General features: G+C 70.0%; 47 protein-coding genes and 1 pseudogene (1 of these 48 cut by a window edge). 31 read left to right on the forward strand and 17 right to left on the reverse strand.

Annotated elements, in window-relative coordinates; translation table 11 throughout:
• Positions 1–1,736 carry the 5' portion of a hypothetical protein gene (locus ACZ6YG_RS30290; protein ID WP_466019876.1) on the reverse strand. It extends 1,636 nt beyond the left edge of the window, so 1,736 of the gene's 3,372 nt are visible here — the first part of the coding sequence; the start codon lies at positions 1,734–1,736; the stop codon falls past the left edge of the window.
• 5 nt (positions 1,737–1,741) lie between these two features.
• Positions 1,742–2,191: a hypothetical protein gene (locus ACZ6YG_RS30295; protein WP_466019877.1), complete on the reverse strand. Its 450-nt coding sequence runs from the start codon at positions 2,189–2,191 to the stop codon at positions 1,742–1,744.
• A gap of 243 nt (positions 2,192–2,434) precedes the next feature.
• On the opposite strand from ACZ6YG_RS30295, the gene ACZ6YG_RS30300 reads away from it, so the two are divergent.
• Entirely contained in the window at positions 2,435–3,121 is a 687-nt protein-coding gene (locus ACZ6YG_RS30300) for a carbohydrate-binding protein (protein WP_466019878.1), read from the forward strand.
• Positions 3,122–3,241: 120 nt separating this feature from the next.
• On the opposite strand, the gene ACZ6YG_RS30305 is transcribed toward ACZ6YG_RS30300, so the two are convergent.
• Entirely contained in the window at positions 3,242–5,095 is a 1,854-nt protein-coding gene (locus tag ACZ6YG_RS30305) for an extracellular catalytic domain type 1 short-chain-length polyhydroxyalkanoate depolymerase (RefSeq protein ID WP_466019879.1), read from the reverse strand.
• A 247-nt stretch (positions 5,096–5,342) separates the two neighbouring features.
• On the opposite strand from ACZ6YG_RS30305, the gene ACZ6YG_RS30310 reads away from it, so the two are divergent.
• A complete protein-coding gene (locus ACZ6YG_RS30310) occupies positions 5,343–5,801 on the forward strand; it encodes a MarR family winged helix-turn-helix transcriptional regulator (RefSeq protein ID WP_261808707.1) in 459 nt (152 codons plus the stop codon).
• Between the two features lie 285 nt (positions 5,802–6,086).
• Here the strand turns inward: ACZ6YG_RS30310 and ACZ6YG_RS30315 are convergent, their stop codons facing one another.
• The 3 genes from ACZ6YG_RS30315 to ACZ6YG_RS30325 are packed head-to-tail and all read right to left on the reverse strand — an operon-like array spanning position 6,087 to position 9,091.
• A complete protein-coding gene (locus tag ACZ6YG_RS30315; RefSeq protein WP_466019880.1) occupies positions 6,087–6,986 on the reverse strand; it encodes an NAD(P)-dependent oxidoreductase in 900 nt (299 codons plus the stop codon).
• A complete protein-coding gene (locus ACZ6YG_RS30320) occupies positions 6,983–8,461 on the reverse strand; it encodes an MFS transporter (protein WP_466019881.1) in 1,479 nt (492 codons plus the stop codon). The genes ACZ6YG_RS30315 and ACZ6YG_RS30320 overlap by 4 nt, the downstream gene beginning before the upstream one ends.
• Positions 8,462–8,497: 36 nt before the next feature.
• Positions 8,498–9,091: an NADPH-dependent FMN reductase gene (locus tag ACZ6YG_RS30325; protein ID WP_466019882.1), complete on the reverse strand. Its 594-nt coding sequence runs from the start codon at positions 9,089–9,091 to the stop codon at positions 8,498–8,500.
• A 141-nt stretch (positions 9,092–9,232) separates the two neighbouring features.
• Between ACZ6YG_RS30325 and ACZ6YG_RS30330 the strand changes: the two genes are divergently transcribed.
• The 3 genes from ACZ6YG_RS30330 to ACZ6YG_RS30340 all read left to right on the forward strand — a co-directional run bounded on the left by ACZ6YG_RS30330 (position 9,233) and on the right by ACZ6YG_RS30340 (position 14,107).
• Positions 9,233–12,421 carry an AfsR/SARP family transcriptional regulator gene (locus ACZ6YG_RS30330; RefSeq protein WP_466019883.1) on the forward strand — a complete coding sequence of 1,063 codons (3,189 nt, stop codon included), beginning with the start codon at positions 9,233–9,235 and terminating at the stop codon, positions 12,419–12,421.
• 70 nt (positions 12,422–12,491) lie between these two features.
• Entirely contained in the window at positions 12,492–13,190 is a 699-nt protein-coding gene (locus tag ACZ6YG_RS30335) for a TetR/AcrR family transcriptional regulator (protein ID WP_466019884.1), read from the forward strand.
• Complete coding sequence (locus tag ACZ6YG_RS30340) at positions 13,187–14,107, forward strand: alpha/beta hydrolase (protein ID WP_466019885.1); 921 nt, start codon at positions 13,187–13,189, stop codon at positions 14,105–14,107. The genes ACZ6YG_RS30335 and ACZ6YG_RS30340 overlap by 4 nt, the downstream gene beginning before the upstream one ends.
• Positions 14,108–14,293: 186 nt before the next feature.
• Here the strand turns inward: ACZ6YG_RS30340 and ACZ6YG_RS30345 are convergent, their stop codons facing one another.
• Both ACZ6YG_RS30345 and ACZ6YG_RS30350 read right to left on the reverse strand, forming a co-directional pair.
• Positions 14,294–14,803 carry a DUF1062 domain-containing protein gene (locus ACZ6YG_RS30345; protein WP_261808704.1) on the reverse strand — a complete coding sequence of 170 codons (510 nt, stop codon included), beginning with the start codon at positions 14,801–14,803 and terminating at the stop codon, positions 14,294–14,296.
• Between the two features lie 856 nt (positions 14,804–15,659).
• Positions 15,660–16,841, reverse strand: coding sequence for an SGNH/GDSL hydrolase family protein (locus ACZ6YG_RS30350; protein WP_219550459.1), 1,182 nt, complete (start codon positions 16,839–16,841; stop codon positions 15,660–15,662).
• A 308-nt stretch (positions 16,842–17,149) separates the two neighbouring features.
• On the opposite strand from ACZ6YG_RS30350, the gene ACZ6YG_RS30355 reads away from it, so the two are divergent.
• From ACZ6YG_RS30355 to ACZ6YG_RS30380, 6 genes are all read left to right on the forward strand, one after another.
• Positions 17,150–17,935, forward strand: a complete 786-nt coding sequence (locus ACZ6YG_RS30355) for a GntR family transcriptional regulator (RefSeq protein WP_148032979.1) — start codon at positions 17,150–17,152, stop codon at positions 17,933–17,935.
• 117 nt (positions 17,936–18,052) lie between these two features.
• Entirely contained in the window at positions 18,053–19,087 is a 1,035-nt protein-coding gene (locus ACZ6YG_RS30360; RefSeq protein ID WP_466019886.1) for an ABC transporter substrate-binding protein, read from the forward strand.
• Complete coding sequence (locus ACZ6YG_RS30365; protein ID WP_466019887.1) at positions 19,087–20,790, forward strand: ABC transporter permease; 1,704 nt, start codon at positions 19,087–19,089, stop codon at positions 20,788–20,790. Before ACZ6YG_RS30360 ends, ACZ6YG_RS30365 begins: the two co-directional genes overlap by 1 nt.
• A 20-nt stretch (positions 20,791–20,810) precedes the next feature.
• Positions 20,811–21,932, forward strand: a complete 1,122-nt coding sequence (locus ACZ6YG_RS30370; protein ID WP_466019888.1) for an ABC transporter ATP-binding protein — start codon at positions 20,811–20,813, stop codon at positions 21,930–21,932.
• Positions 21,933–21,936: 4 nt separating this feature from the next.
• Positions 21,937–22,743 (forward strand): phosphatase, encoded by an 807-nt coding sequence (locus tag ACZ6YG_RS30375; protein WP_148032975.1) that lies wholly within the window; start codon positions 21,937–21,939, stop codon positions 22,741–22,743.
• 29 nt (positions 22,744–22,772) lie between these two features.
• Positions 22,773–25,037, forward strand: coding sequence for a phosphodiester glycosidase family protein (locus tag ACZ6YG_RS30380; protein ID WP_466019889.1), 2,265 nt, complete (start codon positions 22,773–22,775; stop codon positions 25,035–25,037).
• 69 nt (positions 25,038–25,106) lie between these two features.
• Here ACZ6YG_RS30380 and ACZ6YG_RS30385 read toward each other — a convergent pair whose 3' ends face one another.
• The 3 genes from ACZ6YG_RS30385 to ACZ6YG_RS30395 all read right to left on the reverse strand — a co-directional run bounded on the left by ACZ6YG_RS30385 (position 25,107) and on the right by ACZ6YG_RS30395 (position 27,344).
• On the reverse strand, positions 25,107–25,928 hold the full coding sequence (locus ACZ6YG_RS30385) for an alpha/beta fold hydrolase (RefSeq protein WP_466019890.1): 822 nt from the start codon (positions 25,926–25,928) through the stop codon (positions 25,107–25,109).
• A 19-nt stretch (positions 25,929–25,947) separates the two neighbouring features.
• Positions 25,948–26,517, reverse strand: a complete 570-nt coding sequence (locus ACZ6YG_RS30390) for a DJ-1/PfpI family protein (RefSeq protein ID WP_148032972.1) — start codon at positions 26,515–26,517, stop codon at positions 25,948–25,950.
• An 83-nt stretch (positions 26,518–26,600) separates the two neighbouring features.
• On the reverse strand, positions 26,601–27,344 hold the full coding sequence (locus ACZ6YG_RS30395; protein ID WP_466019891.1) for a GntR family transcriptional regulator: 744 nt from the start codon (positions 27,342–27,344) through the stop codon (positions 26,601–26,603).
• Positions 27,345–27,736: 392 nt separating this feature from the next.
• Here ACZ6YG_RS30395 and ACZ6YG_RS30400 point away from each other — a divergent pair, with 392 nt between their 5' ends.
• The 8 genes from ACZ6YG_RS30400 to ACZ6YG_RS30435 all read left to right on the forward strand — a co-directional run bounded on the left by ACZ6YG_RS30400 (position 27,737) and on the right by ACZ6YG_RS30435 (position 36,050).
• A complete protein-coding gene (locus ACZ6YG_RS30400) occupies positions 27,737–29,155 on the forward strand; it encodes an extracellular solute-binding protein (protein ID WP_397197823.1) in 1,419 nt (472 codons plus the stop codon).
• 101 nt (positions 29,156–29,256) lie between these two features.
• Entirely contained in the window at positions 29,257–30,102 is an 846-nt protein-coding gene (locus ACZ6YG_RS30405) for a carbohydrate ABC transporter permease (RefSeq protein WP_271279975.1), read from the forward strand.
• On the forward strand, positions 30,102–31,013 hold the full coding sequence (locus ACZ6YG_RS30410; protein ID WP_466019892.1) for a carbohydrate ABC transporter permease: 912 nt from the start codon (positions 30,102–30,104) through the stop codon (positions 31,011–31,013). Before ACZ6YG_RS30405 ends, ACZ6YG_RS30410 begins: the two co-directional genes overlap by 1 nt.
• The gene (locus tag ACZ6YG_RS30415; RefSeq protein ID WP_466019893.1) at positions 31,013–32,080 is read left to right on the forward strand and encodes an ABC transporter ATP-binding protein; all 1,068 of its coding nucleotides are present in this window, start codon (positions 31,013–31,015) and stop codon (positions 32,078–32,080) included. Before ACZ6YG_RS30410 ends, ACZ6YG_RS30415 begins: the two co-directional genes overlap by 1 nt.
• Entirely contained in the window at positions 32,080–33,156 is a 1,077-nt protein-coding gene (locus ACZ6YG_RS30420) for an ABC transporter ATP-binding protein (RefSeq protein ID WP_466019894.1), read from the forward strand. The genes ACZ6YG_RS30415 and ACZ6YG_RS30420 overlap by 1 nt, the downstream gene beginning before the upstream one ends.
• A gap of 41 nt (positions 33,157–33,197) precedes the next feature.
• Positions 33,198–34,658 (forward strand): NAD-dependent succinate-semialdehyde dehydrogenase, encoded by a 1,461-nt coding sequence (locus ACZ6YG_RS30425; protein WP_466019895.1) that lies wholly within the window; start codon positions 33,198–33,200, stop codon positions 34,656–34,658.
• Positions 34,655–34,813 (forward strand): hypothetical protein, encoded by a 159-nt coding sequence (locus tag ACZ6YG_RS30430; RefSeq protein ID WP_466019896.1) that lies wholly within the window; start codon positions 34,655–34,657, stop codon positions 34,811–34,813. Before ACZ6YG_RS30425 ends, ACZ6YG_RS30430 begins: the two co-directional genes overlap by 4 nt.
• Position 34,814: 1 nt before the next feature.
• Positions 34,815–36,050, forward strand: coding sequence for an iron-containing alcohol dehydrogenase (locus ACZ6YG_RS30435; protein WP_466019897.1), 1,236 nt, complete (start codon positions 34,815–34,817; stop codon positions 36,048–36,050).
• A 310-nt stretch (positions 36,051–36,360) separates the two neighbouring features.
• On the opposite strand, the gene ACZ6YG_RS30440 is transcribed toward ACZ6YG_RS30435, so the two are convergent.
• Together ACZ6YG_RS30440 and ACZ6YG_RS30445 are read right to left on the reverse strand one after the other, a co-directional pair.
• Complete coding sequence (locus ACZ6YG_RS30440; RefSeq protein ID WP_466019898.1) at positions 36,361–37,368, reverse strand: sugar phosphate isomerase/epimerase family protein; 1,008 nt, start codon at positions 37,366–37,368, stop codon at positions 36,361–36,363.
• Positions 37,369–37,880: 512 nt separating this feature from the next.
• A complete protein-coding gene (locus ACZ6YG_RS30445) occupies positions 37,881–38,273 on the reverse strand; it encodes an ROK family protein (protein WP_466019899.1) in 393 nt (130 codons plus the stop codon).
• A gap of 516 nt (positions 38,274–38,789) precedes the next feature.
• Here ACZ6YG_RS30445 and ACZ6YG_RS30450 point away from each other — a divergent pair.
• The 6 genes from ACZ6YG_RS30450 to ACZ6YG_RS30475 all read left to right on the forward strand — a co-directional run bounded on the left by ACZ6YG_RS30450 (position 38,790) and on the right by ACZ6YG_RS30475 (position 48,680).
• Positions 38,790–40,067: an ROK family transcriptional regulator gene (locus tag ACZ6YG_RS30450; protein ID WP_271280270.1), complete on the forward strand. Its 1,278-nt coding sequence runs from the start codon at positions 38,790–38,792 to the stop codon at positions 40,065–40,067.
• A 212-nt stretch (positions 40,068–40,279) separates the two neighbouring features.
• On the forward strand, positions 40,280–45,478 hold the full coding sequence (locus ACZ6YG_RS30455) for a ThuA domain-containing protein (RefSeq protein ID WP_466019900.1): 5,199 nt from the start codon (positions 40,280–40,282) through the stop codon (positions 45,476–45,478).
• Between the two features lie 112 nt (positions 45,479–45,590).
• The gene (locus ACZ6YG_RS30460; protein ID WP_466019901.1) at positions 45,591–46,226 is read left to right on the forward strand and encodes a hypothetical protein; all 636 of its coding nucleotides are present in this window, start codon (positions 45,591–45,593) and stop codon (positions 46,224–46,226) included.
• A 131-nt stretch (positions 46,227–46,357) separates the two neighbouring features.
• Positions 46,358–47,383 carry a COG1470 family protein gene (locus tag ACZ6YG_RS30465; RefSeq protein ID WP_466019902.1) on the forward strand — a complete coding sequence of 342 codons (1,026 nt, stop codon included), beginning with the start codon at positions 46,358–46,360 and terminating at the stop codon, positions 47,381–47,383.
• On the forward strand, positions 47,380–48,090 hold the full coding sequence (locus ACZ6YG_RS30470; protein ID WP_271277455.1) for a hypothetical protein: 711 nt from the start codon (positions 47,380–47,382) through the stop codon (positions 48,088–48,090). Before ACZ6YG_RS30465 ends, ACZ6YG_RS30470 begins: the two co-directional genes overlap by 4 nt.
• A complete protein-coding gene (locus ACZ6YG_RS30475; protein ID WP_466019903.1) occupies positions 48,087–48,680 on the forward strand; it encodes a hypothetical protein in 594 nt (197 codons plus the stop codon). The genes ACZ6YG_RS30470 and ACZ6YG_RS30475 overlap by 4 nt, the downstream gene beginning before the upstream one ends.
• A gap of 421 nt (positions 48,681–49,101) precedes the next feature.
• Here ACZ6YG_RS30475 and ACZ6YG_RS30480 read toward each other — a convergent pair whose 3' ends face one another.
• A complete protein-coding gene (locus ACZ6YG_RS30480) occupies positions 49,102–49,422 on the reverse strand; it encodes a hypothetical protein (RefSeq protein WP_466019904.1) in 321 nt (106 codons plus the stop codon).
• A 134-nt stretch (positions 49,423–49,556) separates the two neighbouring features.
• On the reverse strand, positions 49,557–49,784 hold the full coding sequence (locus ACZ6YG_RS30485) for an LLM class flavin-dependent oxidoreductase (protein ID WP_466019905.1): 228 nt from the start codon (positions 49,782–49,784) through the stop codon (positions 49,557–49,559).
• A gap of 822 nt (positions 49,785–50,606) precedes the next feature.
• On the opposite strand from ACZ6YG_RS30485, the gene ACZ6YG_RS30490 reads away from it, so the two are divergent.
• Positions 50,607–52,442, forward strand: a complete 1,836-nt coding sequence (locus ACZ6YG_RS30490; protein ID WP_466019906.1) for a CE1 family esterase — start codon at positions 50,607–50,609, stop codon at positions 52,440–52,442.
• Positions 52,443–52,620: 178 nt separating this feature from the next.
• Here the strand turns inward: ACZ6YG_RS30490 and ACZ6YG_RS30495 are convergent, their stop codons facing one another.
• Positions 52,621–53,106, reverse strand: coding sequence for a hypothetical protein (locus ACZ6YG_RS30495; RefSeq protein WP_271277459.1), 486 nt, complete (start codon positions 53,104–53,106; stop codon positions 52,621–52,623).
• A 532-nt stretch (positions 53,107–53,638) separates the two neighbouring features.
• On the opposite strand from ACZ6YG_RS30495, the gene ACZ6YG_RS30500 reads away from it, so the two are divergent.
• The 3 genes and pseudogenes from ACZ6YG_RS30500 to ACZ6YG_RS30510 form a co-directional block, all read left to right on the forward strand.
• Positions 53,639–54,019 (forward strand): exonuclease domain-containing protein, encoded by a 381-nt coding sequence (locus tag ACZ6YG_RS30500; protein WP_466019907.1) that lies wholly within the window; start codon positions 53,639–53,641, stop codon positions 54,017–54,019.
• Positions 53,989–54,435: an IS5 family transposase gene (locus tag ACZ6YG_RS30505; protein ID WP_466019908.1), complete on the forward strand. Its 447-nt coding sequence runs from the start codon at positions 53,989–53,991 to the stop codon at positions 54,433–54,435. The genes ACZ6YG_RS30500 and ACZ6YG_RS30505 overlap by 31 nt, the downstream gene beginning before the upstream one ends.
• Before the next feature lie 136 nt (positions 54,436–54,571).
• Positions 54,572–55,144 (forward strand): annotated as a pseudogene (locus ACZ6YG_RS30510) (DUF4158 domain-containing protein); the annotation flags it as partial.
• A gap of 81 nt (positions 55,145–55,225) precedes the next feature.
• Here the strand turns inward: ACZ6YG_RS30510 and ACZ6YG_RS30515 are convergent.
• Positions 55,226–55,840, reverse strand: coding sequence for a TetR/AcrR family transcriptional regulator (locus ACZ6YG_RS30515; protein WP_466019909.1), 615 nt, complete (start codon positions 55,838–55,840; stop codon positions 55,226–55,228).
• A gap of 115 nt (positions 55,841–55,955) precedes the next feature.
• Between ACZ6YG_RS30515 and ACZ6YG_RS30520 the strand changes: the two genes are divergently transcribed.
• The gene (locus ACZ6YG_RS30520) at positions 55,956–56,771 is read left to right on the forward strand and encodes an SDR family NAD(P)-dependent oxidoreductase (RefSeq protein ID WP_466019910.1); all 816 of its coding nucleotides are present in this window, start codon (positions 55,956–55,958) and stop codon (positions 56,769–56,771) included.
• Positions 56,772–56,952: 181 nt separating this feature from the next.
• A complete protein-coding gene (erm, locus tag ACZ6YG_RS30525) occupies positions 56,953–57,663 on the forward strand; it encodes a 23S ribosomal RNA methyltransferase Erm (RefSeq protein WP_466019917.1) in 711 nt (236 codons plus the stop codon).
• Positions 57,664–57,671 lie beyond the last annotated feature (8 nt).

Below are 57,671 nucleotides of genomic sequence, written 5' to 3' on the forward strand. Positions count from 1 at the left end.
GCGGAGAAGTAGGCCACCGCCGCCAGGTCGTCCGGCTGAGGTATGGCGCCCCCGAGTGCCAGGTCCATGGCGAGGTAGAACGCCGCCGCGGCGAGTTTGGGCTCGAACGTCCGGGGATCGGCGGCGGCCAGCGGCCGGTACAGCCGGGTGGCCTCGGTCAGCGCGTCGGCCGCCTTCTCCTCCTGGTGGGCCTGGTAGAGCCACCGGCCCAGGACGTCGTACAGCTCCGCGCGGGCGGCGGGATCGGTGAGCGTCGGCAGCCGGTGCCCGGCGAGGCGCTCGGTGAGGTCGGCCGCCGCGACGGCGAGGTCACCGGCCGCGTCGTCCGGGTCCTCGGGGAGGAGACGCTCCAGCGTTTCCAGCGTGGGGATCAGATGGGGCCAGCGTTCGCAGGCCGCGGTGAGGAACGTGATCGTCCGCGCGGCGTACGGCGGCAGCGTCCCGTCGCCGGACGGTGAGGCGAGCAGCGTCTCGGGGGCGGTGGCCGCCCACGCCTCCGGCTGGTGCTCGGGCAGGTCGTGGCCGGGCAGGCACAGGGCCAGGAAGTCCTCGGCGAGCCGGTCGGGGTAGAGGGGTTCCAGCACCGTACGGGGATCGGCGGGCGGGTAGCAGAAGGTGTGGTCGGTGAGGACCCGGTCGGTGTCACCGCCGACGCCGACGGCGTCCAGCGCCGCCATGGCGTCCCGGAAGCCCAGGGGACCGGTGAGCACGGCGGTGAACACGGCCCGTCGCATCCGGATCGGGTCGGTGCCGAACGTGGTGCGCGCGCCCGTCAGGGGGTCGGCGGTGCCGTGCAGCGTGTGCCAGTGATGGCTCTCGCGCCCCAGCAGGTAGGCGGTCAGCGCCAGCATGCTCTCACCGGGCGCGGGCCGGGGCGTGTCACGGACATGGCGGTCGACGGCGACCAGCGCGGCCATGTGCACCGCCAGGGTGAGGCCGAACTCCTCACGTTCCAGCCAGTCCGGCACGCCGATCACCGATGCCCGCGTCAGCCCGTAGCAGCGGGCGAAGCAGTCGCGGGCGGCCCTGAACATGTCGCGGCGGGCGTCCCTCGTGCTCGGCAGGGGGCCCAAGGACCGGGCGGCGCAGGCCCCGGGCGGCCAGCCGGCCTGGGTGAGGGCATGGCGCAGGGCGGGCCAGATGTGCTCGTTGCGGGCGAGGAGCAGCACTCGTACCGGTACGTCCTGGTCGAGGATCTTGTTGCTGAACAGCCACGTCAGGTGGGCCAGGGGCCAGCGGTCGGCGTAGTCGACCAGCATGAGGATCTCGCGGGCGGTCCCGAGGCGCAGGTCGTGGCTGGTCTGGTCCTCGGCGTTGACCACCTGGGCCGGCGCGTGCTCGGCGACGATCACCTTCCAGCCGTCGCCGGCCGCCGCCGCGGCGAGGTGGGCGGCGAGGCGGGTCTTGCCCTGGCCGCCGGGGGCGTGCAGCCAGCGGACCGCGTGGCTGTCACCGCTGTCGCGCCACGTGGTCAGCTCCTCGACTTCGCCGTCGCGGCCGGTGAAGTCCACCACGGCGTGGCGGGCGTTGAGGAGCTGGCTCGGCTGGGCCGGGAGCCCGAGAGCGTCCACCGCGACTCTCAGCTGCGCCCGTCCGCTCGTCTCCTTGAGCAGGTACAGAGGTCTGCCGTCGCCGAAGACGTGCAGATCCGCGCCGATCACCCCGTAGGCGAAGCCGCTCTCGACCCGTACCTCCTGGTGAACGGTACGCCCCAGCTGGCCGAACATGCCGTCCATGCCGGTCACATGGGGCTGTCGGCGCCGCGGTCCGGCTTCGCGGGGGAGGCGTAGTAGTTGATGTCGCCGTCCATCACGGAGAACTGCCGGGAGTTGTCGCGGGCGATGTTGTACTGGTGCTGCACCCGCTGCGCGTCGGGCAGAGTCTCACGTACGCGCGCGACGAGCTCTCGCAGCTCGGCCTCGACCTCGGGGTGCTCCTCCAGCAACTGGGCCAGCGCCATCTCCCAGACCGGCACCAGCGTCTGCCGCGCCTGGCCGGGATCACCGGCCCGCTCCACGAGGACGACGTTGCCGTCGAGCTGGGCTTCGACGGCGGCCTGACGCTCGGGCCCCTGGCGGCTGAACAGCCGGGCCACACCGCTGCGGGTCGCCTGCCAGGCATCGGTGGCCATGGCTCCCACCAGAGCCGCCCCACCGCTGGCGGCCAACGCCACCAGGGATTCGGTCAGCATCGGCTCCTCCCTTCCTCGCGCATATCCGTTGCACGCCAATCCACCGAAAGTCAGATCAATACTGACGGCGCACGGCCGGACACGCCTCACGAACGACGAAGATTCCGAGATCGTCATAATTCCCCTACCGGCCTTCGTCTGAGGCGATCAAGGTGCCACCCTGGAGCCATGTCGAATGCGGCGAGAGGGCAGAAGCGAGCGCCGGGTACGTGGGTATGGCGGGCGGTGCGGAACACCGCGATCGTGGTGCTGGTGGTCTCGCTTCTGGTCTGGTTCCTCGTCGACCCGCTCCGTCTGCCAGGGGATGTGCTGGAGGGGCTGAATCGACGGGCCAGCGTGATCGGGATGTTCACGGGCGCGGCCGGGCTGGTCGTCTCGATGCTGGGGTTGCGCGCGCAACTGCGAAGCCGGCCCGCCGACGACGACGCGTCCATCTCGGGGACACCGGAGCCCGCCCACGCCCGTGGCCCGCGACCTCGTACGATCCTGCTGATCGCGGCCGTGCCGGCCGTCGTGGTGACCACCCTGATCGTCCTGGCCGTCGTATCAGAGAGGCCGGTCCGTTACGAGGCCGAGGACGGCACTTACCACAATGCCAGGCGCCTTTACAATATCGACGGCGCGTCGAACAACGCTTCTATGGGCTATTTGAACCACCCGGACAGCTGGGTCGAAATCAAGGTGTACGCGCCCAGGGCCGACACCTATACGGTGAACGTGCGGTACAGCGCCGCCGATGGCAACGCGCGTCAGTATCTGACGGTGAATGGCTCGTACAAGGTCGTCCTGCATTATCCGGGTAGTGACACCTGGACGTCCTGGTCGGACGCGCCGGTCAAGCTGAAGCTGGACCACGAATGGAACACGCTGCGATTCCAGCACGACGACGGACCGTTCGCGGCCGAACTGGACTACGTCGAGATCTCCTGATGTGGCCGGTTCGGCGCGTTCCGAGAGGTCGTGCGGTGCTTCCGCCGCCGCCGGCGCGGATCCCTTGATCACGGCCCGGTCCCACCTGACGGGGCCGTGATCAGGGAAGCGCGCTGACGGTCAGGCGCAGGTGTAACCGGACGGCAGGGCGGTGTCGCCGTTGGGCCTGCTCGCTTGGAAGCCGAAGCTGGTGGTGCCGGCTCCCGGCGCGAGCGTGCCGTTGTGGCTGACACTTCTGACCGTGACGGTCTGGCCGCTGGTGGTGACGGTGCCGTTCCACGAGCCGGTCAGGGTGTGCCCGGCCGGCAGGGTGAAGGTGACCGTCCAGCCGGTGATCGTCGAGGTGCTGGTGTTGGTGATGGTCAGCGGCTGGATCACATACCCGTTCCCCCACTGGGACTGCACGGTCGGGGTGGCCGAACAGGCACCCGTCGTGCCTCCCTGCGTGGTGATCTGGACGGTGTTGGAGACCGGTGAGACGTTGCCGGCGGCATCGCGCGCCCGGACCTGGTAGCGGTAGGTGGTGCCCGCGGTCAGGCCCGTGTCGGTGAACGAGGTCGTGGCCGAGGTGCCGGCCTGGGCGAACGTGCCGCCCGCCGCGCCGGGAGCGCGCAGGATCTCATAGCCGGTCACACCGGTGTCGTCGGTGGAGGCCGTCCAGGTCAGGCTGGTGCCGGTCGTGGTGGTGCCCGAGGCGGTGAGCCCGGCCGGGGCGGTCGGCGGCGTGGTGTCGCCTCCGGTGGCGGCCGTGGTGAAGGTGACCGTCGCGGAGTTGCCCGACAGGTTGCCCGCGCCGTCGCGCGCCCGTACGTACACCTGGTACTGGGTGCTGGCGCTCAGCCCGGTCAGGGTGATCGACGTGGTGGTGGATTGGCCGAGCTGCGGGTCGGTGGCGCCCTGCTCCCGGTAGACGTTGTAGCCGGCCAGGCCGGAGCCGCCCTGGTCGGTGGACGCGGTCCAGGTCAGCGTGGCGCTGGTGGCGGTCACGTTGGACGCGACCGGGGTGCCTGGCGTGGTCGGCGGCGTGGTGTCGGTCTGGCTGGTGGTCAAGCCGAAGAACTCGACGGCGTAGCGGGCCATGCCGCTCTGCGGTAGAGCGTGCCCGGCGCCCTGGATGCTGTACGCCTCCACCTGCACGGTGCCGGACGGATCGGCGTACCGGCTGCGGTTCCAGTTTGCCTGAGGGGTGTCGGTGCTGGTCGGGGTCTGGCTCAGCCCGAACACGTTGGTCCACTGCTCGATCGACTCCCGCAGCAGCGAGTAGGGCACGAGGGTGTCGCTGGTGCCGTGCCACAGCTGCATGCGCGGGCGGGGGCCGGAATATCCCGGGTAGGCCTGGCGGACCGCGTCGCCCCACTGCTGGGGGGTTCGGTCCATGCTCCCGCCGGTGCACCTGCTGCTTCCCGGCGGGTAGTCGGCGGCGCCGGCGAAGCAGTTGAAGGGCACGCCCATGAAGGAGGCCCCTGCCTTGAACACGTCCGGGTAGACGGCGAGCATGTGCTGGGTCATCATGCCGCCGGACGAGCTTCCCGTGGCGTAGACCCGGTTCGGGTCTCCCTGGTGGGTCCGCTCGACATAGTCGATCATCGAGAGGATCGAGACCGGGTCGCTGCCGCCGCCGCGCCGCTTGGCCGCGTCCGACCAGGTGTCGAAGCAGTTGCCGAACCCCGCCGACTGGGTGGCGGTCGGGTAGATGACGACGAAGCCGTATCGATCCGCCAGCGAGGCGAACTCACTGCCCTGATAGAAGCCGGGACCGGACCCGCCGCAGCCGTGCATCGCCACCACGATCGCCGGCGAGGCCGGGCGCGAGTCCGGCACATAGACGTGCATCCGCATGTTGCCCGGGTTGCTGCCGAAACTGGTCACCTCCACCAGGGTGGCGGCGACGGCCGGCGATCCGAGTACCACGGTCATGACGGCAAAGAGCGCCGCGGCGCAGGCACCAGCCAGCACCGTGGTCAAGCGTCTCATTCGCGCTCCTCCTCTCCATGTCCGCGGCGCGCCGCGGATCGGTCCGCCGCGTAATGACGTCGGTTCGCTGGAAAATAGAAGGGCCACGATCCACCGTCAATGCACGCCCGCTGGGCGTCCCCGCCGGTTCACCTGGCGCAGAGCCGTTTCCCATGGTTATCAAGTAACTTGCTATCAAGGACCTTGATAACGGGGTGAGAAACTTACATCGGGGCCCGTACTGACAAGGGCGCGATATCGTCTCCTGGTGACCGATCCGGGTGTCCCCGCGGACGCGCCGCCGCCCCGTGTGAGCTACCTCGTGTTCCGGCTGGAACGCCGCATCCGCGCCTGCCTGGACGATGCGCTCGCCCGGCACGGCATGACGACCACCGGATACATGGCGCTCAGCGAGCTGCGCCTGCGCGACGCCCCGTCCTCGGCCGACCTGGCCCGCATCGCCTTCGTCACCCCGCAGGCGATGAACCTGGTCATCCGCGATCTCGAACAACGCGGCCTGATCCGCCGCGACCCGCATCCCGACGGCGGCCGCGCTCTGCGCACCCGCCTCACCCCGAAGGGCCTGAGCACCCTCCGGCGATGCGACCGCTCCCTCGACAGCATCGAAGCCGTCATGCTCGCCGAGATCGACGACCCGGACCGCACGACACTCGCGGAAACGCTCACCCTGTGCGCCCGAGCCCTCCACTCGGACACGCGGCCGTGACCTCAGTCCTTGGCTCGCAGAAGCCTTCACCTGGGAAGACGGCTCAGAGCTGAAGCCGGATCGGGTCAGTGAGCATTTCACGCTGATCATTGCGGCGGGTGCCCGAGACTGCCGGTTCTCTCCACGGTCCCCCACAAGGGGAGGGATCGGAAACCAGGGATCCCAGAGATCAGGTGTCCACCAAACCGGGTCCAGCATCGGCTTGGGCGTAGCTCTGGCGTGGCGGGTCTGTGGATCGCCACACTTGCCGGGTTCGAGCTACGCCCACGTGTGAGGGTACGCGGTCTAGGCTCGGCTGGGCCGGCCCAGCAGCTCGAACAGGCTGGAGAAGCCTTGGTCGCCGTGGCCGCCGGCGATCCTGCGGTCCATCAGTTCCTTGACCTCCTTCATCCGGACGGCTTCCACGCCGAGGGATTCGCGGTGGTCGATCAGGTCGTCCATCAGCGCCGCCTGGACGTTGAGCGGACCGAGATCCGGTGCGTACTCGCCGCTCTTGACGGCCTTGCCCATCGAGGTCAGCAACGACGGGTACATGGCCACAGAACCGGCGACGCGCTCGGTGAACTCCACCACGTCGACCCCTTCCGCCTGGACCAGGCGGAGCACGTGCAGATAGCCGATGAGCAGTTCGTAGCCCACCGCGACCTGGGCCATGAACTCCACGGCTGCCAGGCCGGCGTCCTCACCGTGGTAGGCGATGCCGCCCAGTTCCCGCAGCGTCGGCTCGTGAGCGTCGAAGGTGGCGTGGGAACCGCTGAAGAGGAACATGACGTCGGGGGTTCCCACGTAGGGCGGATCCCCCATGATCTTGCCGTCGATGTACTCGGCGCCGTGTTCACGCGCCCAGCGCTCGTTCGCCCGGGCCTGGCCTGCGGAGCCACTGGTCACGTTCACCAGCACCTTGCCCGCGACCGCCGGCCCCACGGACGCCAGCACCTCCTCGACCGCCGTGTTGTCGAGCAGGCAGACGATGACGAGCGGGCTCGCAGCCACCGCCTCGGCGGCCGTGGCGGCGGCCGTGGCGCCGCTCTCCACCAACGGGGTGCTCCTGCTCGCGGTCCGGTTCCAGACCGTCGTGCGATGGCTGCGGTCGACGAAGGTCCTGGCGATCGCCGACCCCATCTCACCGAGCCCCAGTACGGTGACCTGGCTGGTCGCGGCGGTCGGGTTCCTGGTCGTCGTCATGATGACGCCTTTCGTGTCGAAGCGTGGGGTGCGTTCGGTGGTTCGGCCAAGGTCGGTGATGGGGCGGCCGGGGTGGTGCGGCGGGTGAGGGTCAGGGCGGCGAGGATGCCTGCGAGGGTGAGCGCGGCCGCGAGGTAGACCGCGTCGCGCAGGCCGGCGGAGGTGGCGGCGCGCAGCGCCTCGCCGGTCAGCCCGGTGAGCCCGGAGGCGGAGACGCTGACCAGGATGGCCAGGCCCACGCCGGTGCCGACCTGGAGGGCGGTGTTGGCCATGCCCCCTGCGGCGCCCTGGTCGTTGTCGGCCACGCCGGTGCCCGAGACGCCGAACATGGTCGGGTAGATCGTTCCCATGCCCATGCCGTACACGATCAGGCCGGCGAGGATCGTCCAGTACGAGCCGTCGGCTCGCATGCCCGCGGCCATCAGCGCGCCGCCGGCGGAGCCGAGCAGCAGGGCGATGATCAAGGTGGCGCGGGCGCCGATGCGGTTGATCAGTCGTTCCGCGACGAAGTTGGCGATGCCGATCACCACGGAGAGGCCCAGGAAGACCAGCCCTGCCTGCAGTGCCGAGTAGCCGAGCACGTCCTGGACGTACAGGGTGAGGAAGTAGACCAGGTTCTGCATGGTGATGCCGAAGGTGAGGATCACCAGCAGGCCGGCGCGGACGTTGGGGTTGGCGAACAGCCGCAGCGGCATCAGCGGGTGCCTGGTGCGGGCCTCGATGACGACGAACGTGGTCAGCAGCGCCACGGCGAGGACGGCGGAGGCGAGGACGGAGGTCGTGTTCCAGCCGATCTCCGGGCCCTGGGCGATGGCGAAGACGAGCAGGGTCAGGCCGGCCGTTCCGGTCAGGGCGCCCGGGATGTCGAAGCCGCGTCCCCGTTGGCGCGGGCCGTCCACGTCGAGCAGGGCGAACGCGCCCACGGTGCCCGCCACGACCAGCGGCACGTTCACCAGGAACACCGCCTCCCAGCCGAACGCGTGGGTCAGCACACCGCCGAGCAGGGCGCCCAGGCTCAGCCCGCCCGCGCCTGCCATGGCCCACACGGCCAGGGCGCGTACGCGCTCGCGGCCTTCGGTGAACCTGGTGGTGACCAGCGAGAGTGTGGCCGGGAACAGGAAGGCGCCGCCGATTCCCTGGAGCGCCCGCGCCGCGATCAGTGTCGCGGGTGAGGTCGCCAGGCCACCCAGGAGCGAGGCACCGCCGAACAGGAGCATGCCCAGGACGAACATGCGGCGGCGGCCGAGCAGGTCGGACGAGCGGCCGCCCAGCAGCAGGAAGCCGCCGAAGAAGATGGCGTAGGCGCTGACCACCCATTGGATGGCATGACCGGACAGCCCGACCTCGCGGGCGATGTCGGGCAGCGCCACGTACACGATGGTGAAGTCGAGCGACGTGATCAGGCTGGAGAAGGCCAGCAGAGCGAGGATCCAGCGCGACCTGGCGCTGGTGGTCATTCCTTGTGGCGATGGCATCGCGATCTCCTCAGAAGGTTCGGGGCAAGGCTTCTGTCACGCCACGTAGGGGCGTTCCGCACGGGCGTCACGAAGGGTGCGGGCCCACCAGGTCAGCTGGTCGATCAGGCTCTCCGCCGCCGCGCGGCAGCCGACCTCGTCGATCGGGCGGCCATGGTCGTCGAACTTGTCCCGGCAGGAGTGGAAGCTCACCGTGTTGCGGACGGTGACGGCGTGGAGCTCGGCGAAGACCTGCCTGAGGTGCTCGACGGCGCGCAGACCTCCGGAGGCTCCGCCGTAGGAGACGAAGCCGACCGGTTTGGCCTGCCATTCGTCGACGTACCAGTCGATGGCCGTCTTGAGCGAGGCGGGGAAGCTGCGGTTGTACTCCGGCGTGACGATCACGAACGCGTCGGCCCGGTCCAGCCGTGCTCCGAGCTTCCGTACCGGTTCTGGCGCCTCGGAAGGCCCCGTGTCGTCAGCGGCGAGTACGGCGGGCAGGGCGACATCGGCGAGGTCGATGATGTCGAGACGGAGGCCGGGGTGCCGGCGGGCCTCCCCGGCGAACCATTCGGCCACCGTGGGACCGAACCGGCGGTCCCGGATGCTGCCGGTGATGATGGCGACGTTCAGCGGTGCGGTCGCGGTCATCGCTCTCTCCCTTCGAAACTTCCTGTGCGGCTGGTGGGACGAGCATGGCGACCGGCGCTTTTCCGGCTCTTACCGCGCGCTTCTCGCCGGTGGCGGGCCGCGGTAAGCGGGGCCGGGGAAAGCGCCAGATAGTGTGACGACATGCGATTCGGGGTGCTCGGGCCGCTGGGGGTATGGACGGCGGACGGCGCCCCGGTGGTGGTGCGCGGGGCGAAGGTCCGCGCGCTGCTGGCCGTGCTCCTCGGGCATGAGGGGCGGCCGGTGCCGGTGGACCGGCTGATCGACGACCTGTGGGGTGACGCGCCGCCGCGCAATCCGTCCGGGGCACTCCAGGTCAAGGTCTCGCAGCTGCGCCGCGCCCTGGACGAGGCCGAGCCGGGCGCCAGGAACCTGGTGTCCTTCGAGGAGACCGTGGGGTACCGGCTTCGGATCGATGCGGAGGCCGTCGACGCGATGCGGTTCACCGGGCTGCTGGCGCGGGCGCGCGAGGCGCCCAGCCCGCGGTCACGGGCGGGCCTGCTGACCGAGGCGCTGGAGCTGTGGCGCGGGCCGGCCTACGCCGACTTCGCCGACGAGGAGTTCGCGCGGCTGCCGATGGCGCTCCTGGAAGAGCAGCGGCTCACCGCCCTGGAGGAACGGGCGGAGGCGCGCCTGGAGATCGGTGAGCTGGGCGCCCTGGCGGGCGAACTGGGCGACCTGGTCGAACGCCATCCGCTGCGCGAACGCCTCCGCGCCGCGTACATGCGCGCCCTGTACGGCACCGGCCGGCAGAGCGACGCCCTCGAGACCTACGCCGACCTGCTGACGCGGCTGCGTGAGGAGCTGGGCCTGGACCCAGGGCCGGAGATCGCCGGACTCCACCGCCGGATCCTCGAGCAGGACCCTGCCCTGGCCACCGCGCCAGAGGCGGCGCCGCGGACGAACCTGCCCGCGCAGATCAGCGAGCTGGTCGGGCGTGAGGAGGCGCTGGCCCAGGTCCAGGCGCTGCTGAAGTCGGCGAGGCTGGTCACGCTCACCGGCCCGGGCGGTGTCGGCAAGACGCGGATGGCTTTGGAGACCGCCGCGGGCGTCGCCGCGGATCACCCTGACGGCGTGTGGCTCGTCGAGCTGGCCGGCCTCGACAGGACGGCCGGGGCGCCCGGGACCGACCGGCTCGTGGAGAAGGTCATCGCCGTGCTCGACATCCGCGACGACACCGCCCCTGGCATGCCGCGTTCCGGCGCTCCCTCGGATCCGGCGGAACGGCTCGCCGACGCGCTGCGTACCCGCCGGACGCTGCTCGTCCTGGACAACTGCGAGCACGTGATCGACGAGGTCGCCGCGTTGAGCGAGCGGCTGCTGCGGGCCGCGCCGGAGGTGCGGATCCTCGCCACCAGTCAGGAGCCCCTGGGGCTCGCCGGGGAGTCTGTCTGGCCGGTCCCGCCGCTGGAGGCGCCCCTCTCCCCGGCCGAGACCGGGGTGGCGACCCTCCGCAGGTTCAGCGCCGTCCGGTTGTTCGAGGCGCGCGCGGCGGCCGCCGTTCCCGGGTTCGTGATCGACCACACCAACGCCCGGGTGGTCGCGGCGATCTGCCGCCGGCTGGACGGCGTCCCGCTGGCCCTGGAGCTGGCGGCCACCCGCCTGCGCGCACTGGACGTCCACGACCTGGCCGAACGGCTCGACGACCGGTTCCGGCTGCTCTCCTCCGGACACCGCGGCGCCCCGGCGCGGCAGCGGACCCTGCGCGCGATGATCGACTGGAGCTGGGAGCTGCTGTCCGAGCCGGAACGCCTTGTCCTGCGGCGCCTCGCCGTACACACGGAGGGCTGCGCGCTGGAGGCGGCCGAGGAGATCTGCGCGGACGGCGGCGACGTGGCGCCGGAGGACGTCCTCGACCTGCTGGCCCGCCTCGTCGACCGTTCGATGGTGGTCAGGGCCGGTGGAGCGGGCAGCAGCCGCTACCGGCTGCTGGAATCGGTCGCGGCCTACGCGCTGGACCGTCTGGAGGAGGCCGGTGAGACCGAACGGATCCGCCTCCGGCACCTGATCTTCCACACCGAGCTGGCCGAGCGCGCGGAGCCGCGGCTGCATGGCCCTGACCAGCGGCGCTGGCTTCGGCGCCTGGACGCGGAACACGGCAACCTGCGCGCGGCGCTGGAGGAGGCCGTCCGGCGGCAGGACGCCGGCCTCGCCCTGCGCCTGGTCAACGCGCTGGCCTGGTACTGGTTCCTGCGCGGGAGGATCGGCGAGGGCCGGCGCGCGTTCACGATGGCGCTGGCCATCCGGGCGGAGGCCCCCGCCGCGACGAGAGCACGGGCCGAGGCCTGGCAGACCGGGCTGGATCTGCTGGGCGAGCGTACGACGGACTTCCGTACGCCCGCGGAGACCATCGCCGACCCCGGCGAACGCGCCAGAGCGGAGTGGTTTCTCAGCGACGTGCTGCTCGGAGCCGGCGACCTGGCACTCAGCCAGGACCTGGTCAACCGGGCGCTCCCCCTGCTCCAGCGGCTCGGCGACCGCTGGGGCACCGCCGCGGCCCTGGCCACCGTGGCCAACCACGCACTCGTCCGCAGCGACCTCGGCACGCTCGAACGAGCCGGGAACGAGAGCCTGGCGATATTCGAAGAGCTGGGGGACCGGTGGGGGCAGGTACGGGCCATCGACCTGCTCGGCAGGCTCGCGGAGATCAAGGGCGACCATCGCAGGTCCGCCGATCTCGGCCGCACCGGACTCCGGCTGGCCGAGGAACTCGGGCTGTGGCTGCAGGTCTCGCTGCTCCAGTCCGGGCTCGGCCGGATCGCCCTGCTGGCCGGCGACCACGCCGAGTCCGACCGGCGCCACGAGCGAGCCAGGACCCTCGCCGCCGAGCACGGTTACCGCACAGGCGAGACCTTCGCCCGCACCGGCCTGGCCCTCACCGCCCGCCGAGCGGGCCGCCTCGACGACGCCGAGGCCCACATGCGCGACGTCCTCGCCTGGGAACGCGAGGTGCGGTACGCGCCGGGCATCGCGCTCGGGCTGGCCGAGCTCGGCTTCACCGCCGAGCAGAGAGGAGACGCCGCCGCGGCGGAGGAACTCCACCGGGAGGCCCTCGCCGTCGCACAGGACACCGGCGACCCCAGGGCGATCGCGCTCGCCCTCGAAGGCTTGGCCGGCACGGCGGCCCTGACGGGCGCCCATGCGGAAGCGGCACGACTCCTCGGCGAAGCCGCCGCCCTGCGCCGGTCCGCGGGCGCACCCCTGCCACCCGAGGAGCACGGGGACGTCGACCGCATCACGGCCATGGCGCGATCCGCACTCGGCGACGACGCCTTCGCCACGGCCTTCGCCGAAGGCCACGCCACGGCCTGACAAGCCTGTCCGTGCCTTCGGTATCAGCGAACGCGCAGTCATCCGCCGTACATGTATTACGATACGGTACGTGACGTATCGAGATAATGGTGAGGGGGCGGCGCGCGGCCGTCCCCGTGACGCGGCTCTGGATCAGCGGATCACCGCTGTCGTCCTGGAGGTGCTGGGGGAGTCCGGTTACCAGGGGGTGTCCTTCGAGGAGGTCGCCCGGCGGTGCCAGACATCCAAGGCGAGCCTGTACCGACGGTGGGGGTCCAAGCGGGAGATGGTGATCGCCGCGGTCAAGGCAGGGCCCGCGGAGCGCGAGGCCGGTGAGCCGATCGACACGGGCACCCTGCGCGGGGACGTGCTGAGCCTGTGCCGGCGGCTGGACCAGACCATGCGCGCCGCGGACAGTCAGACCGCGATGCTGCTTCTGCAGGCGGGTCTGGAGGACCCGGGCCTGTGCGAGGCCATCGAGAACGCCGTCGGCCCAACGGGAGCCCGGTTGCCTCGACGGGTCATCGACACCGCGATCGCACGCGGCGAGCTGCCCGACGGCGCGGACCCTTTCGCCTTCGAGGAGGTGGTCGGTGCCGCCCTCCTGCTGCGACGGGTCAACGGCCTCGCGGTCGACGAGGAGTACCTGTCCGCACTCGTCGACACCGTCGTCATCCCAGCCCTGAAGGCATCGTCGGGGCGTGCCCCCCTGCCCGCCGGGATCTTCTCCGGCCATCCACGCCCCATCGCCCATGAGACCGCCGCGCCTGACGCGAAGGAGAACGCATGACCACCCGACTGACGATCAGCGGCTTCGACTACCGGACCATCCCCGGCGCCGACGGCGTCGACCTCAACGTCGCCGTCGGCGGGAGCGGGCCGGCCGTGGTCCTCCTGCACGGGTTCCCGCAGACCCACTACATGTGGCGCCACGTCGCGGCGAGGCTCGCCGACGACCACAGGGTCATCGTCCCTGACCTGCGCGGATACGGCGACAGCGACAAGCCGGACGGGAGTGACCCCGCCACGTACTCCAAGCGCACGATGGCTCAGGACATCGTGACGGTCGCGTCCGCCCTCGGCGTGGACCACTTCGGGCTCGTCGGGCACGACCGCGGTGCGCTGGTCGCCGTCCGCGCAGGCTTGGACCACCCCGCCGTGGTGGACTACCTGGGAATCCTCGACGTCCTGCCCACCCTCGACACCTGGGCCGTTCTCCAGGGAGTCGACGCCAAGGTCGCCTGGCACCTGTACCTGATGGCTCAGCCTGTCGGGCTTCCCGAGAAGATGATCCGCGCGGTCGCTCCGGAGTTCTTCGGCTCCTTCCTGGACGCCTGGGACCCCAGCGGCACGACTTTCACCCATGAGGAGCGCGCCCACTACATCGACAGCTCGGTCGCCGCGGTCGACTCCATCGTGGCCGACTACCGGGCCACCGCGAGCATCGATCTCGAAATGGATCGAGCCGACCGTGAGCGTGGTGCGCAGCTCGCGATGCCGGTCGGCGTCATCTCTCAGGACTGGGGCTCCCGGCTCGGCTTCGACGCCGCATCGCTGTGGCGGGCCTGGGCGCCGGACCTGACCTACCAGCCGACCGCATCCGGTCACTTCATGGCCGAAGAGAACCCCGTCGAGATCGCCACCTTCATCACCACCCTTGCGACGCGCCCGAACGCGCGGAACCACCGAGTCGTTCCCGGCAAGTGATCGTCGCTGTCGGTGATGGCCGTGTCCTCGGTCGCGGTTGGCGGGAAGGCGTCGGGATCGTGAGGGCTTCGAGGACCTGTCTTCGGCTGCGAGGCGACGGTTCTTGAGCAGGCCCGGAACGACGCTTCGCAACTGCAGCTCCGGCTCGTCCCCGCGCGGTGGGCGGGGACGAGCCGGAAGGTCCGGTCACGCGCCGCGGCTGCCTTCCCGGTAGTCCCAGGCCATCACCGTGAAGGTGAATCCGGCAGTCGTTGGACGGCGCAGCGGAAGGTCGCACTTGACCCTGCGCAGCACCTCGTTCCTGCTGAGGCCGAGCCCCTGCGCGATGAGGTTGTCCGGGCGCACTGGCACCGGGTCCTCGAACACGACCTGCGCTTGGAACGGCCACGGCCCGTCGAGCCACGCCGACGGGGTGTCCAGCCGCCAGGCCCCTGTCCAATCCAGGGTGAAGCGGTTGCGGCGGGCCAGCAGCGGATCCAGCAGCCTGGCCGCCACCAGCTTCGGGTCGTTGGCGTAGTAGCCCTCGAGCTCGACCGGATCGAAGGACCTGACCGGCATTCGCTCGTGCACGGTGAGCTTGCTCGTCCGGTCGCAGGACACGCAGCGGACCAGCAGCCACACGTCCAGCAGTTTGCGGTTGGCGTTGACACGGAACCTGCCCTCGCCGGTGGTGGCCGACTCCGACCGGCAGTCCACACACCGCAAGGACAGCAGAGGCAGCCTGACCCGACGAACGATCCAGGGCAGCACAGTATGAGGTTGTGAAGACATGATCTCTCTAGACCTGACACAAGGCCGATTGCGCGCGGCCTCGAACGCCGTATGACCGGGCGCGCACGGGCAGCCCGGCAGAGCCGACGGGAGGGTCGGCTTGAAGGTGAGCGAAGAAAAGTGTCAGGTTAAAGAGCAGGCGGGGTCACGCGGTGCGTCCTCTGTCCTCACGACGACGGGCCGTAAGAAACGTACGGAAACGCGAAGGCAAGATCAAACGGTTTTCCGGTGGTGCTCGCTGGCAGTGTCGCAGGTAGAAGGCTTCGAAACCCTGCGTCCGAGCTAACGGGTCCGCCGGTCCCTCCTGGTCGAGCCGCAAGAGCTGGGTTCCCTTCGTCCAACGGTGCTTACACCTTGTACTTGACCGAACCCCGCGATGCGTTACGAGACGGTGCCGCATGCGGGTCGGTTCCCCTGTTCGCGGCTCGTCCGCACCATCGCCCTCGATCGGGGCACTCTCATCGCCGCAGCGGGTATTGCCCTCGGCGTTCCCGCCTGCGACCAGGAGGGCCAAGGCGTGGGTGGCGACCCAGTCCTCGGCCGCGGGATCGGCTGGCCGGTGCAGGCACCACGCACTGGCCCAGAGCTTTTCGACGACGTGAATGCTGGACGAGGAGTACACGTCGGCGGAGAACCTCTACACCTGGTACTGGTCCAGGCCGTCCGAGCGATGCATCAGGCCGGTGGGCCCGCCGCCTGTGATGATCACGTCCATCATGTGCTCCAGTCCGGGCCGTGCCCCGGGACGTGCCGCGAGCCCCGGGGCAGTGCGGAGCGGCGGTCAGTGGCCTCGTCTCTTCAGGATCGGGCGCAGGACCTTCTCGTACGCGTCGGCGTACGTCGCCATGCCGAGGTCGCTCGGGTGCGAGCCGTCCACCAGCTCCTCAGGTCCGGGGAGCTTGTCGGCCGAGAGGTAGGAGAGACCTCTGACGCCGGAGCGGCGCAGGTTCGTGTAGGCCGTGCGCAGGGCGGCCGCGTTCTGGGCGTTGCGGGTGCGGCGGAACTCGACGAACTGGCCGTCCCCGTACCGGCGGTCCTCGACGAGCACGATGGGCGTGTCAGGGCGGGCCGCGCGCAGGATGCGGACGAAGGGTTCGGCGCGTTCCGCGATCTGCTGCGGGTTCATGTTGGGGGAGCTGTCGACCACGTAGACGGACGCGTCGAGCTCGGTGAGCAGCTCGGCGATCTCGGGCTCCATCCGCGCGTTGCCGGAGAAGCCCAGGTTGACGGTGGGGACGTCGAAGCGGCGGCCCAGAAGCGCGGTGATGGACATGCCGGGCCTGGACGCCACGCCGCCCTGCATGATCGAGCTGCCGTAGAAGACGGCGGGCGGGGTGGTGCGCGGTGCGGCCCCGAGGAACTTGGCGCCGGCCTGGACGCCGATCTCCAGCCGCTGCGGGCTGTTGTACAGCGGCAAGTAGGCGGTGTAGAGGCGCTCTCCTGGGTCGACCGCGATGCCCATCTGCTGGTCGACGTTCTGCGCCGCCGGGTGCGTGTTGGCGAGCCAGGCGTCTTGTCCTGCGGGGGTGCGCGCGTACAGGTCCACGCCGCTGTGGCCGATGGCCGGCATGTGGTACATCGCGACGGTGGCCAGGCTGAGCCGGTAGCGGGCCCGGAAGATGGTCGAGTCGGTGACGAACCGGGTCAGAAGCCCCGAGGAGTTGCGGCTGCGCACCCAGACCTCGGGGGTCACGACGCCTTCGGCCTTGGCCGGGAGCCGGTCGTAGTAGGCCGCCGTGTCGGACCAGCCCTTGCCCTCGACGCCCCAGTGCGAGACGTCGTACCAGGCGATGTCGCCCTCGACGCTGGGCGTCACCTCGACGAACTCGGTGGGCCACGCGGCGGGCGGCTGCGGGGCGGCGGCGTGCGCCGGCGTCGCTAACAGGCCGGGGACCGCGAGGGCGGCGCCGCCGGCGCCCGCGAGCCCGAAGAGATGACGTCGATTGACCATGTGGTTGCCCATCGGTGCTCCCTTGTCGGAACGATGCTGTTCAGGGTTGAGGCCGGTCGGGGGAAGGCGCGGGTCGGGGCAGGGTGGTCATGCGTCGGCCCTGATGCGACGATGATCGGACCCGGCCTGACGGTCGCGGCCAGCCGTGGGGCGGAGGAGTGGCGGTGGCGTCGTCGCGCCCCGCCCTGGTTCACCGGAAGGTCATGATTCTTCGGTGACTGTAAGAGTTGGTATACAAGTCGTCAATACCAATCCATGGCTATGGCGTAAAATGCGGGAGAAGTGCGGGTGTCGCCTTGAAGGGGTTGGAGGGGGTGGACGTGAGCGACGCGGACGCTCGTCGCGGGCGCAAGCACAACATGGTCCGCGAGCGGATCATGAGCCTGCTCGAAGACCTCAACGTGGGAGATCCGATCCCGCCCGAGCGAGTGCTTGAAGAGGACTGCGGCGTCTCCCGGCTCACGGTGCGGCGCGCCGTCGACGACCTGGTCAGGGACGGTCATCTCATCCGCAAGCAGGGCAGCGGCACCTACGTCGCGCGGCCCACGATCACCCAGTCGCCGACGGCGTCGTCGTTCTCGATGGGGCTGCGCCGGCGCGGCATCACGCCCTCCACCCGCGTCGTCGGCGTGGAGCGCTCCGACGCCGGCGTCCGCATGAGCTGGCGGCTGCAGATCGCGCCGTCCGACGTGATCGTGACGATTCGCCGGCTGCGGCTGGCCGACGGCGACCCGATCGCGCTCGCCACCACGACGCTCCCCGACGCGCTGGTGCCCGGCCTGCCCGCCGAGGAGCTGGAGGAGAAGTCCCTCTACCAGTTGCTCTCCGACCGCTACGGCCTGAAGGTGGCGGCGGGCACGCAGACCATCGAGCCGACGGTGCTCAGCCAGGAGGAGTCGGCCGTGCTGGACGCGCCGCCGTACTCTCCCGCGTTCCTCTTCAGGACCGCGACCCGCACGTCCGACGGCGTTCCGATCGAGTTCACCCAGACGTTGTTCCGCGGCGACCGCTACATGATCACATCGGAGCTGGACCTCACGTCGACCCTGGAGGAGGACCTCGGACACCCTCGCGGAGTGACCCACAAGGCGACGTCTTTGGGATGACGACTCGTCAATTGGTCTACAAGAGATATTGACATCTCGCGTCACTGATAACACCATTTTGTGCATCGTGACCTTGCGTCCCTTCCTGCGGGCGCATCGATCCGAAGGCGGTCACTCATGCACAAGTCCCTGTTACGAGTCGCCGCAGGCGCGCTCTCTCTCACACTCCTCATGCTCGGGTCGGCCTGCGGATCCGACGGCGGCGACGACGCCGCATCCGCGTCCGGCGGCACGGTGACCTGGTACACGCCGATGCCCGAGGAACCCGCCCGGCGGCTGGCCGAGGCGTTCACGGCCGAGTCGGGCATCGAGGTCGAGGTGCTGCGGCAGAGCGCCGGCGAGCTCCTGGCGCGGCTGAAGGCCGAGGCCGGCCGCCCCGCGGCCGACGTGATCGGCCTGGCCAGCGGGGACGCCGGACCGCTCGCCGAGGAGAAGCTGATCCGGTCGTTCAAGCCCACGGTCGAGGGCATCGACAAGCGGTTCGTCGACCCCGAGGGCTACTGGCACGCCAACGAGCTCATCCTGATGACCGTCGGCGTCAACGCCGACCGGTGGAAGGAGGAGACCGGCGGCGCCCCGCTCCCGACGACGTGGGACGAGCTGCTGCGCCCCGACCTGAAGGGCCAGCTCGTCATGCCGAACCCGACGCTGTCCGGCACCGGGTACACGTTCGTGGCGACGCAGATCTTCCGCAACGGCGACGAGGCGGGTGCGTGGAAGTTCCTCGACGAGTTCCACAAGCTGATCGGCCAGTACACCGACAGCGGGGGAGCGCCGTCGCAGCTGGTCGCCACCGGCGAGTACGCCGCCGGCGTCTCCTTCGCTCATGACCTGCTCAACGTGCGCGGGGCCGGGTTCCCCATCGAGCTCGTCTACCCCAAGCCGACCGGCGTCGTCATCTCCGGCAACGCGCTCGTCCAGGGGTCGCCGAACCCTCAGGGCGGCGAGAAGTTCGTCCAGTGGCTCCAGGGTGAGAAGGCGTCCCAGATGATCGTCGACCTCGTCCACTCCTACCCCGTGCGCAGCGACGTGGACCTGCCCGACGGCGCGCAGGGTCTCGCCGAGCTCGACCTGGTGGACTACGACCCGGTGCGCGCGGGCGAGATGCGCGACGCGGTGTCCAAGGAGTTCGCCAAGCGGTACGGGGTCTGATGCCCGTGCCCTCGACGACCCAGCAGACCGTCGTACCGGAAGAGCGGACCGAGCGGGCCCCCGGGTCCCGGCCGGACTGGCAGCGGCGCAGCCGCAGACGCCTGCTGGCCGATCGGATCACGGTGGGCACGCTCGTCGCCTACGTCGCCGGCCTGCTCCTCCTGCTCGTCCTCGTGCCGACGGTCGCCATGCTGTTCGAGCCCGACGGCGAGGCCTGGAGCAGGCTCGCCGAGCCGCGTGTGGCGACGGCCGCGAAGAACACCGTCGTCATCGGCGTGGCCTCGACGCTGAGCGCCACCGTGGTCGGCTTCCTGTTCGCCTACGCCCTCAGCCGGCCCGACATCAGGGGCCGGGCCGTGCTGCGGGTGATGGCCCTGCTCCCGCTGATCTCGCCGCCGTTCGTCGTCGGCCTGGCGGTGCTGCTGCTGTTCGGGCGGCGCGGTCTGGTCACGCACGAGCTGCTCGGCCTGGACATCAGCCTCCTCGGCCTCGGCGGGCTCTGGCTCGTCCAGACGCTCGCCTTCTTCCCCATGGCCACGCTGACCCTGCTGCCGACGCTGAAGAACATCGGCTCCACCCTGGAGTGGGCCAGCCGGGACCTCGGCTGGACGTGGTTCCAGACCTTCCGCCGGGTCACGCTGCCGCTGGCGTTCCCCACGATCCTGAACGCGCTGCTGCTCGTCGGCATGTTCGTCATCACCGACTTCGGCAACCCCGTCCTCATCGGTGCCGGGTACCAGGTGCTCTCGGTCGAGGCGTACGTGCAGGCGGTGGGCCGGCAGGACTTCGGGATGGCGGCGGTGCTGTGCGTGCTGCTGTTCGTACCGACGCTGATCCTCTTCCTGATCCAGCGCCGCGTCCTCGCGCGGCGCTCCGCGGTCACCGTGTCGGGCAAGACCGGGAGCCTGCCGCCCGCGCCGCTGCCCGCGGCGGTGCGGCGCGGGCTCCTCACCGTCCTCGGCCTGGTCAGCGTCCTGATGATCCTCATCTACGGGAGCATCCTGGTCGGCTCGTTCACCCGGGCGTGGGGCGCGGACTGGAGCCTCACGCTGGACCACTGGCAGACGGCACTCCTGCGCGGTGACGACATCCGCAACTCCGCGCTGTTCTCCGCCACGGCGGCGATCATCACGACGATCAGCACGCTGGTCGCCGCGTACGTCGTGCACCGCACGCGGGTCTTCGGCCGGGGCGTGCTGGACGGGCTCGCGGTGCTGCCGTCGGCGATCCCCGGGACGATGATCGGCATCTCGTGGCTGCTCACGTTCAACGAGCCGCCGATCGCCCTGACCGGCACCGCGCTCATCCTGGTGCTGGTCATGGTCGTGCGGGCCATCCCGGTCGGCTACCGCACCGCGGTGACCACCATCAACCAGATCAGCCCGTCGATCGACGAGGCAGCCGCCGACCTCGGCGCCTCGCGCGCCCGGGTCATCGTCCAGATCATGTTCCCCCTGCTGGGCGGCGCGTTCACCACGTCGCTCGTGTTCGGGTTCCTCCACGCGATCAACACGCTGAGTGCCGTGATCTTCCTGACCTCGCCGGGCATCGGCCTGGGCGCGCCCACCATCGTCAACCTCGCCGAGTTCGGTCAGTGGGGCGCCGCGACCGGCGTCGCGGCCGGTCTGATGGTGGTCAGCTTCGCCGGGCTCGCCGTCGCGAAGCTCGCCCTCGGCTCCCGGCTGCGGCTCTACGACCTGTGACACCTGCTGATGGAGATTCCATGATCGAACTGAAGTCGTTGTGCAAGTCGTTCGACGGGGTGCCGGCCGTACGCGACCTCGACCTCGTCGTCGGCCGCGGCGAGTTCCTCTGCCTCCTCGGCTCCAGCGGGTGCGGCAAGAGCACCACGTTGCGGATGATCGCCGGGTTCATCCAGCCGGACAGCGGGAGCGTGCTCATCGACGGCGTGGACGTGTCAGGGTACGGCCCCGACGCGCGGCCGACGTCCATGGTGTTCCAGGACTACGCGATCTTCCCGCACCTCACCGTCGCGGAGAACATCGAGTTCGGGCTGAAGGCGCAGAAACTGGCCAAGGACGAGCGGGCCCGCCGTACCGAGGAGGCGCTCGACCTGGTCGGCCTCACGGGACTCGGCGGCCGGCGGCCGAACGAGCTCTCGGGCGGGCAGCAGCAGCGCGTCGCCGTCGCCCGGTCGCTGGCGATCCGGCCGTCGGTGCTGCTCATGGACGAGCCGCTGTCCAACCTCGACGCGAAGACCCGCATCCAGCTGCGCACCCAGCTGCGCGAGATCCAGCGCGACACCGGGACGACGATCGTCTACGTCACCCACGACCAGGAGGAGGCGCTGGCCCTGGGCGACCGGATCGCCGTCATGAAGGACGGCTCGCTCGAACAGCTCGGCAGCGGGCACGAGATCTACCTGGCCCCGTCCAACGGGTACGTCGCCGACTTCGTCGGCATCACGAACTGGCTGGCGGGGGAGTACACCGGCGGGTCGGACGAGTCGTGGGAGGTGAACGTCGCCGGAGCGGTGCTCCGCGCGACGCCCGCGAGCACGTCGTCCTCCGTCTCGCCCGGCTCGCCCGTCGATGTGTCCGTACGCCCTGAGGGCGTGTCGCTCAGTGAGGAGGACGCACCCGGTGCGGGGGTGCTGCGCGGCGTCGTCCGCGACGTGCAGTTCCTCGGCCCGGTCGTCCGCACCTACGTCGAGGCCGGCGGCTCGGTGGTGCTCGTGCACTCCGCCCAGAGCGGCTGGTCGCCGGGGGCGAACGTCCGGCTGAGCATCGGCGAGGGAGCGGCGCGGGCGTTCCCCAGGGTCGAGGGCGCGTGGCGCCCACCGGAAGCCGCCGCCCGGCCCGTCGTCGCTGCCGCGGCGAGCTGACCGCATGGGCATCGCACACGAAGCGGCGGACCTGCGCGACCTGCTCGTCGAGCGGAGCCTGTCCGGCGGCATCAGGACCGTCCGCCGGCAGTCACTGGCGTACGCGCACAAGATGCTCAAAGGAGACCCCGACAACACCTTCGGCCTGGAGGACTGGGGTACCGCGTCCATCGACGAGGTCGTGACCGCCGTCGAAGCCGGCATCGGCGACCGCATCACGGACGGCGACCCCGAGCTCGGGTACATCGCGCCCGAGCACACGCTGGCCGGCATCAGGGCGCACGCCGACGCCCTCGCCCCCTTCCTGCGGGACGGCGGCGGCACGGTGCTGCTGGCGACCGGGCACCCGACCGGGCTGCTCGACCACTACGCCGACCTGGCGCGCGCGCTACGGAACGCGGGCAACCAGATCGTCCGCGTCCTCGACGACCACCGGCTCGACCGCGCCGTCGGGGCCCACGCCGCCGGCGAGACGGGGATCCGGTTCTTCGGCGGGGTCGCGTGCGCCTTCCACGACGAGGCGATCCTGCACACCCACCGGCCCGACCACATGGAGGCCGTGATCGCCGCGGTGGCCGCCGGCGGCGTGCGGATCGATCTCGTCATCGCCGACCACGGCATGGCGGGCGCGGCGATCGCGGCCGGCCTGCACACGCTGTCGATCGCCGACGCCAACGACATCGCCCTGTTCCTGGCGCGCGCCAGGGGACGGCACGAGCACGTCCTGCCGATCGAGGACAACTTCACGCCCGCCGAGTTCGCGCCGGTGACCGCGTACATGCTCCGGCGCGCGACCGGTATCGCTATTTGAGGAGGATGGTCATGTCCCGTCACGGTTTGATGCGATGGAAAGTCCCCTCTGCCCTGTTATCGGCGGCTCTCGCCCTGGTCCTGACCGGGCCGGCGTACGCGGGGACGCCGTCGCCCGCCGCCGCGCCCGCCGTCGTGGGCGTCCTCGACGGCCGCACCGAGACCTACCGCGAGACCCGGCCGGTCGCTCCTGGCGTCGAGCTGAGCACGGTCGAGCTGTACGGGCCCGACGGCGCCACCGGGGAGCCCGGCTGGCTGCAGACGTACCAGATGTCCGTCGACCTCAAGGCCGGCGTGCAGATCGGGCGGCTGTTCCCCGGCCAGGTCGCCGCGCGGCGGCCGCTGCTCGACATGGCGCGCGAAGTGGGCGCCATCGCGGCGACGAACGCCGACTACTTCGACATCGCCGCCTCCGGCGCGCCTTGGGGTGTGGCCGTCCAGGACGGCGAGCTGCTGCAGTCGCCGCTGCCCAACACCAAGGCGACCCAGACGAACCAGACCGCGGTGATGTTCTCCGAGGACCAGGTCGGCGCCATCGGCGAGATCGTCTTCGAGGGCACCGTCAAGCTGCCCGGCAGGACCGTCCCGCTGGACGCGCTCAACAAGGCCGAGCTGCTCAAGGACCAGATCGGGATGTTCACCCCGGTCTGGGGCACGTACTGCCGCTGCCATCCGGTCAAGGGCGTCGCGCGGACCATCGAGGTGGTCGTGCGCGACGGCGTCGTGGCCGAGGTGGTGGACGTTCCCCGCGAGGGCGCGATCACCGAAGGCGCGTTCGTGCTGGTGGGACGCGAGGCCGGTGCCGACGCGCTGTCCTCGCTGCGGGTCGGCGACCCGGTCTCCGTGGACTATGCCCTACGGGCTCCCGGCGACATGAAGGTCAAGGCGGCCGTGAGCGGACGTCAGCTCATCGTCGCGGACGGCAAGCCGCTCGAACTTCCGCCCGAGAACAACACGCCGGAGCCCAGGACCGCCGTCGGATTCTCCGCCGACGGGACCAAGATGTGGCTGGTCGCAGTGGACGGCCGGCAGCCCGAGTTCTCCCGCGGCATCGGGCTGAACGAGCTGGCCGAGATGATGGTCGATCTGGGCGCCCACAGCGCGCTCAACCTCGACGGCGGCGGCTCGACGACGCTCGTCGTGCGCGAACCCGGTCAGAAGCGGGCCGACCTCGTCAACCGGCCGTCCGACGCGGCGGGCACCCGTCCCGTGCCGACCGGGCTGGCCATGTTCCTGCCCAAGGGCAGCGGCAAGGCCAAGGGCTTCTGGGTGAGCACGGCGACGGAACGCGACCGGTTCCCCGGGCCTGAGGCCGCCGCGTCGTGGCGTACCGAGCGGGTCTTCCCCGGACTGACCCGCCGGCTGACGGCCGCCGCGTACGACGAGACGTATGGTCCCGCCGGCGTGCCGCGCAAGATCAAGCCGCAGTGGCGGGTCAAGAACAGCCGGATCGGCCGGGTCGACCGCGACGGCGTCTTCCGCGCGCTGTCGTCCGGTGAGACGACCGTGACGGCCAAGCACGGCAAGGCCGCCGGAGACATCGGCCTCACCGTGCTGGGCCGGCTGGCCCGCCTGGAGACCGACACCCGCCGCATCAACCTGCTGAACACGGGCGCCCAGGGAACCTTCGAGGTCAACGGCTCGGACTCCGCCGGGTACGCGGCCCCCATCGACCCCGCCGACGTCCACCTCACCTACGACAAGGCGGCGCTGGACGTGACCGCGACCGGCACCGGCGCGTTCACCGTCACCGCGCGGGCCGCCGAGGGCGAGCACGTCGTCACGGTGTCCGCAGGCGGCGTGCGGACCGAGCTGGTCGTCGGCGTCGGGACGTCCCAGGACGTCGTGGACACCTTCGACGACACCTCGAACTGGGACTTCTGGAGCCTGCGCGCCACCGGCACCGCCTCCTCCACCCCTGACGGCCACGTCGGGAACGGGCTGAAGCTGGACTACGACTTCACCCAGAGCACCGCGACGCGCGGCGTCGGCATCTGGCCGTCCGCCAACCTCCTCCCGGTGGCCGGCCGGCCGACGGCGTTCAAGCTGTGGGTGAAGTCCGAAGGCCACGACCAGCGGACCCGCCTGGAGGTCGTCGACCGCAACGGCACCCTGCACACGATCGAACCCGCCTTCATCACCGAACCCGGGTGGCAGCAGATCACGTACGACCTGCCGGACACCATGGCGTACCCGGTGAGCCTGCGCCGCATCTTCTTCAACGAGATCAACCCTGACGCCCGCTACACCGGCACCCTGGTCCTGGACGAACTGACCGCCGTAGCCGCCGGCTGACCGGCTGGGCGCGGCACCTCTGGTGCCGCGCCCGGCACCTGAGTACGGGCTGCGGACCTGTCGCAGCGATCAGGGACCTTGTTCCCGGCCGAGGAAGCACGACAGGAGTTGCCTGAAGTCGTGCGGGTGTTCGAGCGCCGGCACGTGCCCGCATTTGCCGAACACGTGCAGACGGACATCGGCCAGGTGTTCGAGCAGGGGCAGGGCTGCCGTCCCGAGCGGGGTGACTCGGTCCTCGGCGCCATGGACGAGCAGCACGGGCGCGCGGATCCCTGCCAGCGTTCGCTCCGAGAGGGCGAGGTCGTCGGCCCAGCGTGCCCTGGGGGGAGGGAACAACGACGCGAATGCGGCCGCCCCCGCTCGCATCGCGGCCGCGCGGGCAGCGACGGCCGCCTCGGTCACGAGCGCTTGGTCGAGGACGAGGCGACTCAACATGTCCCGTGCCCCGGGCGGGCCGGCGGGGGCGGCCCAGATCGCGTCGAGCTCGGCGGACAGCGGCGCCCCGGGGGCGCCCATCGTCGAGACCGCCACGACATGGGTGACCTGCCGGGGACGCGCGGCCGCCAACGCCAGCGCCACAGCACCGCCCATGGAGTGGCCCACCACGGCGTAGTGCTCGACACCGAGAGCATTCATCAGGCCCGCGGCCTGCTCCGTCCACAGCCGGAGCCCGCCCCTGGAACCCGCCGGGATCGGGGTGCGGCCGAACCCTGCCTGGTCAGGAGCCACCAGTCGCCAGGACGTGCCCAGCGCCTGTGCCGTTGACGCCCAGGCTCCGGATCCGGTCGTACCGGGTCCGGAGCCGTGCAGCATCAGCACCGCGGGCCCGGTGCCGCTCTCCAGGACGTGGATGGGGGAGCCGTCGACGGTGACGGTCCGCAGGGCCGTCACCGGGACAGGCCAGGCGCGCTCATGCCGATGCGGAGTTGAGGGACTTCGAGAAGACCTCCATCATCGCCCTGCCGAATTGCGGCATGTCGGGCCACCCCCGGCAGGAGACGAGGTTGCCGTCCACGACGTCGGGAGCGTCGATGACCGTCGCGCCCGCGTTCTCCATGTCACCGGTGATGGGAGGGAAGCACGCCGTCTTGCGACCCTTCAGCAGCCCGTACACAGCCGGCACCTGCGCGCCGTGGCACACGAGCGCGATCGGGAGGTTGCGCGCGAAGAAGTGCTCGGTGATGCGCCTGACGTCGGCGTCGACCCGGATCCACTCGGGGGCGCGCCCCCCAGGGATGATGAGGGCGTCATAGCGCTCGACGTCGACCTCGGCCCAGGGCACGTCGACCGGCAACTTCCGGCCGTTCTTCTCCACGTAGGCGTCGGAGTTGGGGTCGAACTCGTGGATGACCAGCTGAACGTCACGCATCGTCCGTGACGAGACATCAACGTCCCAGCCGCCCTCCTGCACACGATAGTAGGGATACATGGTGTCGAGCTCCTCGGCGGCGTCGCCGGTCAGCAGCAGCGCTCTGGGCACCTGCTTCTCCTCGCATCCTGGGCGGGTGAGGTGGATCCGATCCGATCGGATTTGAGTTAGCATTCCCCGGCGCAGCCCGCCCGTCAAGCCTCTTCCGCCATTCCTTCCGCGGCCTCCGCCTCGTCGAACAGTCGCTGGAACCGCTCGCCGGACCGCAGGATGTGCCGACGCATGGCGTAGGCGGCGGCGTCGGGGTCACGCGCGGCGATCGCGGCCACGACTTCTTCATGCTCGGCCATGGCCAAGTGAGTGACCTGGGCGTCGCGGTGAAGCCGGAACAGGTGCACGTGCGTGTGCAGGCGAGCGAGCGTTTCGCGGATGACCTGGTTCTCCGCGCTCGCGGCGACGAGATCGTGAAGAGCGGCGTCGCGCAGCCCGAAGGCGCCGTAGGCCATGGCACCCTTGCCCCCCTCCAGCTCCGCCATGTCCTCAAGCATGCGTCGCATGTCGGCCACCTGCCGCGGGGATGCGCGTTCGGCGGATCTGCGCGCCGCTGCCGGCTCGAGGAGCAGGCGGACCTCCAGCATGTCCTCGAACCGGTGACGGGTGATCTGGGGAGGAATGCGATAGCCGGCATGAGGCACACGCACGACCAGGCCCTCGGCCTCCATGCGGTTCAGAGCGTCTCGGATCGGCGTCTGTGAGACCCCCAGCTCCCGTGCCAGGACGTCGATCGTGACGCGGGAGTCTGGCTCTATCCGTAGCGACATCATCTGTCCGAGCAGCGCGTCGTACACCTCGTCGGCAAGCCGGCCGCGAGATCTTCCCGGCGGCGTTCCGCCCGGCATGGCCTCATGGCGCCCAGCGATCACCGCTTCGTCGTCCATCGTGACGTGAGGTCCTTTCTTGCGTCTTCGGGACCATGTTGACATCGGTCGCCATACTGCGGGATGTTGACGCTCCCCACCGGATCGTATAGGAAAGGTGACGGATGTCAGCCATCCGTCACTCATCGGGGAACCGTCCGCCATCGCTCCGCTTCGATCAGTTGGAGCTTCCATGAGCATGCTCGACGTCCTGCTCGGTTCGCCGCCGGGCCGCACAAGGGCCGAAGGACTTCTCGCCTGCTCAAAGTCCCATCACGTCGCGCCGTACGCGTGACGCCGGCCTGCGGGTCAGCCCCTGCGACAGCCGGCGACACGCCTGGACAACCCAGCAACCGGTCGGCGAAGCACGCAGCAAGGCTCCCGAAGTCCCCGCCCAGAAAGCAGGCAAGAAGATGCGGTATCCCAAGCGAAGAGGACGACTGTCCGTTCCCGGCCGGAAGGTGGGGCTTGCGACGGCGGCCATATTACTGGCCACGACCGTGGCGGCTTGCGGCGGCGGCCAGAACGACAGCGCCCCCAAGGCGCCGGCGACCATCCCGGAGCTCACCAAGGATCCGCTGACCCTCAGCTTCATCTGGTTCGACTGGCCCCCCGCCCACGCGCTGGAAGACTTCGCGAACGCGGAGTACGCCAAGGAGCGGCCGAACGTGACCGTCAAGGTCAAGACCGTGCCGAACGCGAACTGGCACGACGCGATGTTCACCCAGTTCGCCGCGCACAAGACCGACTTCGACATCCCGATCCTGGACTCGCAACACATCGGTGAGGCCGTGACGAACGGCAACATCCTGGACCTCACGGACTTCGTCCGGCAGAACATCGACGTCGAGGCCTACAACCCCTACCTCCTGGCGGCCTACGGCCAGTTCCCCCAGGCGGAGACCGGGAAGCGCGACGAGAACGCCAGCCTGTACGGACTGCCGCTGCTCGGCGACACCTGGACGATGATCTACCGTAAGGACCTGATCGGCGACAAGCCACCGCAGACCTGGGACGAGATGATCTCAGTCGCCGAGAAGTGCCAGGCGGACAACCCCGGCGTCAGCGGGCTGGCTTTCCACCAGGCCAACGGCTCCGACGCCGCGGCCGTCACCTACAACACGGTCAACGGCGTCTACGGCGGCAACCTCTGGAACCCCAAGACGCGCAAGATCGACGGAGTCCTCAACGACGCCGCGGGCCATGAGGCGATGGACGTCCTGGTCAACAAGATGAAGCCGCTGACCGCCAAGGGCTCCGGCAACTGGTTCATCGACGAGGTGAACGCGGCGGTCGCCCAGGGCAAGGCATGCATCGCGTTCAACTGGATCGCCGCGAGCGGCGGCCTGCTCGACCCGAAGCAGTCGACGCTCGGCACCACGCGGGAGGAGATTCTCGGCAAGCTGGGTTTCGCCGCCCTGCCGAGCCAGAAGACGAACCTGGTGCCTCTCGGCGGCATGGGGATGCACGTGTCGGCCTATTCCCCCGAGGCGAACCAGGCGGAGGCCCTGAACTTCATGAAGTGGTTCGAGCAGGCTGACATCCAGAAGAAGTGGGCCGCGGCCGGTGGCGTGCCGTCGCGTACGGACGCCCTGGAGTCGCCCGAGTTCCTCAACGCCGCGCCGTTCAACCAGGTGTACACCGACTCGGTGCCACGGATGCGCGACATGTGGAATGTGCCCGAGTACGCGCGCCTCGTCGACATCGAGAACACCAACGTGAACGCGGCTCTCAACGGTGCGAAGACGCCGAAGGAGGCGCTCGACGACATCGCCAAGGAGCAGCAGAGCGTGCTCGACTCCAGTGACAGCAAGGGCGGCGGCGGACTGTGAGTGACTCCGCCCCCCTGACGAGCGACCAGCCCGGGCAGGTGGCGTCCGCGACGCCGCCTGCACCGGGCCGGTCCCCCCGCCTGAGCGACCGCGGGCTCGCTGTGGCTTTCACCTCGCCCGCGCTGCTGCTGTTGCTCGCCATGTCGGTGTTCCCGTTGCTGTGGGCGTTGTACCTGTCTTTCACCGACTACTCGGCCACCCGCGGGGGGCCGGCCGATTTCGTCGGGTTCGGCAACTACACCGCCATCCTGGCTTCGGAGCAGGTCCACCTGAGGGCCTTGACGACGTTGATCTACGTGGTCGGCGCGGTCACCCTGCAGACCGTGCTCGGTTTCGCCATCGCCTACCTGATCTCACGGCGCACGCACGGGCGGGGACTGCTGACCACGCTGTTCCTGGTTCCGATGATGCTGTCGCCGGTCGTGGTCGGGCTGTTCTGGCGATTCATGCTCGACGCCCAGTTCGGCGTGATCAACAGCATGCTCGGCTCGCTCGGCCTGGGGCAGGTGGAGTGGCTCACCGGGCAGCGAACGGCACTGATCTCCCTGATCCTGGTCGACACCTGGCAGTGGACGCCGTTCATCATGCTCATCGCACTCGCGGGCCTCACCGCGGTTCCCAAGTACCTGTACGAGGCCGCCTCGATCGACCGGGCGTCCGAGTGGTTCCGGTTCCGCACCATCACTCTTCCGCTGGTGTGGCCGCTGCTCCTCATCGCCGTGCTGTTCAGGGCCATCGAGGCCTTCCGGCTGTTCGACCTCGTCTACATCCTCACCAGCGGAGGTCCGGGGGTCTCCACCGAGACGTTGTCGTTCCACGTCTACAAGGTCGCGTTCCTGGGCTTCAACACCGGAACCGCCTCGGCGTACGGGATCCTGATGGTCCTCGTCGTCATCGTCCTCACGCAGCTCTACCTGCGCTACTTGAACAAGCTCAAGGAGGACTGATGGCAGTCTCCGTCGACGAGGCCGTGTCCACGCGTCCTGCCCGGGATCGCACGCCCCTCGCGCGCCGCTTCGGCGGCCGGGGCCGCTCCGTGCTGGAGGTCGCGCTGCTGACCGTGCTGGCCGTCGTGATGCTCTTCCCGGTGCTGTGGATGATCGAGACGTCCATCAAGGAGAACCGGGACGTCTACGCCATCCCGGCCAAGTTCTTCGGCTTCCAGGTCACCCTGGACCATTTCAAGGACGTGTTCGTCGCCTCGGGCGGCGGTCGCTCGACCTTGTCCGTCGCGTTCCTCAACTCCGTCGTGGTCGCCGGGGCCTCCACGGCGCTGGCCACCGTGCTGGGGGTCCCGGCGGCCTGGGCCTACTCACGCTTCGCCGTGAAGGCCAAGAAGGACCAGCTGTTCTTCATCCTGTCCACCCGCTTCATGCCGCCCGTGGTGGTCGTGATCCCGATCTTCCTCATGTACCGCCAAGTCGGGCTCATCGACACCAAGCTCGGCCTGATCCTCATCTACGCCGCGTTCAACGTCCCGTTCACGATCTGGATGATGAAGGGGTTCGTCGACGAGGTGCCCGCGGAGTACGAGGATGCCGCCATGCTCGACGGCTACACCCGATTGCAGGCGTTCTGGAGATTCACCCTTCCCCTGCTCCTGCCCGGCATCGCCGCGACGGCGGTCTTCGCCCTCATCTTCTCGTGGAACGAGTTCGTGTTCGCCATCTTCCTCACCTCCAGCGACAGCGTGCGGACGGCCCCACCCGCCATCGCCGGCCTCATCGGTGGCACCACCGTGGACTGGGGTCTGGTGGCCGCCGCCTCCGTGGTGTTCGCCCTGCCGGTGCTCGTCTTCGCCTACCTGGTGCGCAAGCACCTCGTCGCCGGTGTGACGCTCGGGGCGGTGCGACGCTGATGGCGGGCATCGAGGTGACAGCCCTGCACAAGCGCTACCCGGACGGGACGGTCGCGGTCGATCACGTGGACCTGTCCATCCGCGACGGCGAGCTGTTCGTGATGCTCGGTCCTTCGGGCTGCGGCAAGACGACCACGCTGCGGGCCATAGCCGGCCTGGAGAGGCAGACGACGGGCGACATCCGCATCGGCGACACGCTGGTCAACGACCTGCCGCCCGCCGAGCGCGACATCGCCATGGTGTTCCAGTTCTACGCTCTCTACCCGCATCTGAGAACCCGCGACAACCTGGCGTTCCCCCTGCGGGCCGAGGGACTGCCCAAGGCGGAGGTACGCGAGCGGGTCGACGAGGCCGCCCGGCTGATGCGGCTCGGCCCGCTCCTGGACCGGCGGCCGCGCCGGCTGTCCGGTGGGGAGCAGCAGCGCGTCGCGCTTGCCCGCGCCCTGGTGCGACGGCCGCGCGCATTCCTCATGGACGAACCTCTCACCAATCTGGACGCGGAGCTGAGGGCGGACATGCGCACGGAGATCAAGCACCTGCAGGGGGAACTGGGGACGACGATGGTCTACGTCACCCACGACCAGGTCGAGGCCATGTCGCTCGGTCACAGAATCGCCATTCTCAACAAGGGCCGCGTCGAGCAGATCGGCACGCCGCTGGAGGTCTACGACCGTCCGGCGAGTCTCTTCTGCGCCGCGTTCATCGGCTCCCCGCCGATGAACCTGATCGAGGTGGAGGTGGCCGACGGGAAGCTGCGCAGCAAGGACGGACTGGTCTTCACGCCACCGCCAGGCCTGCCGCGCGACCGGCGCCTGGTCGCAGGCGTCCGGGCGGAGGCGCTGGAAGTCACAGAACCAGGGGCGGAACGTTCGGTCCCGGCCCGCTTGGTGTCGGCGGAGTGGCTCGGCGACGAAATCATCTACGTGGTCGACCAGGGCGGCCGGCACGACGTACGGGTTCGGATGCCACCGACCGTCCGTTTCGCCGCTGACGCGCCGGTCGGGCTGCGGCACCTCGGCGGGACCCCGGCGGTCTACGACGTGAGCACGGAAGAGCTGGTGGCCTGATGGGAACCGTGGCAGTGCACGGGCTGCGCAAGTCCTTCGGCAAGGTCCAGGCCCTGGACGGGGTGACGCTGGACGTGCCCGACGGATCGTTCTTCGTCGTGCTCGGCCCCTCCGGGGCAGGCAAGACGACGACCCTGCGAGCGATCGCCGGCCTGGAGAAGCTGGACGCCGGGTCGGTGCATCTGGACGGGAGGGACGCGACCGGTGACACCCCGGCCGCACGCGACCTGGCCATGGTCTTCCAGAACTACGCCCTCTACCCGCGACACACGGCCTACGAGAACATCGCTTCGCCGCTGCGGGCCCGCCGCTGTCCGGCGAGCGAGATCGCCACCGCCGTCGAGCGGATCTCCGGCCTGCTGCACATCGAACGTCTGCTGCAGCGCCGTCCGGCGCAGTTGTCGGGCGGCGAGATGCAGCGCGTCGCCCTGGCCCGGGCGCTGGTACGCCGCCCACGCGCGTTTCTCATGGACGAGCCGCTGACGAACCTCGATCTCAAGCTCCGCGTCGAGATGCGCACCGAGCTCGCCCGCATCCACCGGAGCCTCGGAGCGACCTTCGTGTACGTGACCAACGACCAGGTCGAGGCCCTGTCCATGGCCGACCAGGTCGCGGTACTCAAGGAGGGGAAGGTGCAACAGGTCGGAACGCCGACCGAGGTGTACGAGCGTCCGGCCAATCAGTGGGTCGCGGGATTCGTGGGGAGCCCGCCGATCAGCCTGCTCCCCTGCCACGCCGAGGGAGATCGTCTGGTCGGGGCGGAAGGCTGGACGCTGCCGCGGCCCCGCTGGACCACGGCTGAGGCCGGTCGTCCGCTGCTGCTTGGCCTGCGCGCGGAGGACCTGTCCGTCGAGCAGCGTGGGGACGCGTCGTTGTCAGGTGAGCTCTACGGCCTTGAGCCGCTCGGTGACCGGACGGTGGTCGACGTCCGAGTGGGGACGGAGATCCTCAAGGTCAAGGCACGAGCCACCGTCACCGGTACGCCGGGCGAGCGGCTGCTCGTCACGGTCGACCTGGACCGCGCGCACCTGTTCGACGCGGGCACCGGGCTGGCGCTGTCCGAGGCCGGGCGGTAGTCACGCCGGACAGCACCAGGAACATCACAGGAGGCGACGCAATGAGTGACCCGATGAACGTCCTGGCCCCCGAGCACCGGCGGCTCCGGATCGGCGACGCCTGGCGCGACGCCGCCGGCGGAGCCACCTTCGTCGTCGAGGATCCGGCCACAGGCAAGACCATCGCCGAGGTGGCGGACGCCGACGTCGCCGACGGGCTCGTCGCTCTGGACGCGGCCGCCGAGGCGATGACGGAGTGGGCGGCGACCCCGCCGCGAAAACGGTCAGAACTGTTGACCGCGACGTACCGGGCACTGACCGAGCGATCCGAGGAGGTCGCCCGGCTGATAACGCTCGAGATGGGCAAGCCGCTCGCCGAGGCTCGGGGAGAGGTGGCCTACGGCGCCGAGTTCTTCCGTTGGTTCGCCGAGGAGGCGGTGCGCGTCGAGGGGCGCTACAACACCGCTCCCGCTGGTGGATATCGCATCCTCACCGTGCCGAAGCCGGTCGGACCGTGCGTCTTCGTGACGCCCTGGAACTTTCCGTTGGCCATGGGCGCCCGCAAGATCGCTCCTGCGCTGGCTGCGGGCTGCACGACGATCACCAAGCCGGCGGCCCAGACGCCACTCACCATGCTGTTCCTGGCCCGCATCATGGAGGAGGCCGGAGTTCCCCCGGGCGTCGTCAACGTCGTGACGACCAAGCGCGCCGGCGAGGTGGTCTCAGCACTGCTGGCCGACAGCCGGACCCGCAAGCTCTCGTTCACCGGGTCGACCGAGGTCGGGCGCGTGCTCCTCCGGCAGGCGGCGGGCAACGTGCTGCGCACCTCCATGGAGCTGGGCGGCAACGCGGCCTTGATCGTGTGTGCCGACGCGGACCTGGACGTCGCGCTCGACGGTGCCATGGTGGCCAAGATGCGCAACATCGGGGAATCGTGCATCGCGGCCAACCGCATCTACGTCGAGGAGCCCGTACGCGAGGAGTTCGCGGCGCGCTTCGCCGAGCGGATGGGCGCGCTCTCGATGGGCCACGGTCTCGACGACGGCGTGGACGTCGGGGCGTTGATCGACGAGGCGTCGGTCACCAAGATCGACAAGCTCGTCGCCGACGCGGTCGATCGCGGCGCCCGTGTCTTGGTGGGCGGCGAGCGTCCGGACGGGCCGGGCCACTTCTACCCGCCCACGGTCCTCGTCGACGTGCCCGAGGACGCGCGGATACTGGCGACGGAGATCTTCGGCCCGGTGGCGCCGATCATCTCGTTCACCTCCGACGACGAGGTGATGGCGAAGGCCAACGACACCGAGCACGGCCTCGTCGGATACGTCTTCACCCGCGACCTCCAGCGGGCGCTCCGGTTCACCGAGGGGCTGGAGACGGGGATGGTCGGTATCAACCGTGGTCTGATCTCGGACCCGTCAGCTCCGTTCGGAGGCGTGAAGCAGTCCGGGATCGGCAAGGAGGGGTCGCACGAGGGCATCCATGAATACCTCGACATCACCTACGCGGCGATCGACCTACCGTGACCGGCCCGCTGCTCCAGGTGCCCGGGGACGCCGTCGGCTCCGCCGGTGCGCGCGCCACGGACGCGGCGGTGGACGGGGCGATCGCCGTCCCGGTCTCGCAGGTGAGCTGGGCGTCCGTCCAGCACATCACCGCCGACGCTCCAGAGAGGCACTGACATGCTTGAGACCGTCCGCGCACCACGCCAGCTGATAGTGGGCGAAGGGGTCGCGCAGAACATCCCGCGAGTGGTGGCCGAGTGTGGCTCGCGCGTCCTCATCGTGACCGACCGGGTTCTTCTGGGGCAGCCGGGCGTGGCCGAGATCGTGGCCGCCGTGCGGGAGAAGGTCGAAGTCGTCGAGGTGTTCGCCGACGCGAGTCCGGACGTGCCACTCGCCGATGTCGCCCTGGCCGTCTCGGTCGCCGCAGAGGTGGACGCCGACGCCATCCTCGCCATCGGCGGTGGCACGGTGATCGACCTCGCCAAAATCGTCGGCGTCATCCGGTGCCATGGTGGGACGCCGCGCGACTTCTACGGCGAGTCGAAGGTGCCCGGGCCGACGATTCCTCTCGTCGCGGTCCCGACGACGTCAGGCACCGGCTCCGAGCTCACGCCCGTCTCGGTGTTGACCGACCCTGACCGCGAGCTGAAGGTGGGGGTCTCCAGCGTCCACATCGTGCCCGACTTCGCCATCGTCGACCCTGAGCTCACCTACACCTGCCCGGCGACCGTCACTGCCCACTCCGGCATCGACGCGTTCTGCCACGCGGTGGAGAGCTACACCGCGCGGCCCCGGGCCCACGGACCACGCGACCCGGTGGAGCAGGTCTTCCTCGGCCGCAACTCGATCACCGATCACTACGCGCTCCTGGCCGCGGAGCGGATCGCCCGCAGCCTGCCCCATGTCGTCAGGGACGGAGGCGACAAGGAAGCGCGCGCGGACATGTCCTACGGGTCCATGCTGGCCGGGCTCGCGTTCTCCCACGCGGGCAACGCGGCTCCGCACGCCCTCCAGTACCCCATCGGCGCCGCCACCCACACACCGCACGGCCTGGGCGTCGGGCTGCTGCTGCCCTACGCGCTGGACGCGGCCAGGGGCGCCATCGGCGACCGGTTGGCCATCCTCGCCGAGGTGTGCGGGCTCGATGTGACCGACGCCTCGGACGCCGAGGCCGCAGATGCGTTCCTCACCTGGCTCGACGGGCTCCTTGCCGACATCGGCATCCCCGCCACCTTGGCGGACATCGGCGTGGCACGCGCTGACCTCCCGCGCTTCGCGGAGATGGCCAGTGGTGTCACCCGCTTGATCCAGAACCATCCAGGCCCGACCGACACCGCCAGCCTGACCGCGATCCTCGAAGCGGCCTGGCTGGGGGACCGAAACCGACACGTCCTGACTCCGGAGGATAAATAGTGACAGGCCTTTAATATGAAGTATCGGGAATTGTCAGCGATGCCTTAATGGGAGCCCTCTATTCTCAGGCATGGCGCGCGGCCGCATGCCCACCCGGCCGGCCAAGGCGCAAAAGCCATAATGGCCACCGTGCTATTTCGCTCATGACGTATGGATGCCCGAAAATCGGCCGCAGAGGTCGAAGGGGGCGGAGATTCCGGTCTTGCGGCCATCCACTCGCGCGTCGAGCGGCATCTGCACGGGAACGGAGAGCGTGCGGATCTCCGCCGGGGCGGCGGCCACCTGCGGCCGCCGCCCCGGCGTAACGGCGTCACTCGGAGGAGAAGGCGGCGTCGAAGGCGGCGGCCGGCGGGGTGATGGCGTTGAGCGAGCGGATGTAGGCGAGGGATTCCGGCGCGCCGTGCAGCCGGTCCATGCCCGCGTCCTCCCACTCGATGGAGATCGGGCCGTCATAGCCGATGTGGTTGAGCGCCCGGAAGCACGCCTCCCACGGCACGTCGCCCCGGCCGGTGGACACGAAGTCCCAGCCGCGCCTGGGGTCGGCCCAGGCCAGGTGGGAGGACAGGCGGCCGCGCCGTCCGTCGCGGGTGGCGACGCGGGCGTCCTTGCAGTCCACGTGGTAGACGCGGTCGGCGAAGTCGAGGATGAAGTTCGCCGGGTCCAGGTCCTGCCACACCATGTGTGAGGGGTCCCAGTTCAGGCCGAAGGCCGGCCGGTGCCCGATGGCCTCCAGCGTGCGCACCGTCGTGTGGTAGTCGTAGGCGATCTCGCTGGGGTGCACCTCGTGGGCGAAGCGCACGCCGACCTCGTCGAAGACGTCGAGGATCGGGTTCCAGCGGTCGGCGAAGTCGGCGTACCCCGCCTCGATCATGGGCGGGGGCACCGGTGGGAACATCGCCAGCGTGTGCCAGATCGACGAGCCGGTGAAGCCGACGACGGTGTCGACGCCGAGCGCGCGGGCGGCCCTGGCGGTGTTCTTCATCTCCTCGGCGGCGCGCTGCCGCACGCCTTCCGGCTCGCCGTCGCCCCAGATACGGGCGGGCAGGATGCCCTTGTGGCGCTCGTCGATGGGGTGGTCGCAGACGGCCTGGCCGACGAGGTGGTTGGAGATCGTCCACACGCCGAGGTTGTACTTGGCCAGGGTCTCCTTCCTGCGTTCGACGTAGGAGTCGTCCGCGACGGCCTTGTCGACCTCGAAGTGGTCGCCCCAGCAGGCGATCTCCAGGCCGTCGTAGCCCCATTCGGAAGCCAGCCGGCAGACCTCCTCGAACGGCAGGTCCGCCCACTGCCCGGTGAACAACGTGATCGGTCTCGTCATGAATCCTCCACCATCGTGAAGCGGCTGCCTCAGCCGCACTCTGCTCGACGGCCGCCGTCACGCGCCGCACCCGCGGGCCGTCCTCGAAGGACGGGGAGGGGCCGGCGCCGGCGGCGATCGCCTCCAGGAAGTCCTTCGTCTCGTGGACGAAGGCGTGCTCGTACCCGAGGCCGTGGCCGGGCGGCCACCGGGCGCGGGGAACTGCTTGACGATTGCCCGCATCACGAGCAGGGACGAGGAGCCGGATGCTGACCGCGGCACAGGGCCTCCTCGGTTCGGTGGGGCCGTGCCCCGCCCGCCTGACGGCACCGGTTGGCACCGCCGCGATGGCACCGAGGTCGGCGTCGACGGTGCCGCTGCGGCTCTGGCGGCCGATCAGGCGGGCGGGACGTTCTGGGGCGGAAGGGCACGGGAAAGGCATGGGAAAGGAACGGTGGGCAGGGACGCGGCGGCGTCCGTCCGCCGGACGGCATGCGCCGTGGCCGCGGCGCGCGGAAGGTGCGGAACAGCGATCAGGCGGACGGAAGGTGCGGAGGACGGGGGCGGGTCAGGGCGAGCGGATCTCCGTCGGCTCGGCGCTGCTCGATCTCGGCCAGGCGCTCCTCCGTGTCGCGGACGACCTGCGGGCCGGTGCCGTACGGGTGGTCCGGGGTGGCCGTGCCCACCAGCGCGGCCGGCCCGACCTCGGTCTCCCGGCAGCAGAGGCGGCCGCAGCGGCACCGTGCGCCGGACGGATCGATCATGGCATGGCCGATCCCCGCGAACCCGTCCGCTCCGCCCAGGAGCCGGCCGCCGGAGATGACGACGCCACCGACGCCCACCTCGGCGGTGAGGCAGGCAAGGTCGGGGATGCCCGTCGCGACGCCCGAGGTGTACTCGGCGATGTGGTCGACGTTGACCTCCACGCCCAGGGAGCCGCCTAGGGCGAGCGCGACACCCGGGAGGCCGACGGAGCCCGCGTGCTGAGGGCCCCGTCTCGTTGACGGGGCTGGTGACGGTGGCTTTGTTCAGCCTGGTCGCGACGGTGACGGCCGGCAGGGAGCACGGGTTGTTCGCGCTCACATGACGCGGCACGAGGGCGGGGTCGGGGCGCATGGTGGCCTGGTCCGCGAGGGCTCCCGCGGGTCCGTCGCGACTCGCCGAGTCGGTCGCGTGGCGGTCGGCCAGGTTGTGGTCCACGCTCCTCCTCGATCAGTGCGGATGGCTAGCCGAATTAAAGGGGCCGACCTCTGATGACACAAGAGGGAAACCGGTTGCAATGTGTGTAACGTTCCGATAACTGGCGCCGGAGTGGTCGCTGAAATGCGGGGATTTCGGCGATGCCAACTCGTTACGGATGTGAGGGGTGCACATTCCTGCATCCGCGTGTTACAACTGCAATTAATTGATGTCAAAGATAAACAAAGGGGCGGGTGGTACCCATGACGTACAAGCCGCCCAACCGTGCTCCGGGCGGCGCTCCGCCGGCGGGTCTCGCCGCGCTGCGCCGGGCCAACCTCTCCCTGGTGCTGCGCGAGCTGCGCGACCACAAGTCCCTGTCCCGCGCCCACATCGCCGAGGCGACCGGGCTGCACCGGGCCACCGTGTCCAACCTCATGGCCGAGCTCCTCGAACGGCGTCTGGTACGCGAGGTCGGCGTCGAGCACGTCGGCGCGGTCGGCCGCCCCAGACGGGCGGTCGCGCTGCACGGCGCGCACGTCGGCGCCCTCGGCATGGAGATCAACGTCGACTACATCGCGGTCCACGGCACCGACCTCAGCGGCCGGATCCTGGTCGAGCGCCGGGTCGTCCACGACGCCATGGGCAGCGGCCCGGACAGCGCCGTGCGCCGGCTCGGGCTCGTGGCCAAGGAGGCCGTGGAGGCCATGCGGCGGGCCGGAGCGTCGCCCGCCGGCATCGTGGTGGCGGTCCCCGGGCTCGTGGACGTGGTACGCGGCGTCGTGACGCTCGCGCCGAACCTCTACTGGCACGACCTGCCGCTGGCCGACCAGCTGAGCTCCCTGCTGAGCCCGCTGCGCGTGCCCGTGCGGGTGGACAACGACGCGAACCTCGCCGCGCTGGCCGAATACACCTCCGGCGTCGCCGCCGGCACTCCGTACCTGGTGTATCTCACCGGAGAGGTCGGGGTCGGCGGCGGCATCATCCTGGGCGGCGAGCTCCTGCGCGGCGCGGACGGATTCTCCGGCGAGGTCGGGCATCTGCAGGTGGACCCGAACGGCGCCCAGTGCGGCTGCGGCCGCATCGGGTGCTGGGAGACCAAGGTCGGCCTGGCCGCGCTCGTCCGCGCGGCCATGCCCGAGCAGGCCTACGGGCTGCCCGGCATGCCGATGCCCGACCCCGGCGAACGGGTGGCCGACCTCGCCAGGGGCCTGGCCTCCGGCGACCGGCGAATGACGACGGCGGTGGCGCAGGTCGGCGAGTGGCTCGGGCTCGGCGGCTCGATCCTGGCCAACCTGTTCAACCCGCGCGTGATCGTCATCGGCGGCTACTTCGCCTCGCTGGCACAGTGGCTGCTGCCGCATGCGCAGGATCAGCTGCAACGGCTCGTGGTGGCCGCTCCCGCCGCCCAGTGCCGGTTCGTCGCCTCCACTCTCGGCTTCGGCGCCGCCTCTCGCGGCGCCGCCAGCATGGTGGTCAGCGACATCATCGACGACCCGACGACGATCATGGATTCATCGCCCCGGCCGGTACCTCACTGACGGCCCCACATGCCTGGAGACGGCACCCTCCAGCACCCCGCACCATCCGCTACCCACCAAGTGGCAACAGCGCGGCGGCGCGCGCCTTTGCCTGACGTCCCCCCGGTCAGGAAGGGTTTTCCATGTCACCACGTCATCGAACGTGGGCCAGGCTGCTCAACGCGGTCCTGCCAGCACGCGGACGACGCCCGAGGCGCCGGACCGTGACGACGATGGCCTTGGCCCTCGTCGCCCCCTTCGTCACCCTCCTCGCGGCGCCCGTGAGCGCCGAGGCCGCCACGGCGGCCGAGCCCGCGTTCAAGGTGCTCGTCTTCTCGAAGACGACAGGCTTCCGGCACGACTCGATCCCCGAGGGCATCGCGGCCGTGCAGAAACTCGGCGAGGAGAACGACTTCGCGGTCGACACCACCGAGGACAGCGCGCTGTTCACGGACCAGAACCTGGCCCAGTACCAGGCCGTGGTCTTCATGTCCACGACCGGTGACCCGCTGGGCACGCAGGACCAGAAGGACGCCTTCCAGCGCTACATCCAGAACGGCGGTGGCTTCGTCGGCGTCCACGCCGCCGCCGACAGCGGCTACGACTGGGCCTGGTACGGCAAGCTGGTCGGGGCGTACTTCAAGTCGCACCCGGCGATCCAGCAGGCCACGGTCAAGGTCGAGGATCCGGCGCACCCGTCCACGAAGGACCTGCCGGCGACCTGGACCCGTACCGACGAGTGGTACGACTACCAGGCCAACCCGCGCGGCACGGTACACGTGCTGACGTCGATGGACGAGAAGTCCTACACCGGCGCCACGATGGGCGCCGACCACCCGAACACCTGGTGCCACGACTACGACGGCGGCCGTTCCTGGTACACCGGGCTCGGCCACCTCAAGGAGAACTACAGCGAGCCCAACTTCCTGAAGCTGCTCCTCGGCGGCATCCAGACCGCCGCCGGCGCGGTCAGGGCCGACTGCTCGGCCTCGCAGAGCAGCAGCTTCGAGAAGGTCACGCTCGACGACAACACCTCGAACCCGATGATGGTGGACGTCGCCGAGGACGGCCGGGTCTTCTACATCGACCGGCTCGGCGATGTCAAGATCATCAAGCCGTCCGGCGGCACGGTGACGGCGGCGCGGCTGGACGTCTTCACCGCCAACGAGAGCGGCCTGCTCGGGCTCACGCTCGACCCCGACTTCGACACCAACCACTGGATGTACCTGTTCTACTCGCCCACCGGGACGAACGTCGACCGGCTGAGCAGGTTCACCGTCACCGGCGACACCCTGGACTTGGAGAGCGAGACGCGGATCCTCGACGTCCCGGTCCAGCGGGCCGAGTGCTGCCACCACGGCGGCGGCATGGTCATGGACCCCCGGACCGGCGATCTGTGGCTGGGCACGGGCGACAACACCAACCCGTTCGCCTCCGACGGCTACACGCCGATCGACGAGCGGTCCGGCCGCGCAAGCTGGGACGCCCAGCGCACCTCGGGCAACACCAACAGCCTCAGCGGCAAGCTGCTGCGGATCCACCCCGAGCCCGACGGCACCTACACCATCCCGTCCGGCAACCTCTTCCCGCCGGGCACGGAGAACACCAAGCCGGAGATCTACGGCATGGGCTTCCGCAATCCGTTCCGCATCGGCCTCGACCCGAAGACGGGCCACATCATGCTCGGCGAGTACGGCCCCGACGCCGGCTCGGCGAGCGCCACCCGGGGCCCGCAGAACACGGTCGAGTGGAACATCGTCTCCGAGCCGGGCAACTACGGCTGGCCCTACTGCGTCGGCGACAACACTCCGTACATCGACTACGACTTCGCCACCCAGCAGTCGGGGGCGCCGTTCAACTGCACCGCGCCGGTCAACGACTCCCCGAACAACGACGGCCTCACCGACCTGCCCACGATGGTGCCCGCGACGATCTGGTACCACTACGCGGCCGACCCGCAGAACTTCCCGGAGCTGAGGGGCGGCGCGCCGATGGGCGGCCCGGTCTACCGCGCCGACCCGGACCTGCAGTCGGACGTGAAGTGGCCGGCGTACTGGGACGGCAAGGCCGTGTTCGGCGAGTGGAACAACGACCAGGTGTGGTCGTTCCAGCTCGACGAGAGCGGCACCGAGCTCGTGGAGATGAACCGCATCCTCGGCTCCCTGTCGTTCAAGAAGCCGATGGACATGAAGTTCGGCCCCGACGGCGCGCTGTACATGATCGAGTGGGGCTCCGGCTTCGGCGGCGACAACGCCGACTCCGGCATCTACCGGATCGATTACATCAAGGGCACCCGCCCGCCGATCGCCCGTGCCACGGCGGACAAGACGGACGGGCCGCTGCCGCTGGCCGTCACGTTCTCCAGCGAGGGCAGCCGGGACCCGGACGACGAGCCGCTCACATTCGCGTGGGACCTCGACGGCGACGGCGACACCGACTCCACTGACCCCAACCCCTCCTACACCTACGAGGAGGGCGGCGACTACAACGTGGTCCTGACCGTCACGACCCCCGGCGGCAAGACCGCCACCGCCAGTGTCGCGATCAGCGCGGGCAACACCCGTCCCACCGTCACGGTGGACCTCCCGCCGAACGGCGCCTTCTTCGAGTTCGGTGACCAGGTGAAGTTCAAGGTGACCGCCACCGACCCCGAGGACGGCACGATCGACTGCGACAAGGTGCAGATCCAGGCGATCCTCGGTCACGAGAGCCACGGCCACCCGCTCGACCAGCACACGGGCTGTGAGGGCACCCTGCAGACCCAGCAGGCCGGCCACGGCGAGTACGACAACCTCTTCTACGTGATCGAGGCCAGCTACACCGACGAGGGGGCCAACGGCGCGAAGCCCCTGACCGGGCGGGGCGAGACGCTCCTGCAGCCCAAGCGCAAGCAGGCCGAGCACTTCACGCAGACCGGCCGGGTGGCCGACGGCGTGGGCACCGACACCGCGGGTGTCCAGGCCGAGACCACGAGCGACCCGCAGGGCGGCAATCAGCACATCGGGTTCGTCCAGGACGGCGACTGGTGGTCGTTCGACCCGGTGAACCTATCGAACGTCACCGCGCTCCGGTTACGCGCCTCCTCGGGCGGCACCGGCGGCACCGTCCAGGTCAGGGCGGGTGACCCCGAGACCGGCACGCTGGTCGGCTCGGCCGAGGTGACGCCCACCGGCGGCTGGCAGACGTTCACCGACGTCACGCTCGACGTGACCGGCGCGCCGGCGGAGAGCGGACCGCTGTACTTCGTCGTGCGTAAGCCGGCGAGCGCGGCGAACGACGCCTACCTGGCGAACTTCAACTGGGTGGACTTCGTCGGCAAGGGCGCCACGGACAACCAGCGTCCGATCGTGACCGCGACGGCGACGCCGGCGACGGGCGTCGCCCCGCTGACGGTCGACTTCGAGGCGACGGCCACCGACCCGGAAGGCGACCCGATCACCTACAAGTGGAACTTCGGCGTGAACGGCGCGCCGGAGCCCACCACGGCCGAGGCGAGCCACACCTACACCGCGCCGGGCACCTACACGGCCGTGGTGACCGTGTCCGATGACAAGGGCGCGTCGGCCACCGCGCAGGTCCAGGTCAAGGTGGACGCGCCGGCCGCGGTGTGCTTCACCGGACGTTCCGACGACTTCCTGGGCGACCAGCTCGACCGGGACCGCTGGTCGGTCATCAGGGAGAACCAGGACCTCAGGGTCGCCGACGGCAAACTGGTGATCCCGACCTCGACCACCGACATCTACAGCGCGGGCGGCAACACGCCGAACATCGTGGTGCAGCCGGCGCCGTCGGGCGCCTGGACCGCCACCGCCAAGCTCACGCTGGACGCACGGGACGCGTACCAGCAGGCGGGTCTGATCATCTACGGCGACGACGACAACTACGCCAAGATGGTGCTGCAGGCGCGCTCCACCTCGGGTCCGAACCACGCCGACCGCATCTTCCAGTTCATCCGGGAGGAGAACGGCAGCCCCAACGAGGTGTCGCAGAGCAATACGGCCACTCTCGGGGACGCCTACCCCGACACGGTGTACGTGCGGTTCATCAGCGACGGAACGAACATCACCGCCCACTACTCCGCCGACGGCACCACGTTCACCGCGATGCCGCAGACCAAGCCGCTCGCCGGGATCACCGACCCGAAGATCGGCCTGATCTCGCTGGCGGGGGCCGACCACCCGGTGGTGGACGCGTCCTTCGACTGGTTCCACATCACGCCGGACGACAGTGCGACCGGGCCGGACCCGGACGACGAGTTCGACGGCACCGCGCTCGACGCCTGCCGCTGGACCGCGATCGTGCGCCCCGACGCCACGGCGATGCGCGTGAGCGACGGCAAGCTGGAGCTCGACACCACGACCGGTGACATCTACGGGACCGACAACACCGGCCCGAAGAACCTCATCCTGCAGCCGGCCCCGAGCGGCGACTGGACGCTGGAGACCAAGGTGGACGCCTCGGCCCTCAACGAGCAGTACCAGCAGGGCGGCCTCATGGTGTACACCGGCGACGACGACTACGTGAAGCTCGACTTCCTCACCACCAACGCGGCCGGGTCGACAGCGGCGCGGAGCATCGAGCTGCGCAGCGAGGCCGGCGGCACCGTGCAGAGCCCGCAGCCACAGGTGAACAACCTCACCACCGGCATCTGGTGGCTGCGGCTCAAGAAGGAGGGCGACACCTACTCCGGGTCCTACTCCGCCGACGGCGAGACCTGGACCGAACTGTCCGCCGCGGTGCAGAACAGCGCGGTGGCCACCGGCGCCAAGGTCGGCGTGTACACGATCGGCACCAACCAGTCGGCGTCGAAGAAGGTCACGTTCGACTACTTCCGCCTCACCAAGGCGGCGGCCGAGGACAAGACCGCGCCGGTGACGACGGCGACGACCGATCCGGAGGAGCCGGCGGGCGGCACGTTCACCGGCCCGGTGTCGGTCACGCTGCAGGCCACCGACGAGGACGGCGGCAGCGGGGTCGACAGGACCGAGTACCAGCTCGACGACGGCGACTGGACCGCCTACACCGGACCGGTCACCGTGACTGGCGACGGGCAGCACGAGCTGCGCTACCGCTCGGCCGACAAGGCGGGCAACGTCGAGGAGGCCAAGACGCTGACACTGACGATCTCGGCGTCCACGCCGCAGGTCGACCTGACGGTCTCCGCCTCGTCCCGCTGCATCGGCACCTCGGCGTACGTGGCGGTCACGGCCGTCAACGGCTCCGACGTGCCGGTGACGGTGACGCTGACCACCCCGTTCGGCTCGAAGACCGTGGCCGACGTGACCCCGGGCAAGCAGGCGTACCAGTCCTTCAACAGCCGGGCCGGGCAGATCGACGCCGGCACGGTGACCGTGAAGGGAGTCGCGACGATCGGCGGCGAGCAGGTCACCTCGTCGTACGACGCCGACTACCCGGCGCTCAGCTGCCGCTGACCGCACCGGCGGTGACCACTGTCCGCGCGACCGTGGTCACCGCCCCCAGCAGAACCGGGGCCGGCCGGCCGATCGGCCGGCCGGCCCCGCCCCCCAGCGATGGAGCGAAGACATGAGAATCAACAGGACCACGCAACTGCTCGCCGCGGCGGTGCTCGGCGTCGCGCTCGCGGGCGCCGGCATGGCTGGTCCCGCGGTGGCGGACGACGACCCCGAGCAGGGCATCGACGTCACGGTGACGATCGAGCCCGGCACCACTCCGGGCCAGGTGTCCATGACCGTCGCCGACAACGGCGGCGTGTCCCTTCAGGAGGACGGTTCCAACGCCGCCGCCCGCCAGTTCGTCGGCACCCTGCCGACGGTCACGGTGAACGACACCCGCCGGCCCGAGGAGATCCCTGCCGGCGACTTCTGGGCGGTTGTCGGCCAGGCCGGCGAGTTCACCGCGACGAGCGGCTCCACGCCGCCCATCGGCTCCCAGTACCTGGGCTGGCGGCCGCGCCTGCTGACCGACTCCTCCTCCGGGGCGGTGGAGGCCGGTGAGCCCGTCTCCAGTGTCATCTCCGACGGCTCGGGAGCGCCGGCCGTCGGTCTGCAGGGCCAGGAACTGCTGGTGTCGACGGCGAACTCCGCCGACGAGATCGGCACCTGGCAGGTCAACGCCGACCTCACGCTGCGCACCCCCGCCGACGTCACCGCCGGCGAGTACCACTCGACCCTCACGCTCTCCCTGTTCAACCAGTCCTGAACGGCAACCGGTCCCGAACGTTCACCTGGTCCTGAACCGGAGACAGGACGCCATCGTCCGCTCCGGCCGTCCGGGGCCCGCGCCCGCCCGGCGCGGGCCCCGGACGGCCACGACGAGACTGGAGACCTCTGTTGACCGCAAGCCGCCCGCGAGGCGTCCTCGCCCGCCTCGCCGTCCTCCCCGCTCTCGGCGTCGCGCTGCTGGCCGCCATGGCGGCGTTCGCCACCCCGTCCGGCGCCGACACCACCTGGTCGGTCGTGCCGGCCAGCGCCGACGGTCCCGACGGCCGCAGCGTCATCGACCTCGAACTCGCCGGCGGCCAGCAGGTCGTCGAGCACGTGGCGGTCATCAACCGCTCCACCGAGCCGGTGGACTTCGCGATCGACGCCAACGACGGCTACCTGACCTCCAAGGGCTATTTCGACATGCGGCCCTCCGACGCCGAGCCCACCGACGGCGGTGCCTGGATCACGGTCCCCGAGAGGGTGACCATCGCCGCCGGGGCCACGTCCGTCGTTCCCGTGACGGTGTCGATCCCCCGGAACGCGACGCCGGGGGACCACCCCGCGGGCGTGACCGCGTCCCTGGAGACGGTCTCCGGCCAGGTACGGGTCCAGAACCGGGTGGGCGTCCGCCTGAACATCCGCGTCACCGGCGACTACGTGGCCAAGGTGGCCGTGACCGGCGTGCGGGCCGAGTACGCCGGCTCGTGGAACCCGTTCGCCGCAGGATCCGTCGAGGTGACCTACACCGTGGCCAACGAAGGCAACGTCCGGCTGGTCACGGACAACCACGTGCTGACGTCCACGCTCGCGGGGGAGAGCGGCTGGAACGACCCGTCCGCGGCCAGGGCCAGGGAGCTCATGCCGGGCGGCAGCCGCACGTTCGTCGCGCGGGTGCCCGGCGCGTGGCCGCTGGGACCCATCGGCGCGACCGTCATGGCGGTCCCCTCGCCCGCGGGCGAGCCGCTTCCCGGCGTCGCCGCCCAGCGGGCGGCGGTCGGCACCACGGTGTGGGCGCTGCCCTGGCCGCAGCTCGGCTCCCTCGCCCTCCTCGTCCTCGCCTTCTTCGCCATCCGGCTGAACGCCGCCAGGCGCCGCAGGCGCATCGAGAAGCTGATCATGCTCGCCCGCCAGGAAGCGTCCCAGGAGGCGTGAGCGCCCTCGGCAATCGCTCCCAGGAGGTGGCCACCATCAACCGACCCAGGCGACCGGCCCCAGCCCGGCCCGCGACGCGGGGCCGCGTGCTCGCCCTCGCGTTCGCGTTCGCGCTCGGCGCGCTCGTCGCCGGCGGCGTGGTGTTCGGCGTGACCCGGCCGAGCTCGATCGAGCAGGCGGCCGACCGCCTCCGCGCCGAGTCCGCGCTGCGCGACCGGACACAGATCAGGACCCTGACGGAGCTGGCCCGCGGCACGCGGACCCGGCTCCTCCCCGTGCTCGACGGGCTCGCCCTGGCCCTGCCCGGCGACGGCCCCGCGGGACCTGTCGCGGTGACCGCCGCCGACGTCGAGAAGTGGCGGCAGGCCGCCGCCGCGGCCGTCCAGGGCTTCGCCGACCCGCCGTCCGGCGAGACCGCCACCAATGTGGCGCGGTCGAGTCTCGCCTCCGCCGTGCGGCAGTTCGCCACGACCGTCGACACCTACACGATGGCGCGGGACCTCACAGGACCGGCTCGCGCCGCCGCCCTCGACCTGGCCGCACGGCAACGCGCCGGCGCGCTCTTCACCTGGTCGATCGGGGCCACCGCCCTCGACGCCGTGAACATCGACGCCGGCTACGGCCACCAGCACGTGTTCCTGCCCACATCACCCGGCGAAGGGGCGCTCACCCCCGACACCGAACCCGAGGGGAGCCACCAACCGTGAAAAAGGCACCGGCATACGTCCTCACCGTCCTGCTGGCCGGGCTCGCGCTGGTGCTCGGCGCACCGGCAGCCGCGGCCCACGGCGGGCCGATCAAGCTGGAGGTGACAGGAGACGGCGCCGACAACGTCAACGTGCTGGTGACATACAAGAAGGACGGCCATCCCGTCACGGAGATCGTCGCGGCGACGCTGAAGGCGACCTCGGCCGACGGCCGGTCCTTCGGGCCGGTGCCGCTCAGGTCGGCGCCGGAGGGCCAGAACCTCTACCACTCCGCCGAGCCGCTGCCGAGCGGGGAGTGGCGGGTCACCGTGACCGCGACCGAACCGTCCAAGGCGAAGAAGACGGTGCGGGTGAAGGCGGGCGTGGTCGCCGCCGCGCCCGCTGTCGAGGCCCTTCCCGCATCGGACCAGACGAGCCAGGCGACGGCGCCCGCGCGGAACGGGGCCGCCGCGGCGACGACCGCCGGGGATGACGACGGCGCGACGGGAACTCCCCTCAAGATAGGCGTCATCGTCCTCGCGGCGCTGGCCGCCGTCGCGGCCTGGATCGTCTTCGCCCGGCGCCACACCCGCGCGGGCGCGGGACACTGACAGACGTCGCGGACCGGTCGCGGCCGTGCGGTTCAGCCCGGGCAGGGCGGGGTCAACGAGACGTACCGGGGAGCGGGCACGCTCGCCCGATCACTTCGCCTGCTCGCGTCCGGCCAGGTCCGCTGAGGTGAAGCCCGCTCTGGTGACGCCGCCCGCCGCGTCGGCGCCGATCTTGGCCAGCTGTTGAAGGCGGGACGGACATGAAGTACGTGTCGGCGATGGGGTCCCCCCTCGGCAGATCTTCCACCCGCTGGCGTGGGCAGCCGGCGGGGATCGGTCTCGTGGAGGGCGTGCTGATGCCCGGTGGCCGCTCAGGAGGGCGGTAGACGAGGTAGGCGGGGTGAAGTAGCCGTGTTGGTAGTTGGAGCAGGAGCACACACCGCGCCAGGGCGTTGAGCTCGGCAGCCGAGATTCGAGCAGGTCAGCGGAGCAGTTCGATAACGGGCTCCATGGCACGCATGCCGTCTCCCACCCCTCCCTGGAGAACCGTGACGTAGCTGAACCCGTAGCGCTCGCGTTTCTGCCGGAGCTTGTCGGCGATCTGCTTCGCCGTACCGACGAGAAAGGCGTGGACGTCGCCCAGTTCGTCGTGCGGGACGTCCGGCGCGAAGTGCTGGAGCTTGGACATCGCCGCCTGTCGCTCGTTCGTAACAGTGATCGCCGGGATCTCGTTGTTCAGCTCCACTTGTGCCTGGCGGAAGCTGAGCGCGGCCCGTACGAAGGCGACGCGTTCGGCGATCATGGGCGCGCCGGCGAAGGCGGGTAATCCGACCTTGCCGTAGCGGCTGCAGGCGGCGCAGCTTCTTCACCGTGTGTTCGAGGATGCCGGCGCGCTCGGCGCCGGTGGGGTAAGGCATGCCGAGCTCGGCGAGCCGTTCAGGGGTGGTAGTAGCCGGCGTCCAGCACGTAGGTGCCGAGACGCGGTCGCGTGGTGTGCTCGGCGGCCAGCATGAGTGCCGGGAACGGTGCGGGCCGGCCCAGGTGGTCGATGACCGAGATCGTGTCGAAGCCGACACTCTCGGCCGTGCGGCACTGTTCGATCCAGTCGCGGCGATCGGCGGCGGCGCTCAGCGCCACACCGAAGCGGAAGGGTTTCAGCGCCATCACGCCCGCTCCGCGGCAAGGCGCAGCAGCTCGTCGACGGACCACTGGTCGCTCGCGCGCTTGCCGTACTTGACCGCCAGGACGACCCCGTCGGGGGCGATGAGGAAGTCGCGGGCAGGCCGAGCGCGGTCTCGCCGGACGAGGGCGCCGGGGAGCTTCCGGCGCGGAGCCCGGCGGTTACCTTTCCCGACATCATGACAGCGTGTCGTCCGCTAGGCGCATACGTCGGCGGGACAAGCAGCGATCGCGCCCGCGAGCGAGAGATGCGGTCCTGTCAGCGGAACGTGTTCCCATAACCCTTGAGAAGGCGTGAGGCTGCGAAAGTGACGCGATCCCCGACATATGATCCACCGCACACGCGGTGGCGAGCGCCTATCGGCTCCGCCTGCGTCGCGTCGTAGCCGAGGGCCGACGAGCCGAGACCGCTTTCTCGTTCAGGGCTTTGGAAGCAGCGCGGTCAAAGGCAGGGAAGGGTTGAATTCGGCCTCACGGCTTCCTGGGAGCCTTGCCCTGAAATTTTCACTATGTTTTCAAACTGAACGACGTGATACGTGCCAGCAAAACGGCATGGGAGCGCCGCCCGTCACCTCAGAGGAGCGAACCGCGCCTTGACGGGACCCGCATGCCTCGTATTTGCTCCGTCGCACCACCACCATCGGCAGGAACGGGCGCGGCAAAGCGATGTGAACGATGACGCGGTTCTTCCGCCGTGCCCTCCCATTACGCCAGTTCCGCACGGATGAGAGGACTGATTCAGCTCATGTTAACGCTAACTGACGCCCTGGCACCGTCCCTTCCGGCGGTGCCACAGGCAGGTGAGTGATGATACGGCGTAAATCCGTCCTCGCCGCTGTCATCGCGGCGGTGCTTCTCGCGGTGGCCACGGGTGGTACGGCGCTGGGCAGCAGCGAAACCACGTCCCGTGCGGCGAGCGCCGCCGCCACGACGCCAGGATGCGGCAAGACTCCAACACTCAGAAGTGGCACGCATACGATCCAGAGCGGCGGCCAGACTCGCTCCTTCATCCTGAGGATTCCCGACAACTACAACAACACCAACCCCTACCGGTTGATCTTCGGGTTCCATTGGCTGGGCGGCACCGCCAACGACGTCGACTCGGGCGGGAGCAGCGGATTCACCTGGTCTTACTACGGGCTCAGGCAACTGGCGAACAACACTGCGATCTTCGTCGCCCCCCAGGGACTGAACAACGGCTGGGCCAATTCCGGCGGGCAAGACCTGGCCTTCGTCGACGACATGATCAGATTGATCGAAGCAGACCTGTGCGTCGACACCACGCAGCGGTTCGCCGGAGGCTTCAGCTACGGCGGCGGCATGAGCTACGCCCTGGCCTGCGCCCGAGCGACGGTCTTCCGCGCGGTCGCGGTCTACGCCGGCGCACAGCTCAGCGGATGCAGCGGCGGCACCCAGCCCATCGCCTACATCGGGCTCCACGGCCTCAGGGACAACGTGCTCAACATCTCGCAGGGCCGGTCGCTGCGCGACACGTTCGTCAGGAACAACGGGTGCACTCCCCAAAATCCGCCCGAGCCGGCACAGGGCAGCCTGACGCACGTCGTCACCGCCTACTCGGGATGCCGATCCGGATACCCGGTCGTGTGGGCGGCGTTCGACGGGGGGCACACCCCTGGTCCAGTGGACGGGTCCACCGCTGACGACGGCGCACGTACCTGGACCAAGGCAGTGGTGTGGAACTTCTTCAACCAGTTCCAGAGCACGAACGACACCACTCCGCCGACCACGCCAGGCACCCCGGTCGCGTCCAACGTGACCGCCACCAGCGCCACGCTGACCTGGACGGCATCCACCGACCAGGGCGGCTCCGGCCTGGCGGGTTACAACGTCTACCGGGAGCAGGGCGCCACCGACCCGCAGCTCGGCCAGTCCATCACCAACTCGATCACCCTGACCGGGCTGACCGCCGACACCGAATACCAGGTCTACGTACGAGCACGCGACGGTGCGGGCAACCTGTCGGGCAACTCCGCGACGGTCGCGTTCACCACGACCTCCACCGGAGGCGACACCACGCCACCCACCGCCCCGGGCGGGCTGGCGGCCTCCGGCACCACCGCTAGCGGCACCAATCTGTCCTGGGCCGCTTCCACTGACAACGTGGGGGTCACCGGCTATGACGTCCTGCGCGCACCCGGGGCCACTGGCGGCACCTTCGCCCAGGTCGGCACCTCGGCCACGACCTCGTACAGCGACACGGGCCTGACCCCGAGCACCACCTACCGTTACCAGGTCCGCGCGCGGGACGCCGCCGGCAACCTCTCGCCGGTGTCCGGCACCGTCCAGGTCACCACCCGCGGCACCACCACCGAAACCTGCTCGGCGACGCCGACCGTGCAGACCCAGTGGGGCACCGGCTATGTGATCCAGCCGCTGACCATCACCAATACCAGTACCTCGACGACCACCAATTGGACGGTCACCTTCACGCTCCCGGCCGGGCACACGCTGACCGGCTCGTGGAACGCCACCGTCACCACCAGCGGGCAGACCGTCACGGCCAAGAACGTGAGCTACAACGGCACGCTGGCCCCCGGAGCCACCACCAGCTTCGGCTTCCAGGTCAGCCGCCCCAACGGCGACACGGCCCTGCCATCCGGATACACCTGCACCGGCGCGTGACCTCGCGACCGGATAACGGCCCAGCCCTCGGCGAACGTCTCAGTGAGGGCTGGGCCGCACCCGTTCTTCCTCACCGCTGCTGACAGCACTGGCGCGCTGGTGAGGACACGGTATCCGTGCCCGCATGTGAGAAGGCCACCCGCGGTGAAAGCGGACGGCCTTCTGGGAAGCAGGAGCCTCAGCTGTAGGAGTAGGACTGCGCGCCGCAGCCGGTGATATAGGGCCCGGGGTAGACCTGCTGGGTGGAGCAGCCCCAGGTGGCGGTCAGGGTCGTGGCCGAGGAGGGAATGCTGATCGCCGGTCCGTTGGTCCAGCCGACCTGGTCATATTGGTGACCGCCGCTGCAGATGGCCGACACGCTCACCGAGGTGCTGCCGCCGGGCAGGCTGATCGTGAACGACCACGTGTGGTTCGCCGGGTTCGCGACCATCGAGCTGAGGGGCATCGTCACGCCGTACGAAGGAGGCGCGGAGGCGACCGAGACGTACGAGGCGTACCAGTCGCGGGTGTCGCCGGAGTAGTTGACGTTGAGGCAGTCCACCGTGGCGTTGAGCGTCAGGGTTGAGGCGGCGGCGGGCTGCTGCATGGTCACGACCATCGCGGCGGTGGTGGCCAGCATCACGCCGGCCGTCAGTGCCCGGCGGATCAGGTTGCCAGCGATCATGGAGTCCCTTTCTTCGCGCCGTTGACTGTGGAGATTCGCCAGAGCCGCCGGCCTCGCCGTCCGCCAGGGGCGCCGCCCTGATCGGGGCGAGGCGGACGCGCACGTCGGTGAGGCCGGTCGGGTGTCGAGGGGAGGATCACACAATGGGTACGAACTGGACAGACCCATACAAGGGGCCGAGCTCCGAAACAAGCGGTGAATCGCGGTTCCGTACGGCCCGTAAAAGGGCGGCGATATCGCCCCGCGGATCAACAGGCTGGTCGCAGGCCATGTGACGCCATGCGATGTGGCGGTCGTACCCGCGTCATCACCGTCGTCCGCTGGGCGGTGTTCGTGAAACTTTCCACACGGGGACGCCTGGCGGCGAGCTGTCGAAGCTCGCGGTCCGGGAGCGCCCCAATGGTGATCTACGATGTAAAGGCATGGCCAAGGAGCGGTTGCTGATCATCACAAGGTAGTCACAATCCGTGCCCGAACTCCAACCCCCCAGGCATCAGGACGCGTCGTCCTGATGGACGAAGGGGTGAGGGAAATGACCAGCGGCCCAACCGGATACGCCGTCATCGACGTGGAGACCACGGGCCTGCGCCCGTCGTGGCACGACCGGATCGTCGAGGTCGGCGTCGTGCTGCTCGACCCGCGCGGACTCGTCACCGGCGAATGGAGCACCCTGGTCAACCCCGAACGCGACCTGGGACCGCAGCGCATCCGCGGCCTCACCGCCGCCGGCGTCCGTCACGCGCCGACCTTCAAGGAGATCGCCGGGAGTCTCGCCGGTCTGTTGCGGGGCCGGGTGCCCGTGGCTCAGAGCGTGTCTGAGAAGATCGTTCATGTACGGTATGGCAGCGTGACGACCAGCTCGCGAGCGGTCAAGGTGTCCAGGTGCTCCCGCAGCGCTACCCCACAGACCTGACCGACACCCAATGGGAACTCGTCGCGCCCTTACTTCCCGAGCCGAACACCGGCGGGCGACCGGAGAAGCACCCACGCAGGAAGATCGTCAACGCCATCCGGTACGTGGTCCGGTCCGGCTGCCCATGGCGCTACCTGCCCACCGACCTGCCGCCCTGGCAGACCGTGTACTGGGACGTCCAGCAGTGGGAGCAGGCCGGCGTGACCGAGACCCCGCTACGCGAGCTGCGCATCAAGGCCCGCCGCCAGGACGGCCGCGACGACGAGCCGTCCGCGGGCGTCATCGACTCCCAGAGCGTCAAGGGCGCCGACACCGTCGGGCGTGACAGCCGCGGCTATGACGCGAACAAGAAGGTCAACGGCCGTAAGCGATTCATCATCACCGACACCACCGGCCTGCTGACGACGAGCATGTGAACGAAAAGTCCCGTTAGCGGGTCCCCAGCTAACTACTTGATCTTCCGCTCGTCCTGCTTGCCCGGCTTGCCCTACCTTCGGCGTCTATGTCGGTTGAGTTCTTGAGGGATGATGAGGCGGCCGCTTCTCGGGTGCTCCGGCGCAGGCGGAGCTGGAGCGGTTCTTCTACCTGGACGACGCGGATCGAACGCTGATCGCCGAACGGCGTGGGACACACGCCCGCCTCGGCTTCCCCCTCCAGCTGACGACAGCCCGCTACGTCGGGCGCTTTCTGCCCGACCCGCTGGACGTGCCCGACAAGGTGCTGGTGTACCTCGGCGAGCAACTCGGGATCGAGGATGTCCCGCAGATCAGCCAGTACACCGAGCGGCGCAGCACGCCGTTCGAGCACCAGGCCGCGATCCGCAAGGCGTACGCGCTGAAGGAGTTCTCCCAGGCGGAGGCGGATTTCATCGTGTGGGCGAGCGCGCGGGCATGGAACATCGGCGACGGCAAGAAGACCATCTTCTATGACGGGGTGACGTGGCTGCGCACCAACAAGGTGCTGCCCCCGGGTGTGACCACGCTGGCCCGGCTGGTCCCCGAGTGCGGGATGAGGCCACCGACCGTCTCTGTGACACGCTGCGCGGGTGCTGTCGCCGCGGCAGCGGGTGACGCTGGAGATGCTGCTGGAGGTGCCGAAGGCCGGCGCTCCTCGGAGTGGGGCTGAGGGTGATGCCGCTGCCGGTGGAGGTGCCGCACCGGCGGATGGTCGATTCGGTGGCCGTGACCTCAAGGCGGGCCACATTGATCAGTGGGCAGAACCGCCGATGCCCGGTCGCATGGCTTTGAGGAAGGCGTCGACGAGGGCGTCGGCGTACTGCGGGGTGAGCGGGCCCGAGCGGAGCAGCCAGCGCTGATAGAGGGGGCCGTACAGCAGCTCCAGAGCCAGGTCGAGGTCGGCGTCAGGGGCGAGTTGGCCGGCTCGCTGGGCGCTGCGCAGCCGGGCCTTCTTGGCCTCGTCGACCGGCCCGGCCAGTTTCTCGCGGTATTGGGCGGCGAGTGCCGGATCGTTGATGATCTCGGTGTTGAGCGCGCGGATCGGCCCCTCGAACGCCGGATCGGCGAACTCGGCCACCGTCGCCCGCATTACCACCCTGAGGTCGGCCTTCAGATCGCCGGTGTCGGGCAGCGCCATGTCCTGCTCCGGCCCGCTCTCGCTGAGCGCCAGAAAGGCGTCCAGGACCACCGCGCCCTTGGAGGGCCACCAGCGGTAGATCGTCTGCTTGCCCACGCCGGCCCGGGCCGCGATGGCCTCGATGGTCAGCTTGACGTATCCCATCTCGGAGACCAGCTCGCGGGCGGCGGCCAGGATGGCCTGCCGGGAGCGCTGACTGCGGCGGGCGGGGTTGGGCTGCTTGGCCATGTGCCGAATCATAACACCCTTGCAAGACGAGACGTACCGTCTTGACGTTTTGGCGAGGCGAGACGTACCGTCTTGTCTCGTAAGCGCTGGACCCGAGCAGGAGGAGGTGGAGCCCATGACCCGGGTGTGGTTCATCACGGGCGCGTCACGAGGACTGGGCCGGGCGTTCACGGAGGCGGCGCTGCAAGCGGGCGACCGGGTGGTCGGGGCCGCGCGCAACGTCGAGCCGCTCGCCGATCTGGCCCGGCGCCATCCCGGCGATCTGGTACCGCTGCCGCTCGACGTCACCGACCGCGCGGCGGTGTTCGCGGGCGTGGAGCGGGCGGCAGCGGCCTTCGGCAAGCTCGACATCGTGGTCAACAACGCCGGCGTCATGCTCCTGGGCATGCTGGAGGAGGCGACGGAAGAGCAGATCAGATCCCACTTCGACGTCAACCTGTTCGGCGCGATCTGGGTCACCCAGGCCGTGCTCCCTCACCTGCGCTCCCAGGGCTCCGGCCGCATTCTGCAAGTCACCACGATGGGCACCGGCGGCGGCTTCCCCATGGTCGGCCTGTACGCGGCCGGCAAGTCGGCGCTCGACTCGGTCTCCGAGGCCGTGGCGGGAGAGGTCGAGCAGTTCGGCATCAAGCTGACCATCGTGCAGATGGGCGGCTACGACACGGGCCTGTTCACCACGGGCACCACGATGACCGCATCCGCCCCGCACTATAAGGAACTGCGCGACAAGCTGATCGAGATGTGGGGCGATGAGGCCGGTCCCGCCCCGGAGACCGCCGCTCCGGTGATCATGGAGCTGGTGGACCTGCCGGAGCCGCCGCGGCGTCTCATCGTCGGCGCCGCGTCCTACGACATGGTCCTCCAGGACCTCCAGGACCGGGTCGCGAAGTACCGCGCCTGGGAGCACCTCAGCCGCAGAGCGCCCGGATGACCCGCCCACAGGACCAGCAGAGCACGCCTGCCGGGGCGCTCGGGACGGAACACCCCGGCAGGGCGGCACGGTGACGCGCGATCACGCCTTCGATGACCGGCCATCCTCCCGGACCACGAGCAGGGCCGGCGGCGCCCGCACCACCGCGGACCGGGCGCGGCGCACGCTTTCACAGAACTTCCTGGCCGACCGCCGGGCCATCGATCTCGTGATCAGGGCAGCAGACCCGGCAGGGCTGGTGCTGGAGCCTGGGGCGGGCGCTGGAGCGCTGACCCTAGCACTGGCCGGGGCGGGCGCCCAAGTGATCGGCTACGAGATCGATCCACGCCTGGCCCGGCGGCTGGCCGCAGGCACACGCGATGATCCCCGCGTCGAGGTGGTGCACGGCGACTTCACCACCGCGCCGGTGCCGGGACGGCCGTTCGCGGTCGTGGGGAACATACCGTACTCGGCGACGTCGAAGATCGTGAACTGGTGCTTGAGGGCGCCGTCCCTGACCTCGGCCACGCTGCTCACCCAGCGCGAGTACGCCCGCAAACGTGCGGGCGGCTACGGCCGCTGGAGCCGCGTGACCGTGCGGTCGTGGCCATGGTTCCACTGGCGGCTCGGCCCCACGGTGAACCGGAGGTCCTTCCGGCCGGTACCGTCGGTCGACTCGGCGATCCTGCGGATCGAGCGTAGGCCCGAACCGTTGGTGCGCGGCCGCCGCACCTACCAAGAACTGGTCGAGCTGGGCTTCACCGGGCTCGGCGGCTCGGTGCGCGCCTCGCTGAGGATGCGTCACCGAGGAGTGGACGCCGCTCTGGCGGCGGCCGGCGTGTCTCGTGACGCCGTCGTCGGATACGTTCACCCAGACCAGTGGATCGCGCTGTGGCAGCGCCTGTACTGGTGACCCGCCCT

The organism is Nonomuraea sp. NPDC054003, from assembly GCF_055585125.1.

Coding starts and splice junctions, on each gene's coding strand:
- ACZ6YG_RS30295 (WP_466019877.1), bottom strand. CDS start 2,191: ATGCTGACCGAATCCCTGGTGGCGTTGGCCGCCAGCGGTGGGGCGGCT.
- ACZ6YG_RS30305 (WP_466019879.1), bottom strand. CDS start 5,095: ATGAGACGCTTGACCACGGTGCTGGCTGGTGCCTGCGCCGCGGCGCTC.
- ACZ6YG_RS30315 (WP_466019880.1), bottom strand. CDS start 6,986: ATGACGACGACCAGGAACCCGACCGCCGCGACCAGCCAGGTCACCGTA.
- ACZ6YG_RS30320 (WP_466019881.1), bottom strand. CDS start 8,461: ATGCCATCGCCACAAGGAATGACCACCAGCGCCAGGTCGCGCTGGATC.
- ACZ6YG_RS30325 (WP_466019882.1), bottom strand. CDS start 9,091: ATGACCGCGACCGCACCGCTGAACGTCGCCATCATCACCGGCAGCATC.
- ACZ6YG_RS30330 (WP_466019883.1), top strand. CDS start 9,233: ATGCGATTCGGGGTGCTCGGGCCGCTGGGGGTATGGACGGCGGACGGC.
- ACZ6YG_RS30340 (WP_466019885.1), top strand. CDS start 13,187: ATGACCACCCGACTGACGATCAGCGGCTTCGACTACCGGACCATCCCC.
- ACZ6YG_RS30350 (WP_219550459.1), bottom strand. CDS start 16,841: ATGGGCAACCACATGGTCAATCGACGTCATCTCTTCGGGCTCGCGGGC.
- ACZ6YG_RS30360 (WP_466019886.1), top strand. CDS start 18,053: ATGCACAAGTCCCTGTTACGAGTCGCCGCAGGCGCGCTCTCTCTCACA.
- ACZ6YG_RS30365 (WP_466019887.1), top strand. CDS start 19,087: ATGCCCGTGCCCTCGACGACCCAGCAGACCGTCGTACCGGAAGAGCGG.
- ACZ6YG_RS30370 (WP_466019888.1), top strand. CDS start 20,811: ATGATCGAACTGAAGTCGTTGTGCAAGTCGTTCGACGGGGTGCCGGCC.
- ACZ6YG_RS30375 (WP_148032975.1), top strand. CDS start 21,937: ATGGGCATCGCACACGAAGCGGCGGACCTGCGCGACCTGCTCGTCGAG.
- ACZ6YG_RS30380 (WP_466019889.1), top strand. CDS start 22,773: ATGCGATGGAAAGTCCCCTCTGCCCTGTTATCGGCGGCTCTCGCCCTG.
- ACZ6YG_RS30395 (WP_466019891.1), bottom strand. CDS start 27,344: ATGGACGACGAAGCGGTGATCGCTGGGCGCCATGAGGCCATGCCGGGC.
- ACZ6YG_RS30400 (WP_397197823.1), top strand. CDS start 27,737: ATGCGGTATCCCAAGCGAAGAGGACGACTGTCCGTTCCCGGCCGGAAG.
- ACZ6YG_RS30410 (WP_466019892.1), top strand. CDS start 30,102: ATGGCAGTCTCCGTCGACGAGGCCGTGTCCACGCGTCCTGCCCGGGAT.
- ACZ6YG_RS30415 (WP_466019893.1), top strand. CDS start 31,013: ATGGCGGGCATCGAGGTGACAGCCCTGCACAAGCGCTACCCGGACGGG.
- ACZ6YG_RS30420 (WP_466019894.1), top strand. CDS start 32,080: ATGGGAACCGTGGCAGTGCACGGGCTGCGCAAGTCCTTCGGCAAGGTC.
- ACZ6YG_RS30425 (WP_466019895.1), top strand. CDS start 33,198: ATGAGTGACCCGATGAACGTCCTGGCCCCCGAGCACCGGCGGCTCCGG.
- ACZ6YG_RS30435 (WP_466019897.1), top strand. CDS start 34,815: ATGCTTGAGACCGTCCGCGCACCACGCCAGCTGATAGTGGGCGAAGGG.
- ACZ6YG_RS30440 (WP_466019898.1), bottom strand. CDS start 37,368: ATGACGAGACCGATCACGTTGTTCACCGGGCAGTGGGCGGACCTGCCG.
- ACZ6YG_RS30450 (WP_271280270.1), top strand. CDS start 38,790: ATGACGTACAAGCCGCCCAACCGTGCTCCGGGCGGCGCTCCGCCGGCG.
- ACZ6YG_RS30455 (WP_466019900.1), top strand. CDS start 40,280: ATGGCCTTGGCCCTCGTCGCCCCCTTCGTCACCCTCCTCGCGGCGCCC.
- ACZ6YG_RS30460 (WP_466019901.1), top strand. CDS start 45,591: ATGAGAATCAACAGGACCACGCAACTGCTCGCCGCGGCGGTGCTCGGC.
- ACZ6YG_RS30480 (WP_466019904.1), bottom strand. CDS start 49,422: ATGATCGCCGAACGCGTCGCCTTCGTACGGGCCGCGCTCAGCTTCCGC.
- ACZ6YG_RS30485 (WP_466019905.1), bottom strand. CDS start 49,784: ATGGCGCTGAAACCCTTCCGCTTCGGTGTGGCGCTGAGCGCCGCCGCC.
- ACZ6YG_RS30490 (WP_466019906.1), top strand. CDS start 50,607: ATGATACGGCGTAAATCCGTCCTCGCCGCTGTCATCGCGGCGGTGCTT.
- ACZ6YG_RS30495 (WP_271277459.1), bottom strand. CDS start 53,106: ATGATCGCTGGCAACCTGATCCGCCGGGCACTGACGGCCGGCGTGATG.
- ACZ6YG_RS30500 (WP_466019907.1), top strand. CDS start 53,639: ATGACCAGCGGCCCAACCGGATACGCCGTCATCGACGTGGAGACCACG.
- ACZ6YG_RS30515 (WP_466019909.1), bottom strand. CDS start 55,840: ATGGCCAAGCAGCCCAACCCCGCCCGCCGCAGTCAGCGCTCCCGGCAG.
- ACZ6YG_RS30520 (WP_466019910.1), top strand. CDS start 55,956: ATGACCCGGGTGTGGTTCATCACGGGCGCGTCACGAGGACTGGGCCGG.